General features: G+C 54.7%; 53 protein-coding genes and 1 pseudogene (1 of these 54 running past the window's edge). 30 read left to right on the top strand and 24 right to left on the bottom strand.

The annotated features are described in order from the left end of the window. From gltX to AUQ43_RS01925, 4 genes are all read right to left on the bottom strand, one after another. On the bottom strand, nt 1-556 hold the 5' end (the start) of the coding sequence (gene gltX, locus AUQ43_RS01940) for a glutamate--tRNA ligase (protein WP_062953960.1). It extends 797 nt beyond the left edge of the window; the window shows 556 of its 1353 coding nt (coding positions 1-556); its start codon is at nt 554-556; its stop codon lies off the left edge, out of view. A 14-nt stretch (nt 557-570) separates the two neighbouring features. Further along, a complete protein-coding gene (locus tag AUQ43_RS01935; protein ID WP_062953961.1) occupies nt 571-2247 on the bottom strand; it encodes an NAD+ synthase in 1677 nt (558 codons plus the stop codon). Nucleotides 2248-2347: 100 nt separating this feature from the next. Further along, nucleotides 2348-2833: a hypothetical protein gene (locus AUQ43_RS01930; protein ID WP_062953947.1), complete on the bottom strand. Its 486-nt coding sequence runs from the start codon at nt 2831-2833 to the stop codon at nt 2348-2350. A gap of 237 nt (nt 2834-3070) precedes the next feature. Beyond that, nucleotides 3071-4456 carry a class II 3-deoxy-7-phosphoheptulonate synthase gene (locus tag AUQ43_RS01925; protein ID WP_062953946.1) on the bottom strand — a complete coding sequence of 462 codons (1386 nt, stop codon included), beginning with the start codon at nt 4454-4456 and terminating at the stop codon, nt 3071-3073. A gap of 367 nt (nt 4457-4823) precedes the next feature. Here AUQ43_RS01925 and AUQ43_RS01920 point away from each other — a divergent pair, with 367 nt between their 5' ends. Both AUQ43_RS01920 and AUQ43_RS01915 read left to right on the top strand, forming a co-directional pair. Next, nucleotides 4824-5570, top strand: coding sequence for a sulfite exporter TauE/SafE family protein (locus AUQ43_RS01920; RefSeq protein ID WP_062953945.1), 747 nt, complete (start codon nt 4824-4826; stop codon nt 5568-5570). 66 nt (nt 5571-5636) lie between these two features. Continuing rightward, nucleotides 5637-6200, top strand: a complete 564-nt coding sequence (locus AUQ43_RS01915) for a YigZ family protein (protein ID WP_062953944.1) — start codon at nt 5637-5639, stop codon at nt 6198-6200. Between the two features lie 10 nt (nt 6201-6210). Here the strand turns inward: AUQ43_RS01915 and AUQ43_RS01910 are convergent, their stop codons facing one another. Next, nucleotides 6211-6645, bottom strand: a complete 435-nt coding sequence (locus AUQ43_RS01910) for a hypothetical protein (protein ID WP_062953943.1) — start codon at nt 6643-6645, stop codon at nt 6211-6213. Continuing rightward, a complete protein-coding gene (locus AUQ43_RS01905) occupies nt 6632-7660 on the bottom strand; it encodes a LacI family DNA-binding transcriptional regulator (RefSeq protein ID WP_062953942.1) in 1029 nt (342 codons plus the stop codon). Before AUQ43_RS01905 ends, AUQ43_RS01910 begins: the two co-directional genes overlap by 14 nt. A 165-nt stretch (nt 7661-7825) precedes the next feature. On the opposite strand from AUQ43_RS01905, the gene AUQ43_RS01900 reads away from it, so the two are divergent. The 4 genes from AUQ43_RS01900 (at nt 7826) to AUQ43_RS01885 (ending at nt 11644) form a co-directional block, all read left to right on the top strand. Further along, nucleotides 7826-8437: a gluconokinase gene (locus AUQ43_RS01900; protein ID WP_062953941.1), complete on the top strand. Its 612-nt coding sequence runs from the start codon at nt 7826-7828 to the stop codon at nt 8435-8437. Beyond that, the gene (locus AUQ43_RS01895; protein ID WP_181838580.1) at nt 8434-9462 is read left to right on the top strand and encodes a TRAP transporter substrate-binding protein; all 1029 of its coding nucleotides are present in this window, start codon (nt 8434-8436) and stop codon (nt 9460-9462) included. The genes AUQ43_RS01900 and AUQ43_RS01895 overlap by 4 nt, the downstream gene beginning before the upstream one ends. A gap of 153 nt (nt 9463-9615) precedes the next feature. After that, nucleotides 9616-10209, top strand: a complete 594-nt coding sequence (locus AUQ43_RS01890) for a TRAP transporter small permease subunit (protein ID WP_062953940.1) — start codon at nt 9616-9618, stop codon at nt 10207-10209. 127 nt (nt 10210-10336) lie between these two features. Further along, on the top strand, nt 10337-11644 hold the full coding sequence (locus tag AUQ43_RS01885) for a TRAP transporter large permease subunit (protein ID WP_062953939.1): 1308 nt from the start codon (nt 10337-10339) through the stop codon (nt 11642-11644). Between the two features lie 75 nt (nt 11645-11719). Here the strand turns inward: AUQ43_RS01885 and gor are convergent, their stop codons facing one another. After that, entirely contained in the window at nt 11720-13081 is a 1362-nt protein-coding gene (gene gor / locus AUQ43_RS01880; RefSeq protein ID WP_062953938.1) for a glutathione-disulfide reductase, read from the bottom strand. A gap of 230 nt (nt 13082-13311) precedes the next feature. Between gor and AUQ43_RS01875 the strand changes: the two genes are divergently transcribed. Next, nucleotides 13312-13731, top strand: a complete 420-nt coding sequence (locus tag AUQ43_RS01875) for a hypothetical protein (protein WP_062953937.1) — start codon at nt 13312-13314, stop codon at nt 13729-13731. 126 nt (nt 13732-13857) lie between these two features. After that, complete coding sequence (locus AUQ43_RS01870) at nt 13858-15306, top strand: deoxyguanosinetriphosphate triphosphohydrolase (RefSeq protein ID WP_232310555.1); 1449 nt, start codon at nt 13858-13860, stop codon at nt 15304-15306. Between the two features lie 49 nt (nt 15307-15355). On the opposite strand, the gene AUQ43_RS01865 is transcribed toward AUQ43_RS01870, so the two are convergent. Beyond that, a complete protein-coding gene (locus AUQ43_RS01865) occupies nt 15356-16099 on the bottom strand; it encodes a phosphoadenylyl-sulfate reductase (protein WP_084271952.1) in 744 nt (247 codons plus the stop codon). Next, entirely contained in the window at nt 16096-16656 is a 561-nt protein-coding gene (locus AUQ43_RS01860; protein ID WP_062953935.1) for a bifunctional precorrin-2 dehydrogenase/sirohydrochlorin ferrochelatase, read from the bottom strand. The genes AUQ43_RS01865 and AUQ43_RS01860 overlap by 4 nt, the downstream gene beginning before the upstream one ends. A gap of 252 nt (nt 16657-16908) precedes the next feature. Here AUQ43_RS01860 and AUQ43_RS01855 point away from each other — a divergent pair, with 252 nt between their 5' ends. Beyond that, a complete protein-coding gene (locus tag AUQ43_RS01855; protein ID WP_062953934.1) occupies nt 16909-17958 on the top strand; it encodes a COX15/CtaA family protein in 1050 nt (349 codons plus the stop codon). On the opposite strand, the gene AUQ43_RS01850 is transcribed toward AUQ43_RS01855, so the two are convergent. Next, nucleotides 17955-19223 carry a DUF3422 family protein gene (locus tag AUQ43_RS01850; RefSeq protein ID WP_062953933.1) on the bottom strand — a complete coding sequence of 423 codons (1269 nt, stop codon included), beginning with the start codon at nt 19221-19223 and terminating at the stop codon, nt 17955-17957. The genes AUQ43_RS01855 and AUQ43_RS01850 overlap by 4 nt on opposite strands. A 207-nt stretch (nt 19224-19430) precedes the next feature. Here AUQ43_RS01850 and tldD point away from each other — a divergent pair, with 207 nt between their 5' ends. From tldD to AUQ43_RS01795, 11 genes are all read left to right on the top strand, one after another. After that, entirely contained in the window at nt 19431-20864 is a 1434-nt protein-coding gene (gene tldD, locus AUQ43_RS01845; protein WP_062953932.1) for a metalloprotease TldD, read from the top strand. A 271-nt stretch (nt 20865-21135) separates the two neighbouring features. Continuing rightward, nucleotides 21136-22608, top strand: coding sequence for a M48 family metallopeptidase (locus tag AUQ43_RS01840; RefSeq protein ID WP_114129909.1), 1473 nt, complete (start codon nt 21136-21138; stop codon nt 22606-22608). 2 nt (nt 22609-22610) lie between these two features. Then, complete coding sequence (locus AUQ43_RS01835) at nt 22611-24047, top strand: FecR domain-containing protein (protein WP_062953930.1); 1437 nt, start codon at nt 22611-22613, stop codon at nt 24045-24047. 30 nt (nt 24048-24077) lie between these two features. Then, nucleotides 24078-26354, top strand: a complete 2277-nt coding sequence (locus AUQ43_RS01830; RefSeq protein ID WP_062953957.1) for a CHASE2 domain-containing protein — start codon at nt 24078-24080, stop codon at nt 26352-26354. Nucleotides 26355-26440: 86 nt separating this feature from the next. After that, nucleotides 26441-27463, top strand: a complete 1023-nt coding sequence (locus tag AUQ43_RS01825) for a low specificity L-threonine aldolase (RefSeq protein ID WP_062953929.1) — start codon at nt 26441-26443, stop codon at nt 27461-27463. 74 nt (nt 27464-27537) lie between these two features. After that, complete coding sequence (locus AUQ43_RS01820) at nt 27538-28557, top strand: low specificity L-threonine aldolase (protein WP_062953928.1); 1020 nt, start codon at nt 27538-27540, stop codon at nt 28555-28557. Between the two features lie 405 nt (nt 28558-28962). Further along, nucleotides 28963-30570: an ABC transporter substrate-binding protein gene (locus tag AUQ43_RS01815; RefSeq protein ID WP_062953927.1), complete on the top strand. Its 1608-nt coding sequence runs from the start codon at nt 28963-28965 to the stop codon at nt 30568-30570. Nucleotides 30571-30682: 112 nt separating this feature from the next. After that, nucleotides 30683-31693, top strand: coding sequence for an ABC transporter permease subunit (locus AUQ43_RS01810; RefSeq protein WP_062953926.1), 1011 nt, complete (start codon nt 30683-30685; stop codon nt 31691-31693). Nucleotides 31694-31708: 15 nt separating this feature from the next. Continuing rightward, the gene (locus tag AUQ43_RS01805; protein WP_062953925.1) at nt 31709-32644 is read left to right on the top strand and encodes an ABC transporter permease subunit; all 936 of its coding nucleotides are present in this window, start codon (nt 31709-31711) and stop codon (nt 32642-32644) included. A gap of 3 nt (nt 32645-32647) precedes the next feature. Continuing rightward, complete coding sequence (gene dppD, locus AUQ43_RS01800; protein WP_062953924.1) at nt 32648-33649, top strand: dipeptide ABC transporter ATP-binding protein; 1002 nt, start codon at nt 32648-32650, stop codon at nt 33647-33649. Continuing rightward, on the top strand, nt 33649-34644 hold the full coding sequence (locus AUQ43_RS01795) for a peptide ABC transporter ATP-binding protein (protein WP_062953923.1): 996 nt from the start codon (nt 33649-33651) through the stop codon (nt 34642-34644). The genes dppD and AUQ43_RS01795 overlap by 1 nt, the downstream gene beginning before the upstream one ends. 113 nt (nt 34645-34757) lie before the next feature. Here AUQ43_RS01795 and AUQ43_RS01790 read toward each other — a convergent pair whose 3' ends face one another. From AUQ43_RS01790 to AUQ43_RS01775, 4 genes are all read right to left on the bottom strand, one after another. Then, a complete protein-coding gene (locus AUQ43_RS01790) occupies nt 34758-35405 on the bottom strand; it encodes a LysE family translocator (protein WP_062953922.1) in 648 nt (215 codons plus the stop codon). Between the two features lie 82 nt (nt 35406-35487). Then, a complete protein-coding gene (locus tag AUQ43_RS01785; RefSeq protein WP_062953921.1) occupies nt 35488-35991 on the bottom strand; it encodes a cupin domain-containing protein in 504 nt (167 codons plus the stop codon). A gap of 100 nt (nt 35992-36091) precedes the next feature. Beyond that, on the bottom strand, nt 36092-36589 hold the full coding sequence (locus AUQ43_RS01780; protein ID WP_062953920.1) for a copper chaperone PCu(A)C: 498 nt from the start codon (nt 36587-36589) through the stop codon (nt 36092-36094). Nucleotides 36590-36664: 75 nt separating this feature from the next. Continuing rightward, nucleotides 36665-37153: a hypothetical protein gene (locus AUQ43_RS01775; RefSeq protein WP_062953919.1), complete on the bottom strand. Its 489-nt coding sequence runs from the start codon at nt 37151-37153 to the stop codon at nt 36665-36667. A gap of 93 nt (nt 37154-37246) precedes the next feature. Between AUQ43_RS01775 and AUQ43_RS01770 the strand changes: the two genes are divergently transcribed. After that, nucleotides 37247-37729 carry a DUF2867 domain-containing protein gene (locus AUQ43_RS01770; RefSeq protein ID WP_062953918.1) on the top strand — a complete coding sequence of 161 codons (483 nt, stop codon included), beginning with the start codon at nt 37247-37249 and terminating at the stop codon, nt 37727-37729. A 59-nt stretch (nt 37730-37788) separates the two neighbouring features. Here AUQ43_RS01770 and fumC read toward each other — a convergent pair whose 3' ends face one another. Beyond that, nucleotides 37789-39180, bottom strand: a complete 1392-nt coding sequence (fumC, locus tag AUQ43_RS01765; RefSeq protein ID WP_255356086.1) for a class II fumarate hydratase — start codon at nt 39178-39180, stop codon at nt 37789-37791. A gap of 160 nt (nt 39181-39340) precedes the next feature. Next, entirely contained in the window at nt 39341-40177 is an 837-nt protein-coding gene (locus tag AUQ43_RS01760) for a DeoR/GlpR family DNA-binding transcription regulator (RefSeq protein ID WP_255356085.1), read from the bottom strand. Nucleotides 40178-40405: 228 nt separating this feature from the next. On the opposite strand from AUQ43_RS01760, the gene phnD reads away from it, so the two are divergent. From phnD to glpD, 5 genes are all read left to right on the top strand, one after another. Further along, nucleotides 40406-41332: a phosphate/phosphite/phosphonate ABC transporter substrate-binding protein gene (phnD, locus tag AUQ43_RS01755; RefSeq protein WP_232310554.1), complete on the top strand. Its 927-nt coding sequence runs from the start codon at nt 40406-40408 to the stop codon at nt 41330-41332. A gap of 82 nt (nt 41333-41414) precedes the next feature. After that, nucleotides 41415-42212 carry a phosphonate ABC transporter ATP-binding protein gene (gene phnC / locus AUQ43_RS01750; RefSeq protein WP_062953916.1) on the top strand — a complete coding sequence of 266 codons (798 nt, stop codon included), beginning with the start codon at nt 41415-41417 and terminating at the stop codon, nt 42210-42212. Beyond that, entirely contained in the window at nt 42209-43015 is an 807-nt protein-coding gene (gene phnE / locus AUQ43_RS01745; protein WP_062953915.1) for a phosphonate ABC transporter, permease protein PhnE, read from the top strand. The genes phnC and phnE (AUQ43_RS01745) overlap by 4 nt, the downstream gene beginning before the upstream one ends. Beyond that, a complete protein-coding gene (phnE, locus tag AUQ43_RS01740; RefSeq protein WP_062953914.1) occupies nt 43009-43833 on the top strand; it encodes a phosphonate ABC transporter, permease protein PhnE in 825 nt (274 codons plus the stop codon). Before phnE (AUQ43_RS01745) ends, phnE (AUQ43_RS01740) begins: the two co-directional genes overlap by 7 nt. 1 nt (nt 43834) lies before the next feature. Continuing rightward, nucleotides 43835-45355, top strand: coding sequence for a glycerol-3-phosphate dehydrogenase (gene glpD, locus AUQ43_RS01735; RefSeq protein ID WP_062953913.1), 1521 nt, complete (start codon nt 43835-43837; stop codon nt 45353-45355). Between the two features lie 24 nt (nt 45356-45379). Here the strand turns inward: glpD and AUQ43_RS01730 are convergent, their stop codons facing one another. From AUQ43_RS01730 to AUQ43_RS01720, 3 genes are all read right to left on the bottom strand, one after another. Then, entirely contained in the window at nt 45380-45682 is a 303-nt protein-coding gene (locus AUQ43_RS01730) for a chorismate mutase (protein ID WP_062953912.1), read from the bottom strand. Nucleotides 45683-45765: 83 nt separating this feature from the next. Further along, on the bottom strand, nt 45766-47136 hold the full coding sequence (locus AUQ43_RS01725; protein ID WP_062953911.1) for a glutamate--cysteine ligase: 1371 nt from the start codon (nt 47134-47136) through the stop codon (nt 45766-45768). A gap of 11 nt (nt 47137-47147) precedes the next feature. After that, nucleotides 47148-47948: a 16S rRNA (uracil(1498)-N(3))-methyltransferase gene (locus AUQ43_RS01720; RefSeq protein WP_062953910.1), complete on the bottom strand. Its 801-nt coding sequence runs from the start codon at nt 47946-47948 to the stop codon at nt 47148-47150. Nucleotides 47949-48008: 60 nt separating this feature from the next. Here AUQ43_RS01720 and ubiA point away from each other — a divergent pair, with 60 nt between their 5' ends. Next, nucleotides 48009-48962 (top strand): 4-hydroxybenzoate octaprenyltransferase, encoded by a 954-nt coding sequence (gene ubiA / locus AUQ43_RS01715; protein WP_062953909.1) that lies wholly within the window; start codon nt 48009-48011, stop codon nt 48960-48962. A gap of 32 nt (nt 48963-48994) precedes the next feature. After that, complete coding sequence (locus AUQ43_RS01710) at nt 48995-49702, top strand: methyltransferase (RefSeq protein WP_062953908.1); 708 nt, start codon at nt 48995-48997, stop codon at nt 49700-49702. Here AUQ43_RS01710 and AUQ43_RS01705 read toward each other — a convergent pair. Together AUQ43_RS01705 and AUQ43_RS01700 are read right to left on the bottom strand one after the other, a co-directional pair. Further along, complete coding sequence (locus AUQ43_RS01705; protein ID WP_062953907.1) at nt 49699-50439, bottom strand: hypothetical protein; 741 nt, start codon at nt 50437-50439, stop codon at nt 49699-49701. The two genes, AUQ43_RS01710 and AUQ43_RS01705, sit on opposite strands and share 4 nt — an antisense overlap. Nucleotides 50440-50453: 14 nt before the next feature. Then, nucleotides 50454-50810 carry a hypothetical protein gene (locus tag AUQ43_RS01700; RefSeq protein WP_062953954.1) on the bottom strand — a complete coding sequence of 119 codons (357 nt, stop codon included), beginning with the start codon at nt 50808-50810 and terminating at the stop codon, nt 50454-50456. A 262-nt stretch (nt 50811-51072) separates the two neighbouring features. On the opposite strand from AUQ43_RS01700, the gene AUQ43_RS01695 reads away from it, so the two are divergent. Then, nucleotides 51073-52599, top strand: coding sequence for a UbiD family decarboxylase (locus AUQ43_RS01695; protein ID WP_062953953.1), 1527 nt, complete (start codon nt 51073-51075; stop codon nt 52597-52599). Between the two features lie 52 nt (nt 52600-52651). Here AUQ43_RS01695 and AUQ43_RS01690 read toward each other — a convergent pair whose 3' ends face one another. After that, nucleotides 52652-53245: a hypothetical protein gene (locus AUQ43_RS01690; RefSeq protein ID WP_062953906.1), complete on the bottom strand. Its 594-nt coding sequence runs from the start codon at nt 53243-53245 to the stop codon at nt 52652-52654. Nucleotides 53246-53469: 224 nt separating this feature from the next. Here AUQ43_RS01690 and AUQ43_RS01685 point away from each other — a divergent pair, with 224 nt between their 5' ends. Then, nucleotides 53470-54819 (top strand): TldD/PmbA family protein, encoded by a 1350-nt coding sequence (locus AUQ43_RS01685; protein ID WP_062953905.1) that lies wholly within the window; start codon nt 53470-53472, stop codon nt 54817-54819. Nucleotides 54820-54919: 100 nt separating this feature from the next. Here AUQ43_RS01685 and AUQ43_RS01680 read toward each other — a convergent pair whose 3' ends face one another. Further along, on the bottom strand, nt 54920-56917 hold the full coding sequence (locus tag AUQ43_RS01680) for a methyl-accepting chemotaxis protein (RefSeq protein WP_062953904.1): 1998 nt from the start codon (nt 56915-56917) through the stop codon (nt 54920-54922). 386 nt (nt 56918-57303) lie between these two features. Beyond that, nucleotides 57304-57671 (bottom strand): annotated as a pseudogene (locus AUQ43_RS20395) (diacylglycerol kinase family lipid kinase); the annotation flags it as partial.

Here is a 57671-nt window from a genome sequence, read left to right as displayed (position 1 = left end):
TATAAAGCAACGAGCCATCTTCACGGATCAGGACCGGGTCGGACACATGTTCGGTATCAAACGAGCAGATCCCGCGTGTCAGGTCGTCCCACTCAACCAAACCATCGGTCAGAAGGAAACGCCAATGCGGCTTGCGGCCTTCGGCCTCAAGGGCGGCAATTTCTTCATCGCTAAGCGTCAATGCCTTGCGGTCATAGATGAACGGCTGGTGACGCTGGCGGGCCGCCTTGCGTTTCCAGTTCAGCTCACCTTCCGTCTCGTAGCACGGATAAAGCAGTTCACGCTTTTTCAGGTCGTCAATCGCTGCGTCATATTTGTCCAGACGCAAACTTTGACGTTCTTCCTGATCCCAGTCGATACCAAGCCATGCAAGGTCTTCACGGATCGCGTCGACATATTCGTCCTTTGAGCGCGCCGGATCGGTATCGTCAAAGCGCAGGATGAATTTCCCGCCTGATTTCCGGGCATAAAGCCAGTTCATCAGCGCCACACGGGCGTTACCGACGTGAAGAAGCCCGGTCGGGCTGGGGGCAAATCGCAGAACAGGTTTTGTCATTTCAAACTTTTCAATCACGTAACAAGGTTCGTGAAACCATTGGTAATCGGATAGCGACGGTCACGGCCAAAGGCGCGCGGGGTGATCTTGACCCCCGGGGGTGCCTGACGGCGTTTGTATTCCGCCCGATCCAGCAATCGCCAGACCCGGCGTACTGTTGCCTCATCGTGTCCGCTATCCACGATATCGCGAACAGACCGCTCACCTTCAATCATCTGATGCAGGATATCATCCAAAACATCATAAGGCGGCAGACTATCTTCGTCTTTCTGATCCGGGCGAAGCTCGGCCGATGGCGGCTTGGTGATAATCCGCTCGGGGATTACCATGCCATCCGGGCCCATCGCCCCGTCCGGTTTATGCTCATTGCGCCAGTGGCACAGATTGAACACGGTCGTTTTATAAAGGTCTTTCAGAACCGAATAGCCACCACACATGTCGCCGTAAAGCGTGGCATAGCCGACCGACATTTCCGACTTGTTGCCGGTGGTCAGCACCATGTGACCAAACTTGTTTGAAAGCCCCATCAGGATAATCCCGCGCGAACGGGCCTGAATGTTTTCCTCGGTAATATCAACATCGCGGCCAGCAAATGCAGGTGCCAGCATTTCGTCGAACGCGGCCATGGCCGGGCCAATATTGATGCTTTCAATCCCGGTCTTGAGCATGCCTGCGCAAAGCTCTGCATCCTCAAGGCTCTCGGCCGAGGTGTAGGGCGATGGCATCATCACCAGACGCACGCGGTCAGAACCCAGCGCATCCACCGCAACCGCGGCCGAAAGAGCACTGTCGATCCCGCCCGACATGCCGATGACGACACCGGGGAAACCGTTCTTGTTCACATAGTCGCGCAGGCCCAGTACCAGCGCCTGATAAATTGCATCCAGCCCGGTGGGATAGGCAACCTTTGGCGCGTCACCCGCGCAACGCCATTTACCGCTTTCTGCCTGTTGCCAGGTGGTCACCACCACATCCTCGGCAAAGGCCGCCAAAGCCACCGCAAGAGATCCATCACCGTTCAGGCCAAATGATCCGCCATCAAAGACCAACTCGTCCTGACCACCGACTTCGTTGCAATAGATCATCGGCACACGGCTTTCACGCACGCGATCCTCGATCAGCTTGCGGCGCAGGCCACTTTTATCGGCTTCAAAGGGTGAACCATTCGGCACAAGGAAGATTTCCGCCCCTGCATCGCCCAGATGGGCGACAACATGCGGCGTCCAGACATCTTCGCAGATCGGCACACCAAGCTTGATACCCTTGAATGAGATCGGGGTTGGCATCGGACCCGCGGCAAAGACGCGCTTTTCATCAAACACGCCATAATTGGGCAAATCATTCTTGGCACGCACATCAACGATCTTGCCCTGATCAATCAGCAAAACCGCATTATGGCGGATGCCATCAACTTCCCACGGCGTGGTCAACAGCAATGCCGGGCCATCGGTGCGCTTGGCGGTATGTTCGCAAATAAACTGAACAGCGTCATGCAGATGGCGCATGAAGGCAGGCTTCATCACCAGATCTTCTGGCGGATATCCAGACAGAACCAGCTCAGAATAAAGGACGATTTCCGCGCCCTTTTCTGCCGCAGTTTCCCAGGCAGCCACAACCTTGTCCCGGTTCCCGGTGACATCACCGACAATCGGGTTAAGCTGGGCGATCGCAATGGCAAGCTTCTTTGTCATGATGTTGGAATAGGATCGCCCCCGCGCGCTGTCAATTGCCGAATGGGCAATGCAGCCTTTTGCACGCAAATTTCCGGGAAAATAACGCCAGCAGAAACGATCAAAGAGCCAGGGCGGCGTCGATCTCGTCCTGGCTCATGGTTTTGGCCGAACCGTGGATAATGCCACTGGCGACATCCATGAATTTCTGAAGCGATGTGGTCACAGCACCGGCGGTCACCCGCAACAGCTCGTCATCACCGGTCTCGATAATGGTTTCAAGCTGCGAAACTGCATGGCTGACAATGGTATTAAGATGTTCGATGGTCTCTTCGAACGGCTGGCGGAATTTGGGCGGCACGTGCTCATAAGCCTCAATGGCCAGTTCCCTGTCCGAAAAGGCACTTTCGCGGAAATGCTCCTGATAGCTTTTCGGCGCCCATTCCTTGCAGTCCTCAATCATGTCGGGCATATCCGGCACCATTTCGAGCAGCATGACGATCTCGTTGAAATGGTTCAGATAATCGGTCGCCAAAAGCGTGGTCGAGGAAATATTGGTTCCCTCTACCTTCTTTTGCCATGCGCTGAACTCAGCGTCGTCCACCATACCCGTTGCGACCTCTTCCCCAAACCGTTTCTCAGGAACACCCTGTAATTACCCATACTTAAGAATATTTACTGCCCATTGGTAGATGTTTTTTCACGAATTCATACTGATTGTGCAACAAATCGCGCGCAAGCCCCACTTGAACGCACCAAATGGCAGGAAATACCGAAAAAAAGAAAAGGTGCCCGGCAATTGCCCGGACACCTTTTCGATCACTGTATTTCCCATTCAAGGGGATCAAGCAGAAGCAGCCATCTGTTCGGCTCGGATGCTGTCACGTTCCTTTTTGATCATTTCCGCGATCAGGAAGGCCAGCTCAAGGGCCTGCCCGCCATTAAGGCGCGGGTCGCAATGGGTGTGGTAGCGATCCGAAAGGGCGTCTTCGGTCACTTCGCGTGCACCACCGATACACTCGGTCACGTCGGTGCCGGTCATTTCGAAATGAACGCCACCGGCATGGGTGCCTTCGGCCTTGTGCACATCAAAGAAGTTTTTGACTTCTGCCAGAATCGCGTCAAACGGACGGGTTTTATAACCCGTCGATGCCTTGATCGTGTTGCCATGCATCGGATCACAGGACCAGACGACCTTGCGGCCCTCGGCCTTAACGCGTTTGACCAGACGCGGCAGGTTATCAAACACCTTGTCCGCGCCCATGCGTGCGATCAGGGTCAGGCGACCGGCCTCGTTTTCCGGGTTGAGGATATCGATCAGGCGGATCAGGTCATCCTCATCCATGGTCGGGCCGCATTTCATGCCAATCGGGTTTTTAACCCCGCGCAAGAATTCAACATGGGCATGATCGGCCTGACGGGTACGATCACCGATCCACAGCATATGTGACGAACAATCATACCATTCGCCGGTCAGGCTGTCCTGACGGGTCAGCGCCTGCTCATAACCGAGCAAGAGGGCCTCGTGCGAGGTATAGAAATCCGTCTCGCGCAGCTGCGGCGCACTATCTGCCGTGATGCCGCACGCTTCCATAAAGGCAACCGCCTCGTCAATCTGCGTGGTCAGCTTGCGATAGCGTTCTGCCGCCGGGCTGCCATCAACGAACGAAAGGTTCCAGCGATGGATCTTGGTCAGATCAGCAAAACCGCCCTGCGCGAATGCACGCAGCAGGTTCAGCGTCGCTGCCGACTGGTTATAGGCGCGGATCTGGCGCTGCGGATCAGGGATGCGGGCTTCTTCGGTGAACTCGATGCCATTGACCACGTCGCCGCGATAGCTTGGCAATTCAACACCATTGATGGTTTCGGTATCGCTTGAGCGCGGCTTGGCAAACTGGCCGGCCATACGACCCACCTTGACCACCGGGCAGGACGCACCAAAGGTCAGGACAACCGCCATCTGCAGCATCACCTTGAAGGTGTCGCGAATGTTGTTCGGATGGAATTCCTTGAAGCTTTCGGCACAGTCACCGCCCTGCAGCAGGAAGGCGTTGCCTTCTGCGACTTCACCAAGCTTTTCCTTGAGCGCACGCGCCTCGCCAGCAAACACCAAAGGAGGATAGCTGCCGAGCTCTTGCTCTACGGCCTCGAGGGCCTGTGCATCAGGATAAGTCGGCACCTGCTTGATCGGCAGGTTGCGCCAGCTTTCAATGCTCCAGCTCTTGCTCATTTGCTTCCTCTCAATCCGGCATGTTCATCATCATGCCGCCATTATATCACATATTCGGTTATCTGGCGGAATCCCGCCCGCTTGACCCGTCATTTTACCGGGCCAGACTTGATACGGGTTTTACAAACGCATTTCCACCCCTTCTCGTCATGCACGGGTGATTTTTCCGCAATTTTTTACCAAACCGTCAAAATTAGGCGCAAAATTCCACCCATAACGAAGCCGCTTCATAAGCATGGGTTCAATAACCGTATGATCATAGGTGATTACCGTTTGCGAATCCGCCACCCTATTCATCACACCATTTACGCGAACTGTGATTTGTGAGCACATTGCGCACGTCACCGTAAACTCCGTGGATCGCCCCATGCCCCCTGAAACAATTGCCATTATCGCCTTCGCCTATTTCGTGGCGGCATTTGTCAAAGGGGCAACCGGGCTTGGATTTTCGACATCCGCATTGCCGATTCTGGCCCTTGGACTGGGACTCAAGGCCGGGATGCCGCTGGTGATTATCCCGTCGCTTGTCAGCAATTCGATCATCATGGCGCAAGCGGGCTATTTTCGCGCAACCATAAGCCGGTTCTGGCCGATGTTTCTGGCCACTATCCCGGGAATTCTCATTGGGCTGGCAGTTCTTGAACTGGTCGACAGCATTCTGGCCGGGGCGGTTCTTGGACTTGTTCTGATGAGTTACGGGGCAATTACCATTTTTCGCCCCGGCAAGCCTCTTTCTGACAATGTTGCGCGGCGTATTGCCCCGGTATCGGGCCTTGCCACCGGTTTGATCAACGGCATTACCGGATCACAGGTCATGCCGGTTTTGCCTTTTCTTTTATCCTTGCGGCTTGAGCCCAAACGCTTCCTGACGGCAATCAATATCTCGTTTAGCCTTTCAAGCATTATCATGGCGCTTGGTCTGGCGCGGCTGGGCCTGTTCACCCTCGAAACGCTGTGGATTTCACTGGCCGGGTTGGTACCGGTTTATCTTGGCACCAAACTCGGAACCATTGTGCGTGATCGCATGGATGCCGAAACCTTCCGCAAGGTCGTTCTGATCATGTTGATCATTTTTGGCGTCATTCTGGTCGGCAAACTGTTTACAACAGGATGACGGACTCCCGTCAGGACATCAGATGCCATCTGGCACAATCAGGTCGTTTCTGATAGCACAATCGCCATGAAAACCATTGCCCGCCCTGCCTTTGCTGAGACCGAGGAAAAGAAATCCCGTTTTCTGGCCGAACTCGTTTTTCATGACGATCTGGCCAAGCGGATTGATGAATTGCGCGCACTCCACCCCAAGGCCAATCATCATGTGAATGCCTATCGTTACCTTAATGACGAAGGCCAGCTGATTGAACATGGCAAGGATGACGGGGAACCATCGGGCACATCGGGCATCCCGTGCCTCAAGGTGCTTCAGGGGCGCGATCTGATCAATGTTGCGGTGATTGTGACGCGCTATTTTGGCGGAACAAAACTGGGAACCGGCGGGTTGGTGCGCGCCTATAGCGGGGCGGCTAATGCAGTTTGCGATGTTGCCGAGATCATCGAGTATGTCCCGCAGGGAGAGACAGAACTGTTTGCCGGATTTTCCGATGCCGGAACGCTGGAACAAGCCTGCGCAGAGGATGGCATTACCATCCTTGATCGACAGTTTGATACCGACGGAACACGCATCAAGATCACCGGACCACGTGAACGCCTGGCAGAGCTGAGTGAACGTTTTCCACTTCCCTAAAGCGGCAAGCTTAACTTCCTGCTTGCGGCGTCTTCATAGGAACGAAGTTTTTCAATTCCTCCTCGGTCAGACAGAGGAAAGCCGCTGAGTTCGAATATCGAGGAGAAATGTCTCGCAAAATTGAGAACTTGCCAAGTCGGCCACAATATTTATCGGCCAATGCTACAACATCCTCAGGCAACGGCTCATTCAATGGAATGTGCCGATGACGGATTGTCACAAAATCGCGGCCTGAGAAAGTGATAGCCTCAACGGAGTCAGACACAACACCGTCCCCCTTCACTTTAGCCTCCCAATACCAAGCGTAGGGCGATTGCAACCCAACAATATCATCAGATTTTTCGACCGTCGTGTGCTGGCAAGCCGCAAGCAATGCCAACAACCCGACAATAAGTGTGTTTTTTGAGATAATCCTCGGACCTCCAAGCTGCTTATTTTTTTTCACGCGTGGTGCTTTCGCGGCACTGAAGCTCGAAACCGAGATCGATGATTTTTTGTTCGGGGGTTTCGCCGTCCAGCACGCTTTTGATCATCTGCACGGCCCGTTTGCCGATCTGATAGCGGTCGGTTCGGATGGACGTCAGAGACGGATAGCTTGCCGCCATCATTTCAAGGTCGTTGAAGCCGATGATCCCCATCTCATCAGGGACCGATATACCCGCCTTCTGACAGCCAAACAGCGCGCCAAGCGCCATGTCATCATTGTTGCAGAATACGGCATCAAGGTCCGGGCGACGTTTGCGCAATTGCCCGATGAGTTCCGCCCCAAGTGACACACTTGAGGACGCGGTGGTTGTCACGATCAGGTCGGGATCATAACGCCCGCCCGAACGCATGGCTTCCTTGAAACCTTCCAAACGGCGGTAAGATCGCGGATCCATACGTGCGCCAAGGAACCCGATGCGCTTATAGCGTTTTTGCACCAGATGTGTTCCCGCCGCACGCCCGCCTTCAAAATGCGAAAACCCGACCATCATATCGATCGGGTCATCTCCGGTTTCCATGATCTGCACCACCGGGCAGCTGGCATTTTGCAAAAGTTCACGGGTTGCCGCAGTCTGATCTGTCCCGGCGACAATCATTGCCGACGGTCCCTGCCCCAGAAACGTCCGCACCAAGCGTTCTTCATCCTTCGCCACATAGCGCGAATTGCCGAGCTGGACCTGAAACACGCCGTCATCGAGTTCGTCATAGATGGCGCGCAGCGTGTCGGCAAACACGTTGTTGGTCAGGGACGGAACAATCACACCAACAATATTCGAACGTGTCGATGCCAGTGCGCTTGCATGGGAATGCGGCACGTAATTGAGCTTTTTCACCGCATTGTTGATTTTGCGCCTTAGGTGATCTGACACCTTTGACGGGTCGCGCAATGCACGTGAGACCGTAATGGTACTGACCCCTGCCTTCTCGGCAACGTCAGAAATAGTTGGCCGCCCGGCCCCTTTGCGTTTCCTCATACCCCTACATTTATTACGTCTTTTATACATCGACAAGAGCCTTGAAGATTAGGCTGTTGACTCAATGTTAGCGCTAACATTATGTTAGCGCTAACATTACGCACAACAGGGCAAACCAAAGCAACAATTAGCCCTGCAAAAAAGTAACCGGGTGGAAATATCTAAATGCATCGACAAGCTCATTATGTCGTGATCATGGGCGTCGCTGGTTCGGGGAAAACCGAAGTCGCGCGCCGCATTGCCGAGGCGACCGGCGACTGCTGGCTTGATGCAGATGATTACCATCCTGTTGAAAATGTCGAACATATGCGCCGCGGGCAGCCGCTTAATGATGACATGCGCTGGCCATGGCTAAGTGCGGTTGCGGATGGTGCCCATACCAGATCAAGCATCGATGACACCGCTGATGCGCGCACGGATGGTGCGCAAAAAGTGTTTATCGCTTGTTCCGCGCTCAAACGGCGCTATCGCGATTTTCTATGCCGGAAACTTGATCCGGTAACGTTTGTGTTTCTGGACGGTACACGTGATGTGATCCAGACGCGGCTCGAACGCCGTGTCGGACATTTCATGCCGTCCGCCTTGCTAGACAGTCAGCTTGCAGATCTTGAACCGCCGGGGCCGGACGAGAACTGTGTGACTGTCTCGATTGATGCCCCGATCGACACCGTTGTTGCCATGGCAATCGATAACCTCGCAGCCCATGAAAACAGCGGCTCTTCCACTGTAAAAGATAACACCGCCGGAAAACCGGAACTCCAGGGAGAAGACAAATGACCAAGTCTCTTAAATCGCTCGCAGGAGCAACCTTTATTGCGACCCTGATCGCAGCGGCGCCTTTTGCCGCCAATGCGCAGGAATTCACCCTCAAGATCCAGTCAAGTGACGCCGCAGGCGTGCCGAACTTTGAACTGGAGCAGGAATGGGCTGAGCGCGTTGAAACCATGACGGGTGGCCGCGTTGACGTGGAAATGCTGCCGGTCAACTCTATCGTTGAGCACAACGAAACCCAGGATGCGATTGCCGCAGGCATTCTGGACGGTCACATCACCGATACCAGCTACTTTACCGGCAAGGACCCGGCATTCGGCCTGATCGCCAACCCGGTTGGCGCATGGTCGGCACCGTCCGAAATGCTGCGCTTTGTTGAATATGGTGGCGGCAAGGAGCTGATGAACAGCCTGCTTAACCCGCGTGGTTTGCAGTTCATCGGTGCCGTAACCCCCGGCCTCGAAGCATTTGTTTCCTCGGTCCCGCTTGATGGCGTTGCCGACCTCGAAGGCCTGAAGATGCGCGCACCGGAAGGCATGGTTCAGCAGGTATTTGCCGCTGCTGGTGCAGCCCCGGTAAACATTCCGCAGTCCGAAGTTTTTACCTCGCTTGATAAGAAAGTCATCGATGCTGCGGATGCCACCGTGTTCTCGACCAACCAGGCAATGGGCCTGCATGATGTTGCAAAACATCCGGTCTATCCGGGCTTCCATTCCATGCCGATGCTCGAAGTCTCGATCAACAAGACCAAATGGGACTCGATGCCAGAAGACATCCAGGCAATTCTTGAAATGTCGGTCCGCGATCTGGCCCATGACATGGATGCACGCCTGGCAATGAAAGACATGGAAGCTGTGGCGCAGGCCCGTTCACAAGGTGGCGTCACCATCCACAACTGGTCGGCTGAGGAACGTGCGAAGTTCCGTCAGATTGCCACCAGCCAGTGGGAAAAAGTTGCGGCACGTTCAGAAGACGCTCAGCGCGTTTATGATACCCTTGTCGAGTATCTGAAATCCCAGGGCCTGATCTAAGTCAGATCATCTCTGACCGACAGCGCGATATTCCCGCGCTGTCGGCAATGTGATGCAATACAATCCGGCAAGCCCCGATTTCTGAGACGTTTTCGGGGTGGCGGCCTCCCCGTCGCCGGGTTGTATTGTACCTTGTCACAAGGAATATTCGACATGTCCGAAACTCCTCAGCACTTGCCGCTGCCCGAACCAGAAGAAGTTCAGGAACAGCCGCTTGTCGTTTCTGGCCTCCTTGGCCGCTTGATCACAAAAACTTCAAACGTATTTGCCCTTGGCTTTCTGTTGTCGATGGCAACGTTGATTTATGAAATCGTGATGCGTCATGTATTCAACAGCCCAACACTCTGGGCGCATGAAACAACGACGTTCATCTGTGCCATTGGCTTTGTATTTGGCGGTCTTTTTTGCGCCGCCCGTGACAAGCATATTCGCGTGGTCATCCTCTATGACATCGTTGGCCCGAAAATGCGCAAGACACTGGATGTTTTCATATCCGTCGTTTGCATGATTTCGTCTGGCTTCTTTGCATGGGCGGCCTGGCTGATGGTCGAGCGTGCGGCTTTCACGCCTACCGGTGATATTCACCTTGAAACCACCGGCAGCGCTTTCAATGCACCCTATCCCGGCGTTCTCAAGGTTTTCTTGTTCCTCACTCTGATTGTTTTGACCGTGCAGTTTCTGGTGCAGGCAATCAACTATGCCCGCAAGGCACCGATTATGCCGGCCTCACATACCCTTAGTGATTGATCTTGCGGATTTGCTGCGCGCTTCGTGCAACACCGCACCCGATAAACGATGTTTGGCCCGTTGGCCCCTGATCCCATTTTCGATCTCACGCTTAATCAAGGCGAGCGGCGAGACAGGATAGATCCATATGTTTGAATTACAGTCCCTTGGCATTGAATACGGCACGCTCGCCATGTTCGTTTTGCTGCTTGGTTTTCTTTTGACCGGCATGCCGCTTGCGTTCGTGACCCTATTGATCGCCCTTATTTTTACCCTTGGCTGGTTTGGTCCGATGGCGGTGCCACTGATTACCAGCAGGGTGTATTCATTTGTTTCATCCTTTGTTTTTGTCTCGGTGCCGATGTTCGTGCTGATGGCAGCGATCCTTGACCGATCCGGGATTGCGCGGGACTTGTTTGATGCCATGCGTCTTTTTGGCGGCAGACTTAAAGGCGGCGTTGCCGTTCAGACCATTTTTGTCGCCGTGATCCTTGCTGCCATGAGCGGCATTATCGGCGGCGAGATTGTCTTGCTTGGCCTAATTGCCCTGCCCCAGATGCTCCGTCAGGGCTATGACAAGAACCTCGCCATCGGTGTTGTCTGTGCCGGTGGCTCGCTTGGCACGATGGTGCCGCCATCGATTGTTTTGATCATTTACGGCCTGACCGCAAACGTTTCGATTGGCGATCTGTTTACATCGGCCTTCTTGCCGGGCTTCATGCTGGCAGGCTTCTATGTCGCCTATGTGCTGTTTCGATCATATACCGGCAAAAATATTGCCCCGCCCCCGCAGACTGAAAAGATCCCGCATGCCGAAAAGATGCGCCTTCTCAAAGGTCTGTTCTTGCCGATCTCGGTTGTTTTCTGTGTGCTGGGTTCGATCTATGGCGGCATCGCATCCGTGACAGAGGCATCGGCGGTTGGTGTGGCCGGTGTGATCCTTTCAACCGTTTTTCGGCGCGAATTCTCGCTTTCCATGCTTAAGGCGGCGGCGCTTCAAACACTGTCGACCTGCGGCATGATTGTCTGGATCGGCATCGGGGCTTCCGCCCTTGTCGGGGTGTTTAACCTGATGGGCGGGATCAAGTTCGTTTCAAGTCTGATTACCGGCATTTCCGATGATCCAACCGTGATCATTCTGTTCATGATGCTGATCCTGTTTGTCTTGGGCATGTTCCTTGACTGGGTGGGCATCGCGCTTCTGACCATGCCGATCTTTGTCCCGATTGTCCGCGAGCTTGGCTTTGATCCGGTCTGGTTCGGTGTGCTGTTTGCCATGAACATGCAGGTCAGCTTCCTGTCCCCGCCATTTGGGCCAGCTGCGTTTTATCTTAAATCGGTGGCGCCCCCCGACATATCCCTTGGCGATATCTTCAAGTCGCTTCTGCCCTTTATCTGCCTGCAGATTTTGGCCGTCGCACTTCTGATCATCTTCCCGGGCCTTGCCGGGGGCTAAGACCGAAAACCAAGAACGAAACGAAAAAAGGCGGGACCAATATTGGTCCCGCCTTTTGTTTTTAAAACTGAATGCCTAGTCCGAGACCGGGAAGCGCATGGTCACGAATTCCTCGGCCGCGGACGGATGGACCGCGACGGTCTGGTCGAACTGGGCCTTGGTCGCGCCCATGCGGACAGCAATCCCGATGCCCTGAATGATTTCAGCCGCATCCGGGCCGACCATATGGGCACCAAGCACCACATCGGTGGTTTTATCGACAATCAGCTTCATCAGCGTTTTTTCATCCCGTCCCGAAAGGGTGTGGCGCATCGGTTTGAAGGTCGATTTATAAATTGCGACATCAAGTCCCTTGGCGCGTGCCTCTTCCTCGGACAGGCCAACCGTGCCAACCGGTGGCTGGCTGAAAACGGCGGTCGGGATGGCCTGATAGGACATTGACCACGGTTTGCCGCCATAGACTGTATCGGCAAACGCCATGCCTTCCTTGATGGCCACCGGGGTCAGTTGCACGTGATCACGGACATCGCCCACAGCATAGATGTTCGGAACGCTGGTTTGCAGGCCCGCATTGGTGATGATCGCACTTCTGTCGTTCAGCTCAACACCGGCTTGTTCAAGACCCAGACCATGGGTTTTCGGCTCGCGACCTGTGGCAAACATGATGGCATCAACATCCTGATGGTCACCACCCGTCAGGGTCAGCTTCAGTGAGCCGTCATCATTCTTGGCAATCGCCGTGACATTGGTGTGCAAGCGCAGATCAATGCCCTTTTTGACGATCTCTTCGGCCAGATGGTTGCGGATGTCATTGTCAAAGCCACGCAGAATCTGGTCACCGCGATAGAACTGGGTCACGTTTGCGCCAAGCCCGGCAAAGATACCGGCAAACTCGACAGCAATGTAACCGCCACCAACAACCGCGATGCGTTCGGGCAAGTCTTCTAGGTGGAAGGCCTGATTGGATGAAATCGCATGTTCGATGCCTGGAATATCGGGCATGACCGGTGTGCCGCCCACCGCAATCAGAATGCGTTCGGCGGTCACCGTTTTGTCGCCGACCTCGAGCGTGTGGGCATCCTTCAGAACCGCACGGCTTTCAAACAGTTCGACATTCGACCCCTTCAGAAGGCTTTTATAGATGCCATTAAGACGTTCAATCTCGGCATCCTTGTTGGCGATCAGGGTTTTCCAGCTAAAGCTCGGCTCGCCCGGAAGGGTCCAGCCATAAGCGGATGCGTCTTCGAAATCCTCAGCAAAGTGTGCACCGTAAACCAGAAGCTTTTTCGGCACACAGCCACGAATCACACAGGTGCCACCGACCTGGCTTTCCTCGGCGATGGCGACCTTTGCACCATATCCCGATGCCACGCGGGCGGCGCGCACGCCTCCTGAACCGGCACCGACAACAAACAAATCAAAATCATAGTCCGACATGCGGAAATTCCTGTTTTTTGCTCAATGAGACAACTTGGCGCCAAATGTAGGGCGAATTTGCCAAGAGTCGAGACCAAACACGGTAAACCGGGCGTAAAATCCACGTGAAATGAACGGAAAGCGTCTGCAAAGGTGCAAGATGCTGTTGTGGGATAGCTTTTATAAACTTTCGCGCTATATGATGGCAAAGACGCGATGGGGATTGCGACAACTTTGATAGGATTTTATCCATGAACGACCATATCCACGGTCAGGATGCGTCTTTTGACAATGCACCGGGCTATACCGACGAGCGCGGCGGAAATACCGCCCTTGTCTGTTACGGGCTTATGATCGCAACCCTGTTTACGGCGTTTGCCACAGGTCTGATTGCGCTGATCGTTTCCTATATCGCACGCGAAGACGACAATCACTGGACCAACAGTCACTACACCTTCGTCATCCGCACATTCTGGATCAGCATCCTGTATGCCATCATCCTTGGTTTCTTTACCTTCGTGATTGGTTGGATCCCGCTTCTGGGCTGGGCTATTGTCGGGTTGATGGCGCTTTACACCACCGCCTGGTTTATCGGGCGCAATGTGATCGGCCTTCTGCGCGCATTGAACGGCCGCCCGATTGATAACCCGCAAAGCTGGTTCTTTGGCTGATCACCCATAAATGCGGTGCAATTGGGTCAAAGACTGTTTGTCCGATTGCACCGGACTCCCCGGCCCGTTAAAGTTGCCAACGAACAACATCTGCAAAGAACATTCGATACGGACAGGGGTTTAAAAGTGGCGTCGTCTGCGCAAGGGTCTGGCGATAAAATGCGCTGGGAAGATCTTCTTTCTTCTCATCGGCTTGAATTCAAGGATGGCAAAATTCGCCTGCCCGAAGGTGCCCCTTATCCGACACCGGATGGCCGAAGCCCGTTTCAGATCGATGTCGACCGGGTAATCTTCTCGTCCTCGTTCCGGCGTCTGCAAAACAAGACGCAGGTCCACCCCCTATCCGAAAACGATCATGTCCATACCCGCCTGACCCACACGATCGAGGTCGGCTCGGTCGGGCAATCGCTTGGCCTGATGGCAGGCGCGCATATCGTCAAAAACCTGCCCAAGGGATTGGAAACCACCCTGGCCGATATCGGTTACATGGTGCAGGCAGCATGTCTTGCGCACGATATCGGCAACCCGCCATTCGGGCATTCCGGCGAGGACGCCATCAATGAATGGTTCACAACATCGCGCCTTGCCAAGGACGAGCTGACATCACGCCTTTCGGGGCCGGAGCTTGAAGACCTGCGTCATTTTGAGGGCAACGCCCAAGGGTTACGCATTATCAGCCAGCTTGAAATGAAGCGCTTTGACGGTGGGCTTAACCTGACCTACGGCACGCTTGGCAGTTTCATCAAATATCCGCGCAGCACGTCGGTGCCCGATGCACGCCGCAAGGAATATACCGGCCTTAAAAAGCCCGGCTATTATCAGGCCGAACGAAACATTGCGCAGGCGATTGCAAAGGTTTGCGGCCTGTCCCCGCTTGAAGGATTTGACGGCGCATGGCGGCGTCATCCGCTGGTGTATCTGGTCGAGGCCGCCGACGACATCTGTTATTCCGTGGTCGATCTTGAAGATGGCTGGGAACTGGGCTGTGTCAGCTTCGAGGAAGTCGAACGTGCGCTTGCCCCGATTGCCCGCCACCCGGAAAAATATGACGGCGATGCCGAACAGCGCTGGAAAGACCTGCGCGCTGAGGGCTGGTATGCCGAGAAGTCGGAAAACGACCGAATCGGCTTCCTGCGCGGCAAGGCGATTGGCAATCTGGTCAAGGCCGCAGTTGACGCCTTCATTGAACATGAAGACGCGCTTCTTGCGGGCACGATTGAAGGCGATCTTCTTGCTAACACACCGTTGGGCCCCCATGCCAAGGCGTGCAAGAAACTGGCTGTACAGAAGATCTATAACGCACCACATGTCCTGCCGATCGAGATGGCCGGGTTCGAGGTCATAAATGGCCTGCTTGAAAGCTTTGTTCGTGCCGCCATCGACATTGACGAGCACAAAAATCACGGCAAACGTCTGCCACCGCAGGCCGACCGGATCGACAAGCTGTTATCGGGCAAGCTGATGGCCGCTCCCGACCTTTACAGCCGCCTGATGCGGGTGATGGATTACATTTCCGGCATGACGGATCGCTATGCGGTCACACTGTTCAGGAAGCTTCAGGGCATCACCATCTAACAAAAAACCCGGCCAGATGGCCGGGTTTTTCATGGAAGCCTGATCAGGCTTAGATGATGTAGTGAATGCCGCATTCGGTCTTGTCCTGCCCGGCCCAGCGTCCGGCACGGACATCGGTCGAATTCGGGTCAACACGCTCAGTGCAAGGCATGCAACCAATCGACAGGAAGCCTTCGGCCTCAAGCGGATGACGCGGAAGGGCGCGATGTTCAAAGATGTCTTCGATATCCTCGCGCTTGTACCCTGCCAGCGGATTGATCTTGATCCGCGATCCTGCCGGTTCGACAACCGGCAACGCATCGCGTTCACCACCGTGGAAACGTTTGCGGCCGGTCAGCCACGCGTCATAGCCTTCGAGTGCACGCTGAAGCGGCTCCACCTTGCGCAAATAGCAGCATTTCGCGGTGTCCGAGGCAAACAACATCCCGTTCGGATCATCTGCCTTGAGCTTTTCCTCGTCCGGACGCATGATCTTGATATTGGTCAGGCCCAAATGATCAACAAGCTTTTCACGGTAGGTGTGCGTTTCACCAAACAGCTTGCGGGTATCAAGGAAAATCACCGGCAAGTCACGATCAACTTCTGCGACCAGCGCAAGAAGGGCCGCGGCCTCTGTCCCGAAGGACGAGGTCATGGTGATGCGACCGTTGAATTCCTCATGCACCATGGGTTCGATCAAAGCGACGCCTTGCAGATCCCCATAGCGGCTTAGCAGCTCAGCGGCCCGGTCAGTTGCCTCCTCTACAGACATGGAGCCACCGGTCACAATGTCTTCTTCACGCAATACATTCATGGCAACCACCTACGACGATCAATAAAGTCGTCGGTTTTCTCAAGTAACTGCTTCATATCTGCACCTTCGGCCTTCCACTTCTCTCGCTCGGCAGAGAGAATGGACAGACGTTCAGACCATTTTGGATCAAGCCAGTGTTCTATAGCACGACGAATGCGTCCTGCAAGCCTTGGACTTTTACCATTGGTCGAAACCGTGATCATCAGATCACCACGCTGAATGCGCGCTGGCGACGAAAAATCACAATATTGTTTGACGTCCTCGACATTGGCAATCGTGCCAACGGCCTTGGCAATAGAGGCCAGCTCGGCAGCCTTTTTAAGATCAAGGTCGATGATAAACATGATGGAGGCCGCGTTTACATCCGCCGAGTTTGGCAAATAGCGCTGCAACCGGTCACCGGCCTGTTCGGCCAGTTCGGGTATCGGGTCTTCGGAATAGACGGTGACGTATTTTGCCCCATCACCGTCAAACTGGCGCAAACGGTTCAGGGTGGCCTGACCGTTGCCGACCAAAGCGACCGAAAGTCGCGTCAGGTCCAGATTGATGGGAAACATCGTCGATCCTCTAATGCGGGTTTCTCTCTATTGCCCATGACTATGAGTGTGGATAGCGAATCATTCAATACATTTTTTATGTGTTTTATATATAAACAACACTAAATATTGGTATTTAATAGTTGCAAGCTGACTGATCCACCGGCCCCGATTTTTCCGTAAAGCTTTTCCTCCAATTCTTGCAAAACCGCCCTATATTGGGCCAAATTTCAAAACCCGTCCGCCAGAAGATACCGTCAAGAGAGCGTCCAGATGTCCAGCAGTGCCTCCCCTGCCCTGTCCGAAGTCAGCCTTGCGCAACCACAAGCCAACAAAAACGTCGCCATCTGGCTGTTTTCCTGCGCGGCGATGGTGTTCATCATGGTGGTGATCGGCGGCTTGACGCGCCTGACTGAATCAGGGCTTTCGATTGTGGAATGGCGCCCCTTCACCGGCATCATCCCGCCGATGAATGAAGCCGACTGGCAAACGCTTTATGAAAAATACAGCCAGTATCCCGAGTTCCAGAAAATCAACGCCTGGATGTCGGTCGAGGATTTCAAATCGATCTTCTGGCTGGAATTCATCCATCGCCTGTGGGGACGCTTGATCGGGATCGTGTTCTTCATCCCGTTCGTGTGGTTCCTCGCCAAGAAATCGATTGATCGCGCAACCAAGTGGAAGCTTTGGGGGCTTTTCATCCTTGGCGGTCTGCAGGGCCTGATGGGCTGGTACATGGTCATGAGCGGCCTGGTTGATCGACCAGACGTCAGCCAATACCGCCTGACCGCGCATTTCGGACTGGCGCTGTTGATTTTCATCGCCCTTCTATGGGTCGCCCTGCAGCAGCTTGGTCCGCGCACCACATCAACGATTTCGTCAAAACGTGCCTGGCAGTTGCTGTGGCTTATTGTGTTTACCGCACTATCGGGTGGCTTTGTCGCCGGGCTGAATGCCGGGCACATCTACAACACCTTCCCGCTGATGGACGGACAGTTGATCCCGGAAGGCCTTTATGTCTTTGACCCGGTCTGGCTGGCACCGTTTGAGGACCACATGACCGTGCAGTGGGACCATCGCTGGCTGGCAAAGCTGACATTCGTGATGGTGCTGGTCTTCTGGTGGTGCGCAGGAAAATGGGGGCTTGATGCCAAGCAACGCTTTGCCACCCATCTGGTGCTGGCAGCAGCTTGCCTTCAGGTCACTCTGGGCATTTCAACGCTTCTGAGCGTTGTGTGGTTGCCTCTTGGTGTTGCCCATCAGGCCGGTGCAGTTGTTCTGGTCGGCACAGCAACCTATGCGGCCTACACGCTGCGACACTAGTCGTCTGCCCGGTGCAGTGCCTTGCGGATACGGTGCATCGAAAACCAGATAGCGCCAAGCACAAGCGGAACGGCAATCCCCGTTGCAACGCGGTCATTGATTGGCGCACCTGTGTCCTTGATCGCCTTAAACAAATAGCCCAGAAGCCCAACCGCATAATAGGTAATCGCCGCAACAGACAGGCCTTCGACCGTTTGTTGCAGGCGAAGCTGCAATTTCACGCGGCGATCCATGCTGGCCAGAAGGTCGCGGTTTTGCGCCTCAAGCAGGATATCGACGCGGGTGCGCAACAGGTTGTTGGCGCGTGCCACGCGTTTTGACAGCACTTCCAACCGATCCCCGATGTTCTGACATGTCCGCATGGCTGGCGCCAAACGACGTTCCATAAACTCGGTAATGGTCTGAACCCCTTCAATGCGTTCTTCACGAAGCTCGATCAGGCGGGCCTGCACGATGCGGTAATAGGCCCGCGCAGCACTAAAGCGGTAATTAAGGGACGCTGCCATTTCCTCGGTCTGGGCGGCCAAGTCGGTCAATTTTGAAAGCGTTTCTTCGTCATCCGCCTGGGTCTTGCTGGCCATCTCGGCTGTAATTTCCGACAGACGTGTATCAATCTCGGAAACCTTCGGGGTTGCGCAATGGGCCATGGGAAAAGCCAAAAGCGCCATCATGCGATAAACTTCGATTTCCTTTAAACGCTGCACAAGACGGCCCGCCTGCAGCTGTTCCATCCCTTGATCCTTGACCAGCATGCGGCCAAAGCCGTCCCCATGCAGGCGAAAGTCGGTCCAGACTTGCGCTGTCCCGCCCAGAACCCGACTGCCGGTCAGGCCATTGTGATCAAACAACCGGGAAATTTCATCTTCGGTTCGGTCGGTTTTCTCGACCACGATATGCAACCCGACCATCAATTGCCCCGGCGTTTCCGAGAGCCAGTCCTGTGGTACAAGGTTGATCACCGGATCATCGAACGGGTTATCAAACGGCTCCATGCGCTTGAACACATATACGGTGAATTCCGCATGGCGTTCCCAGATCACGGAAAACCCGTCACAGGTCGCTTCAAAATATTTCTGATCCGGTGCCGGTGGTGTCAGACTGAACCGCTCGCAAAAGGCGATGAAATGTTCGCGAACGTTATCATCAAGCTCCTCGCCAGCATGAAAGGCAATACAGGAACATCTCGTTGGGCTGGAAACACCGCCAAACGGACGGGCATGAATTTCGTTATGAAGGGCGACACGCTGGGGATGTTCAACAAACATTGCCACGGGCTTTCATAATTGGCCATTGCGGTCTATATAAAGCGTTCGGGGACGGTTTTGACTGATCCCTGACAGTACCTGTATAGACGAAAGTTCAATGTGACAGAAAGCCCCTAAAACGTAAGGGAAAATACCGTCACAGGTCCTTTTATCTTTTGGGGAAAATCATTTTCTCTGGCCGAACAATCCCGGCTCCAAGGAGGCTCCATGACCGATCTTCGCACCACCGACAGTCTGTTTTTCGCCAAGGGTGATCTTGATCGCGACCGGCTTGAAACACAGGTCAATGATGCGCTGGGCACTGCTGAAGACGGTGAACTTTTCCTTGAATATCGTCAATCCGAAAGCCTTGTCTGGGATGATGGCCGCCTGCGCAGTGCAAACTTTGACACCGCACAAGGATTTGGCCTGCGGGCTGTTGCCGATGAAGCCACAGCCTTTTCGCACTCCAACGAGCTTTCCAATGACGCAGTCGGCCGTGCGGCCGAAACCGTTAAGGCTGTTGGATCTGGACGTTCCGGCAAGGTTGATCTGGGATCCATCGGGACGAATATATCGCTTTACTCTGATGTGAACCCGCTGGGCGAGGCCACGTTTGAAGCCAAGGTTGATCTGCTTGCACAGATTGATGCCTATGCCCGGTCGCGCGATCCGCGCGTGGTACAGGTTTCGGCATCTATTTCAGGCAACTGGCAGGCTGTCCAGATCTGGCGTTCAGGTGGTCAGCGCATTGGCGACATCCGACCGCTGGTGCGTTTCAATGTTTCGGTTGTTGTCAAACAGGGCGATCGCATGGAAACCGGATCACATGGCGAAGGCGGACGCATTGGCTATGACGGGTTCTTTGATGAAAAAACCTGGAAAAAGGCGGTTGATGAATCGCTCCGTCAGGCGGTTGTGAACCTTGACTCAGTGGCCGCACCAGCAGGCGAAATGACCGTGGTGCTTGGTCCGGGTTGGCCGGGCATTTTGCTGCATGAAGCCATCGGTCACGGCCTTGAGGGTGATTTTAACCGCAAGGGCACCTCGGCCTTTGCCGGGCTTTTGGGACAGCGGATAGCATCGCCGGGTGTGACGGTTGTTGATGATGGCACCATCCATGATCGCCGTGGATCGCTTTCAATTGATGATGAAGGCACCCCGACCCAGCAAACCGTCCTGATCGAAGACGGTATCCTGAAAGGATTTATGCAGGATCGCCTCAATGCACGCCTCACCGGGGTCAAATCCACGGGTAACGGGCGTCGCCAGTCATATGCCCACGCGCCGATGCCGCGCATGACCAACACCTATATGCTTGGTGGTGACAAGGATCCCGATGAAATTCTGGCCTCGGTCAAAAAAGGTATTTATGCCGTGAACTTTGGCGGTGGTCAGGTCGACATCACATCGGGCAAGTTCGTCTTCTCGGCCTCGGAAGCCTATTTGATTGAAGACGGTAAACTTGGTGCGCCGGTAAAGGGTGCGACCCTGATCGGCAATGGCCCGGACAGCCTGACGAAGGTTTCAATGGTCGGCAATGATATGGCACTTGATAACGGCATCGGTACCTGTGGCAAGGACGGGCAAGGTGTCCCCGTTGGTGTCGGGCAACCAACCCTGCGTATTGACGGCCTGACCGTCGGCGGCACTGCGGTATAACCTTCGTGGTATAACCGTAAGTGCCCTTTGGATATGGCACATACTACTTTGTGATAAATTATCTATACGCACGATCATAAACACTATCCTCCGACGAGTCGTGATACCAACCTGCCGAATGGCTATCCCTGCCAGCACAAAGACCATAATCTGATTGGATATGTTCCAAACAGGTTATGGTCGTCTTTTCGGTTGCGTCGCCATCCTCTGCCAGTGACGGCATTGATTGCACCGAACGACTGCCATGACTTGCCAACGATGGGAAAGTACCTTGAATATCGCTAGATGGCAGTACGTCACGGCACTTGCGACAGCTGTATTGGTGTCACTTTCAATCGGCATCCCCAAAGTTCAGGCGCAACAAAGTATTGATGTGCGCACGGATGAAGCACGGCAATTTTCCGAAGATTTCGAACGACTGACGGATGTCACCGCCCGGGCCAATATCCTGATGCGAGCCGACGACGGTGGCGACATTACCTATGCCGACATCCTTGCCAATCCGGATGACATCGTCCTGAATTTCCGATGGGCGAAGGCGCAGCTGGCGCGCGGCGAAGTCCGCGGGGCATCGGCGACGCTTGAACGCATTCTTGTCCTTGATCCTGATCTTGCCCCTGTACGCCTCTACTACGCAATCGTTCTGTATCGCCTTGACAGCCTTGACGAGGCCCGCAGCCAGTTCGACCGCCTGTTGCAAATGAACATCTCGCCCGAGGTCGAACGCAACATTCGGCAATATATCAGCGAGATCGAACGCCGTCGGAAACGTTTGGCCCAAAGCCTGACCATGACATTGGGCAGCCAGATTGACAGCAACCGGAACGCGGCCCCGAACGACAAGATCCAGCTTCTGACCGGCACACCTACAGCCATAACTTCAAGCGCGGACAAGCCCAACAACGACATCGCCTATGTCGGTGCCCTGCGCTATGACGTCAGTTACGATCTGGGCTATCAGGAAGGTCACGAAGTCTTTGCCAGCGTAACGGGCTATGGCAGTGATCAGGTCCAGCTTGATGCACTTGATATCGGGTCGTTTTCGGTTGATCTTGGCGCACGCATTCGCGGCGGATACTGGATGCTGACCCCGACACTAAGCCAAACCGCGCAGTCGCTTTCACGCGAAAAGTACCTTACTGCACGAACAGGTCGTCTGAGGCTGGATTGGAATGTGCGCCCCTTCTTTAACCTGAACGGGGATGTCAACTATTCTGATGAACGCTACCAGAACACGTCGGAATCAACTGCGCTTCGGCTGCACTCTGGCCAACGGTATGGCGCGCGCATTGGCGGCAACTACACGTGGTCGCCAAACAACCGCACGACGATCAACCTGACTGCCGGAAAAAAAGAAGCCGCCAGAAACTATTACAGCTACGATAGCTTGAGCGGCGAGCTAATCCATGCTTATCTGTTCGGTGGGGGAAGTTACATCAGCGGAAGCATCCGTTATGGCAAGGACCAGTACCGCGATCCGGACTTTCTAACGACCGGCAACTCACCACAACACCGGACGGATCGCACAATACGGACACGCCTGACATACGGTGCCCCGCTGTCAACGATATTGCCGACCGATTTGTTTGGGGATAGCGCAACGGCAAATCAGATACTTGGCTTTCTCGCACCAATCAACTGGTCGATTACCGGCGAGTATCTGAATACAGATTCAAACATTCCCAACTATGAATACCATAACGCACGTGCACAGGTATTTCTGACACGCCGCTGGGAGTTCTAGTGATGCAAAAGGCCAAAATTTCGCCCCTGACGCCAACCACTGCGATCCGTCGACTTGCCATCGCAACGCTTCTCTGTGCGCCGCTGGTTACCGCAACCATGTTAAGTGCACCCACACCTGCAAAGGCAGAGCTTGAAGCCGAAATGGCCGGCGTGTCAGCCGCTGTTACTGGTGAAATCACACTTTCCAAAGTCACCGGCGAAGTCGGTATTCTGGTTGAAAGTGGCATGCCGGTTTATCTGGGGGATCGGATCATCACCTCGGCCAACGCGGGCATGCAGGTGTTGTTGCTTGATGAAACGGTCTTTACCATTGGCCCTAACAGCGACGTCGCGATTGACGAGTTCGTCTACGACCCGGCTACTGGCGACGGGCGCATCGTTGCCGATATGGCCAAGGGCGTCATGCGCTTTGTCACCGGCAAAATTCCGCTTAACAATCCATCTAGCATGGATGTGAACCTGCCGGTTGGCTCAATCGGTATTCGCGGCACCATTGGACTGATCCGCTCCATGACCGCAGATCAGGCAAACCAGATCGTACCGGGCAGTTTTGACACCACGGATGCAAATACCGCAAACCAGTTGGTCTTCATGGCGGTCAATCAGGGACCCGGCCTGTCGCGCAATGACACAACATCGCGCCCGGGCGCCTTTGCCGCCTTTGATCAGAGTGGTGGTTCGCAAAACGTAACCGGCGAGAACTTTGGTGTCTTTGTCTCAGACAGCAACGTCACCACGCCCACACGGTTCCCGACAAGTGCGGCAACGTTTGACTTTTCAACGAATGTCATACGCACGGCATCACGCGATGGCGATGGTTCCGCTGCGGGAAGCAGCAACGGTTCATCATCGGGATCGTCTGGTAGCCAGCAAACAGTTTTAAGCCAACAGCAAAGCGGACAGGCCCAGACTCAAACCGGCGCAGCGGGCGCACAGGCGATCAACGTTGCCATGGCACAAATGGGAACGGTCAACAGCGCCACAAACGTCACTGAAACCACGGTGATCCTGAACAACAATACGCAAAGCACGTCATCAAATTCGTCGGACGCATTTACCTATGACGGCCTTCGTGAGGTAAGCAGTGGCACTACGACAACAGGCACAGTCGCAGTTAACAGCGGTAGTTTGTCCTACAATTTTATCACCTCGGTAAATTTTGCGACCAGACAGTTATCTGTGACATTCCAAAACGTTGAAGACGGCAGCGCGTCACTCACTTCTGTCGCTCAAGGGGAAATGAAAACAAACACTGTCGATTTTTCTGGTTTGAGCGGCGAAGTTAAGTTCTCTGGCAGTGACTTTACTCCTGACACGAACTGCACCAACGGAGGATGCAATGCCACGGCAACTTTCACTGATGCCTCAAACGTTGATTTTAAACTAACAACGACGGCAGTAAGTGCTGGTGCATCTGGTTCAGCAACGCTCAATTAACTTTGTCTGGGCAGTTATTGAAAAATGCTCATGACTAAAAACAGCGTGCTGCGTTTTCAGCACTATCTGATTCCTTTGATCATACTGATCACCTGCATCTTTATCCGCTGGCAAAATGTGCCGGTAATTGATCAGCTGCGTTTAACTGTTTTCGACTTTTACCAACAAATTGCACCACGCACCTACGAAGATGCCGGGGTCCGTATTGTTGATATCGATGAGCGCAGCTTACAAGAAGAAGGCCAATGGCCTTGGCCGCGCACCAAGCTTTCGGAATTGCTGTATCGCCTGCGCGCCAGCGGGGCGAGTGTTGTCGGCTTTGATATGGTTTTTGCCGAGCCAGATCGCACATCGCCATCACGGGTGATCGATGACTGGCCGCAAAGTCCCGAACGTGATCGCATCGCGGAAATGGCAAAGACTTTGCCCGATCACGATCAACTGTTTGCCCAATTCATCAAGGGCACCGGCAACGTCGTTACTGCTGTTCAGCTTCGCAATGGTGATCTTGACACCCTGCCCCGTCAGGTCGGGAATTTCAGTGCCGCTGGTGAAGCAGGCCGCAAACTTTCGGACTTTGTTCCGGTCTTGCCAACTGCCGCAAGGAACCTTGAAATCATCGAAGCGGCAGCGACCGGCAACGCATTGGTCAACGTGTCGCCGGGGCAAGACGGGATTGTACGGCGCGTACCATTGATGGCAGCGATCGATCATGATCAGCCCGGGATTGGCAAGCCGGTCTATCCGACACTCAGCCTTGAGATGCTGCGCGTATTGCAGAACGCCCCGAAGACCATGCTGGTGCGCATGTCCGGCGCAAGCGGCAGCACGCGCTGGACCAACTCCGAAGGCATCGCATCTGTAAGGGTCGGTGCACTGACCATCCCGACGGATCACGCCGGGTATATGTGGGTGCATTTTACCGGACATCAGAAAGACCGATATCTGTCAGCGACTGATATTCTTGACGGCGCAGTTGGGCCAGAGACCCTGCAGAACAAGATGGTTTTGCTGGGAACAAGTGCTGCAGGGTTGCTTGATCTGCGCTCCACCCCACTTGACCGGGTCATCCCGGGCGTCGAAATCCACGCTGAAATGCTTGAACAGATGCTGCTTGAACACTTCCTGACCCGCCCTTATTGGTTGGCAGAGGTCGAAATGCTCGTTCTTCTGATTGTCGGGATGTTCTTTATTGTAGGCGTTCCGCGCCTGGGCGCTGTTTGGCCCGCCGTCATTGGCCTTGCAATAGGCGGAAGCGCGGTTGGTATTTCCTGGTGGGCCTATACACAGGAACTTGTTCTGATTGATCCGCTTTATCCGATTGTCGGGTTGGCAGCTGTGTATCTTGCCACCAGTTCGCTTGGTTTCATGCGCACAGAGGGCGAACGCCGTCAGGTGCGGGCTGCCTTTGCCAACTATCTGTCACCGGCACTGGTGGCACAACTGGCCGAACATCCCGAACGTCTGAAATTGGGCGGGGAAACCCGTGACATGACGTTGATGTTCTGTGATGTCCGGGGATTTACAGCAATCTCGGAGGGCTTCAAATCAAACCCGCAGGGCCTGACCCGCCTGATCAACCGGCTTCTGACCCCGCTGACCGGATGCATCCTTAATCGTGAAGGCACGATTGATAAATATATGGGTGACTGCATCATGGCCTTTTGGAACGCACCACTGGATGTAGAAAACCACACCCATAATGCGTGTGACAGCTCCCTTGCGATGCGAAGCGCACTTAAGGAGCTCAACACCAACCGGGAACAGGAAGCGGCCCAAGCCAATGAAACCTTCCTGCCACTTAATGTCGGCATCGGGATCAATTGCGGCGAGTGCCTTGTCGGCAATATGGGGTCCGATCAGCGCTTTGACTATTCCGTGCTGGGTGATGCGGTTAACCTTGCATCCCGCCTTGAAGGACAGTCAAAGAATTACGGTGTCGATGTTGTCTTGGGCGAGGATGTCGCCAAACGGGTTGGCGACGACTTTGCGATCATCGAACTCGACCTGATCGCAGTCAAAGGCAAAAGCGAAGCCGTCCATATTTATGCCCTTCTTGGCGACGCCGGCATGGCGTCAACCGCGCAATTCAGAACCTTTGCGGATTTGCACGCTGCAATGATTGAAGCCTATCGAAGTCAGCGCTGGGAAGATGCCGAGGGACTGATCGCACAGTGCCGCGACACCGCGCATGAGCTTGCATCACTTGATGGTCTTTATGATCTCTATGCTGAACGGATTGCACTGTTCTGCACAACGCCACCACCGACCGATTGGGATGGTGTATTTATCGCCACCAGCAAATAGCCGACTTGCCAAGACGGCAAAATCCAAACAATCTTGGTCAACCACCAAGTGACAAAGCGCTTTTGCCCGATCCCATTGAGGCCCCAATGAACTTTTCGTCTGACAACATCACACCAATCTGTCCGGAAATCCTTGCCGCCATTGCCGCTGAAAGCGATGCCGATGCCCTGCCCTACGGGGCTGATGACAAAAGCCGCCAGCTTGACGAAGCGTTTTCAACACTGTTTGGCATAGATGTTTGTGTTGTGCCGGTCGCAACCGGAACCGCAGCAAATGTGATCGGGCTTTCGGGGCTGGTGTCCCCGTTTGGTGGCGTGGTTTGTCATCACCACGCCCATATTAATGTAACGGAATCAACAGGCGTTGCGTTTTATGGCGGCGGGGCGAAACTACTTGGCATGGATGGGCCATCGGCAAAGATAGAAGCCGACGCGCTTGATGCCTATTTGAACAAACATGTTTCGAACGGCATGCATTCCGTGGACCCTGAATGTGTTGCGATCACGCAAAGCACCGAGTTCGGAACCATATACAGCGTCGACGAAATTCAGGCGATTGGGTCGGTTTGCCAAAAACACGATATGCGGCTTTTCATGGATGGGGCGCGCTTTGCCAATGCGGCTGCAGCCCTTGATTGCCATCCGTCCGAGATAACCTGGAAAGCCGGTGTTGACGTCTTGAGTTTCGGAGCAACCAAAAACGGTGCATTGGCTGTTGATGCGATCATACTGTTTGATCCGGAACTTCGGCGTAAAACAGAACAGAACCGCAAGCGTGGTGGTCATCTGTTTTCCAAGCACCGCTATCTTGCTGCACAGCTTCTGGCTTATCTTGAAGATGACCTGTGGCTTCGCAATGCCCGCCATGCCAACGCGGCCGCACAGGCACTCGCCAAATCCCTTTCGACCATGGGGGCAAAGCCCGCCTTTGTTCCCCAGGGCAACGAGTTGTTTATCCACATGACCAATGTCCTGGCCGAGAAGCTCCGCGCGGCGGGTATTGTCTTCCGCCCGTGGCCGTCGCTTGGTCCGGATGCCTATCGTTTTGTCTGTGCATGGAACAGCCCGATCGAGATGATCAAGGCCCTGCCGGAAACCATTGATCAATAGCACGCGCTTGTCATATCGCCCCGTTGCGTGTGATACCACCACCCCTGACGCCACCCACAAGCACGAGATACAAGATGAATTTTGCCTCGGACAACGTATCGCCCTTTTGCCCGGAAGTTCTCGAAGCCCTGACAAAAGAGGCTTCTGCCAATGCCCCGGCCTATGGGGGCGATGAGATCAGCCAGAAACTTGACGCGGCTTTCTCAGAACTGTTTGGCAAAGAGGTTGCCGTGATCCCGGTGGCAACAGGCACTGCGGCAAATTGCATTAGCCTGTCTGCACTTGTGTCGCCATATGGTGGCGTGGTTTGCCATCACGAAGCCCACATAAATGAAGATGAAAGCACTGGCGTTGCCTTTTTCACGGGCGGCGCAAAACTTTTGCCGATGGATGGCCCGGCCGCCAAGCTGGATGCAAGCGACCTTGATGCCTTTATCGCAGACCGGGTTGATCGCGGCGTGCATTCGGTATCACCGGAATGCGTGGCAATTACGCAGGCCACCGAACTTGGTGCGGTATACAGCATTGACGAGGTCAAGGCGATTGGCGAGGTCTGCCGCAAACATGACCTGCGCCTGTTCATGGATGGCGCGCGCTTTGCCAATGCGATGGCCCATCTGAAGTGTCATCCGGCCGATGTGACCTGGAAGGCCGGGGTCGATGCCATCAGCTTTGGCGCGACCAAGAACGGTGCGATGGCCGTCGACGCAATTGTGCTGTTTGATAGCAGCCTGAAGTCTCGGGTCGAGCAGGCCCGCAAGCGCAGTGGTCACTTGCATTCCAAGCATCGCTATCTGGCGACACAGCTTCTGGCCTATATCACGGACGATGTCTGGCTCAAGAATGCCCGCCACGCAAATGAAGCGGCACAAACCCTTGCCGAGGTACTTAAATCACAAGGTGGGGAACTTGCCCATCCGGCAGAGGGCAACGAGCTGTTTGTCAAAATGTCCCCGGAATTGGCCGACAAGCTGCGCAATGCTGGCCTGATGTTCCATGGCTGGCCATCACTTGGCGCGGATGTTTATCGATTTGTTGCGGCCTGGAACACGGATATCGTGCAAATCACCGAACTCAAGACCACCTTAGAGTAGAAATCCACGCTAAAGCGCCGGGTGAAATCAAACGAATCATTATGATTCAATAAGATATGAATCGTTTAAAAGCACATTTCAAACACGTGATTTACAGATTTCACCCGCCGAGCCTTGAAAAAAATGCACTGCTGCCCCGACAAATTTGAACAGTGAATTTCATAAAAATAACAAACACTTGACTTAAATTCATCATTCAAGCCTGACCTCGGACTACGTAAAATCCCGCAGGAACCGTTGACGATACGTAGAAACCCTGATTACTTTCCATCGTCGATTGCCAACATTCACATCTGTTGGATCGGGTAAACCTCGTCCGTTGCAAGAAGCATTGTCAAACGTGACCGGATCAATGTCACGCAGACAGCATTAATTTGTTCGGACCAGCCTTGAGGGAGGCATTTAATGAAAGCGAATTTCGTCAAAGTGGCACTTGGTGCAGGCCTGCTAGCAGCCACCGCACTTGCTGCTCCGACCGCCGCTTCGGCAAAAACCCTGGTATATTGCTCGGAAGGTAGCCCGGAAGGGTTCAACCCGTCGCTCTACACCTCAGGCACGACCTTTGATGCGTCTTCGCGTCAGGTCTTTAACCGCCTGGTACAGTTCAAGCGCGGCACCACCACCATCGTTCCGGGTCTTGCGACCAGCTGGGATGTTTCGGCCGATGGTCTGGAATACACCTTTAACCTTCGTAAAGGCGTCAAGTTCCACAGCACCGATGAATTCACCCCGACCCGTGAATTCAACGCTGACGACGTAATCTTCACCTTCATGCGTCAGTTCGACAAGGAACACCCGTATCATGGTGTTTCCGGCGGCTCTTACGAGTACTTCAACGCCATGTCGATGCCGGACCTGATCAAGGACATCGTCAAGGTTGACGACTACACCGTGAAATTCGTCCTCAATCGTCCGGAAGCTCCGTTCATTGCCAACATGGCTATGGACTTCGCATCGGTTCTGTCGGCTGAATACGCAGACGTCATGATGGAAGCAGGCACCCCGGAAGCCGTTGACCTGAACCCGGTCGGCACCGGTCCGTTCCAGCTGGTTACCTATCAGAAAGATGCGGTTATCCGTTACAAGGCATTCCCGGAATACTGGGAAGGCCCGGCAGCCATCGATAACCTGATCTTCGCCATCACCCCGGACAGCACTGTTCGTTACCAGAAGCTTCAGGCTGGCGAATGCCATGTCATGCCGTACCCGAACCCGGCTGATCTGGAAGCAATGGATGCAGACGCTGACATCAACCTGCTGAGCCAGGAAGGTCTGAACGTTGGTTACCTCGGTTACAACACCGCAAAAGAACCGTTCACCGATCCGAAGGTTCGTAAAGCACTGAACATGGCGATCAACAAAGACGCCATCATCGAAGGTGTTTATCAGGGTGCCGGTTCTGCGGCGAAAAACCCGATCCCGCCGACCATCTGGTCTTATAACAACGACACCGTTGATGATCCGTATGATCCGGAAGCAGCCAAAGCCATGCTGGCAGAAGCTGGTTATCCGGACGGCTTCACCACCGATATCTGGGCCATGCCGGTTCAGCGTCCTTACAACCCGAACGCACGCCGTATGGCCGAACTCGTTCAGGCTGACTGGGCTGCAATTGGTGTGAATGCCGAAATCGTTTCCTACGAGTGGGGCGAATACCTTGAGCGCACCAAAAAAGGTGAACAGGGTACCTTCATGCTCGGTTGGACCGGTGATAACGGCGACCCCGACAACTTCCTCGCAGTCCTTCTGGGTTGTGACGCAGTTGGTGGTTCGAACCGTGCACAGTGGTGCAACGAAGAGTTCGACAACCTGATTCAGCAGGCAAAAACCACTTCGGACGTTCTCGAGCGTACCCGTCTGTACGAAGAAGCTCAGGTTGTCTTCAAACGTGAAGCACCGTGGGCAACCATCGCACACTCGATCGTTTTCGAGCCGGTCCGCAACGAAGTTGTTGACTACAAAATCGATCCGTTCGGTGGTCACATCTTCTATGGTGTGGATCTCGCTGAGTAAGCGCACCAAAATTTAGTCAGAGAGGCCCGGATTTCCGGGCCTCTTTGCAATTTCGTAAAAGAGAGAGACATCCGGACGGACAAACCGCCCGGAGATAAAAAGGCCCGATGGCATGCTAGGATTCCTGTTTCGCCGTTTGGGGGACATCATCCCGACCTTCTTCGGTGTCACCCTTCTGGTATTTTTCCTGATCCGCCTTATTCCCGGCGATCCAATTTTGATGTTGGCCGGTGAACGTGGCGTTGATGCGGAACGATACGCAGAACTTCAGGCACAATACGGCTTTGACCAGCCGATTATTGTCCAGTATTTCGATTATTTGGTGGGCGTATTCCAGGGCGATCTTGGCAAGTCCTTTGTCACCAAAAAGCCTGTTATCGACGAATTCCTGACCCTGTTCCCCGCAACAGTCGAACTGGCCCTGATGGGCATCCTGTTTGCGGTGTTCATTGGTGTGCCGCTCGGCGTCCTTGCCGCGATCAACCGTGGCAAATGGATTGACCACCTGACGATGTCGATTTCCCTTACGGGCTATTCGATGCCGATTTTCTGGTGGGCCCTGCTTTTGATCATGTTCTTTTCGACCACCTTGGGCTGGACGCCGGTTTCCGGGCGCCTGTCAGTCATGTACTTCTTTGAACCGGTCACCGGTTTCATGCTGATCGACAGCCTTCTGAGCGGCGAGAAAGGCGCTTTTTCCAGCGCAGTCAGTCACCTGATACTGCCGACCATTGCCTTGGGCACAATCCCGATGGCGGTGATCGCACGTATGACGCGTTCCTCCATGCTTGAAGTCCTGGGCGAGGAATATATCCGTGTTGCCCGGGCCAAGGGTTTGGCACCTTTCCGCGTCATCATGGTTCACGCCTTGCGCAATGCGCTGATCCCTGTGATTACGGTCATTGGCCTTCAGGTCGGTGTTCTTTTGGGCGGCGCGATCCTGACCGAAACGATTTTCTCCTGGCCGGGTATTGGCAAATGGATCATCGAGGCAATGAACCGTCGAGACTACCCAACCATTCAGGGTGGAATTCTGATGATTGCCTTCGTTGTGATGACAATGAACCTGATCGTTGATCTTCTTTACGGGGTTGTTAATCCCCGTATCCGGCACAAGCGTTAACGGGAGCTGCGAAACATGACCGAGAACACAACCCCGTCCGCAGCCCCGGCATCTAACGTTGCCCAAGAAGTTGTTGAACCCGTTGGCGCACCGCCAAGCCCGCTGCGTGAGACCTGGGCATATTTTAAAACCAACCGTGGTGCTTTCACGGGCCTGATCGTTATTGGCTTCATTCTGTTCCTTGCTTTGACGGCACACTGGATCGCGCCATTCGACCCAATCGCCCAAGACCGTACCGCGTTCCTCAAACCGCCGATCTGGATGGAAGGTGCTGATCCGCGTTACATCCTTGGCACCGATGCGGTTGGACGTGACATCCTGTCGCGCCTGATCCATGGCGCGCAGTTGTCGGTTTCGATTGGTGTGGCAGTTGTCATCCTGTCGATGATTGCCGGCATCGTGCTTGGAATGGTTGCGGGTTACTTCCGCGGCTGGATCGAAGTCGCAGTCATGCGTCTGATGGATATCATGCTGTCGCTGCCCAGCCTGATCATGGCACTGGCGATTGTTGCCATTCTCGGCCCGGGCCTTGAGAACGCCATGCTGGCCATCGCGATCGTGCAGTTGCCGCATTATGTGCGCCTGACCCGTGCGTCTGTCGTATCCGAGCTCAACAAGGAATATGTCATCGCATCGCAGATTGCCGGTGCCGGTCATGTCCGCCAGATGTTCGTCAATATCCTGCCGAACTGCATGGCACCGCTGATCGTTCAGGGCACGCTTGGTATTTCAAGTGCGATCCTTGATGCTGCCGCCCTTGGCTTCCTTGGTCTTGGTGCGCAGCCGCCGCTGCCGGAATGGGGCACCATGCTGTCCGAAGCCCGTGAATTTGTGGGCTCCGCTTGGTGGGTAATCACCTTCCCCGGCCTTTGCATCCTTGTCACCGTGCTTGCCTTCAACCTGATGGGTGACGGCCTGCGCGATGCCCTTGATCCCAAGATGAAACGGTAAGTCATGGCTCTTCTCGAAGTAAAAAACCTGACAGTCGAGTTCGGCTCCGAAGACAAGCCGTTTCGTGCTGTTGATTCCGTAAGCTATTCCGTTGATCGCGGCGAAGTCCTTGGCATCGTCGGTGAATCAGGCTCAGGCAAGTCGGTCTCATCACTTGCCGTCATGGGCCTGATCGATTTTCCCGGTCGCGTGACCGCAGATGCCCTGACCTTTGATGGTCAGGATCTTCTGACCATGCCCGCAAAACGTCGCCGTCAGATCACCGGCAAAGACATTGCCATGATCTTTCAGGATCCGATGTCGGCCCTCAATCCGTGCTTCACCGTCGAAGCCCAGATCATGGAGGCCCTTAAGGTCCATGAGGGCGGCAACAAAAAGCAGCGCCGCGAACGCACGCTTGATCTACTTAATCAGGTGGGCATTCCCGATCCAAAGTCTCGCATGACCGCCTATCCGCACCAGCTTTCTGGTGGCATGAGCCAGCGTATCGTCATTGCCATGGCGATTGCGTGCAACCCGCGCCTTCTGATTGCCGATGAACCGACCACGGCCCTTGATGTGACCATTCAGGCCCAGATCATCGACCTGCTTTTGAAATTGCAGGAAGACAGCGACATGGGTCTTTTGCTGATCACCCATGATCTGGCACTGGTGTCCGAGGCAGCCAATCGCATTCAGGTCATGTATGCCGGTCAGCTGTTTGAAAGTGGCCCGGCCGACAGCATCTTTGCCGCACCTCGCCATCCTTACACGCAGGCATTGCTCGAAGCACTGCCGGAACGTTCCGAAGGCCATGACCGTCTTCGGACCATCCCCGGCGTGGTTCCCGGTCAGTATGACCGCCCGGCAGGCTGCCTGCTGGCACCGCGTTGCCGTTATGCCAATGAAAACTGCGTGAAAGCGCGCCCGGAAGTTTCCGACTTCAACGGCCGTGATGTGCGCTGCTTCTATCCGCTTAATGATCAGGGCCAGCCAACCGGCATGGCCACCGGGGAGACTGTGTAATGAGTTTTCTGGATGCCAAACCCGGTGTTCCGCTTCTGGAATCCGATGATCTTGTCCGTCACTACGATGTTAACCGTGGCATTGGCAAACCCGGTGCGACCGTCAAGGCGCTTGATGGCGTTTCCTTTGCGCTTGAAACGCAAAAGACCCTTGCGGTTGTTGGCGAGTCAGGTTGTGGTAAATCGACCCTTGGCCGTCAGCTGACCCTGATTGAAAAGCCGACCTCGGGCGCGCTTAAACTCAATGGCACCGAAGTTGGCGATCTGACCGACAAGGAAGCAAAGCAGTTCCGCCGCACGGTTCAGATGATCTTCCAGAACCCTTATGGGTCACTGAACCCGCGCAAGAAGGTCGGGCAGATCCTGGCAGAGCCGGTTCTTTTGAACATGGATAGTCTTGGCCGCAAGGAGCGTGAAGAACGCGTGCGCGCCACCATGGCAAAGGTTGGCCTGCGTCCGGAATTCTATCAGCGTTATCCGCATATGTTTTCCGGTGGTCAGCGTCAGCGTATCGCGATTGCCCGGGCCCTGATCCTTGAACCGAAAGTCATCGTCGCGGACGAGCCGGTTTCAGCCCTTGATGTGTCGGTGCAGGCACAGGTTCTGAACCTGATGATGGACCTGCAAGAAGAGATGAATGTTGCTTATGTTTTCATCTCGCATGATCTTTCTGTCGTCAGACATATTGCAGATGACGTCATGGTGATGTATCTCGGTCGCGTCGCTGAAAAAGGACCAACCGAAGAGATCTTCGCCAAGCCGCTGCACCCCTATACACGGGCGCTTCTGGCGTCGGCACCAAAGATCGATCCGACACAACGTGTGAAGACAGAACCGCTGACCGGCGAGCTGCCATCACCGATCAACCCGCCATCGGGCTGTGCGTTCCATAAACGCTGCCCGTTCGCGACCGAGGAATGCGCGAAAGTTCGCCCGGAACTGCGCAATTTCGAGGGCCGCGAAGTGGCGTGCCATCGGGTCGAAGAAATCGCCTGACAACAGGCGATCGCCCGGAAAGCCTAACAGCTATCCAGGTAGACAAGGGAGCAAGGGGGCGCGCTTTTAACAAAGCTGCGCCCCTGCGCATTTCTGAGGATATCTTGCCTGAATTAGGCCGTCGTACGTGACCGGTCGGTGAGTGCAAGCAAAACACCTGCCCCGACCAGAAGCGTGCCCGAAACACGGTTAAGCACACGCATATGGCGGGCTGACTTGATAAGTCCCTTGACCTGCCCGCCCAACAATCCATAGGCCAGCAAAACGCTAGTTTCCATGGCAATGAATGTCACGCCCATGACGGTGAATTGCGGCCCATATGCCACCGCCGGATCAAGGAATTGCGGGAAGAAGGCTGTAAAGATCAGGATCGCCTTGGGATTGCCAATCGCGGTCAGGAATTCGGTCTTGGCAAGCTTGAATGGGCCCGGATTTTCCATAAGGGCCATCTGACCGGTGCTATCCCCATCCTCATTGACTTTGGCAAACCAGCTTTTGATGCCAAGCCAGACCAGATACACCGCCCCGCCCCATTTGATCACGAAAAAGGCCGTTTCGCTGGCGGCGAGGACAACACCAAGCCCGGCAGCCGTGACTGAAATCATCAGGATAAACGCCACGATACGGCCAATACCGCCCACTGCCGCAGACGACACGCCATAACGCGCACCATTAAAGATCGCGAGAAGGTTATTGGGGCCGGGCGCCATCGCCAATGCGATTGCCGCCCCGGCAAACAGAAGCCAGGTATCGAACTGCATGGGGCTAATCCTGTATTTCGTGGTGGCACAAGAATTGGCAATGCCAACTCTCGGTTGGTGTCACAACGATATCGCCCGAAAATCAATCACGCGTCAATGCCGTAATCATCTCGGATGCTGCCGGCCACTTTGCCGTCAATGCCGCACGTTTACCCATGGAGAAATCGGCAAAATCAAAGCCCGGCGCAACGGTACAGCCCAGAAGCGCAAACTTGCCACCAGGTTTGAGGCGCGCGCCCTGCCAGACATTTTTCGCCACCACCATTTGCGGTTTTTGCCCGGCCATCAGATCCTTGCCGATCTCGACATGCTTGTGGGTGCCGTCTTCGAACAGTTGGAGCTGTTCGACCGCATCGCCGATATAGTGATGGAAAATCTCGTCACTGGTCAGGATATGCATCCCCGAAAAGGTATCAGGGGTCAGAAGATAATAGATCGCGGTCCCCGTGCTGCGCACGCCAAGATACCGGTTGCCGGGGTTACAGGTTTCAAACGCGCGAAATGTTTCCGCATAATAGCCCCCCTCCGGGTGTGGTTGCAGGTCAAGCTTGGCGATCAAATCGTCGATGGTGATGTCGTCTGACATGATGGGCTCCCTGTAACCGACCGGATTGTTTTACCCATCATGACGAAAAAAGGGGGACGGCGCAAACCATCCCCCTTTGGATATCCCAAAACAGCAAGTCTTAGTTGCTGTTCATTTTCATGCTGCCATGGCCATGCCCCGTGCCAGCCTTGCCTTTCGGCCCCATGGACATGGTATTAAGCACATCAATGGTCACCGGCACGTCACCAGCCTTTTCAAATTCCAGTGTAATGTCGACCTTCTGGCCTTCTTCAAGCGCCTCATTCAGGCCGATGAACATGACGTGATAGCTGCCCGGTTTGAAATGCACCGAACCATGCATCGGCACTTCAACACCACCCTGCACTTGGCGCATCTTCATGACATTGTTTTCCATGATGTGGCTGTGAAGTTCAGTACGGTCGGCAAGATCACTGCGTACACCAACAAGGCGATCAGCGGCACCGCTATTCACAACATCAAAGAAGGCCGCGCCATTGCGCACCATACCCTTGGATGCCTTGGCCCACGCGTCCTTGACTTCGATATCAGCTGCAAAGGCGTTGGTGACGATAAACAGCGACGCAACAGTCGCAACAATTGCAAAAAGCTTTTTCATGATAGTCCATCCTTCGGGCAGCCTGCATCTGCAGGTCTGCGATTTCAATAATCGTGTCTTGATTGGTCTTTGAAATCAGATGGAAATGGGCGGCGCCCGGGAATGCCGAATGCGCGGAACATCGTTTCCCGCAGCCAACACAGTCGCCTCGGCGTAGCTCACATGATGGGTAACGGAAACCGGTGCCACATCGGGCAGTTCAATGGCCGCCATTGCCCCGTGATGATTTGCACAAAGCGGGCAAAACGCATGGGCGGGCATTTCGTCGGATTGACCGGATGCATCGGAGGTTACAACACCGACAAGCGCATCAACCGAAACCAGTTCGATGCCCGCAGGCGTACAAATCAGAAGATAATCACCACCCGGTGCGATTTCGGTTGCCGATGCGGTGGATATGCCACTTGCCTGCCCGCTTAGGAGTGCCGGGACAAGACCGGATTGGGTCACTCCAGCAAACAAAACAACCAACGCCATCAGCCATGTCTGAACGACACGGCGCTGCGACAGGCCGCCTACCCGGCGATTATGGCGTTTGCGCGTGAACATGGACTGGATATGCATGATTCAAACAGCACCCGCAATGATATTGATCATTGCATTCGACCAATTTCGCACTAATGTCCGCGTGAATTCCACAATGCGGAACCCAAAAGAATGTCAAAGCGTGCCACCGGATCTGCTGTCAAACTACCTCATCCGGGACTGCCCGATGCCGATTGGGGGGACTCATTTGTCATTACTGTCGACCAACCCGCCTTATCGGCGAAACAAGCCGCGCGGCAGGTGATCAATTCGGCACCCCGATGGTATCATCGCCTGCTGGCGCTTCGGAACCTTCTGGTAAAGCCCTTTGGCCTTAAGACTGACGCTGATCTGGCCGACACCGGGGCTGGTACCATCGGTCCCTTCCCGATCACCAGCGAAACCGACCAGTCGGTCATACTTGGTCTTGATGACCACCATCTAAATTTCCGCATTGTGTTTGAGACAGAGGCAATTGACGCCCATCGCACGCTGGTGCGCAGTATCACACTTGTTCGGCGCAATAATGCCTTGGGCCGGGCCTATCTTGCCGCTGTGATGCCGTTTCACAACCGCATTGTGCCAGCCATGCTAAACGCGGCCTACGGGCACTAACGCAAAAGGGCCGGATACATTTTACGTACCCGGCCCCTTGCGCAAGAAACATCAAACGATCAGATCATATCGCGCGCCTGCACCAGTTCGTCAAAACGATCCGCATCAAGGAACCCCAATGCCGTGCAGGCTTCCTTAAGGCTGCTGCGTTCCTTGTGCGCCTTTTTGGCCACGGCCGCTGCATTGTCATAGCCAATATGCGGTGCCAATGCCGTCACCAGCATCAGGCTTTGTTCGACATACTGGTCGATCTTTTCCTGATCGGCCTCAAGCCCGGCAATGCAGTTATCGGCAAAGCTGACTGACGCATCGGCAATCAGGCGCACCGATTGCAGCAGGTTATAAATGATCACCGGTTTGAACACATTAAGGTCCAGATGCCCGTTTGATCCACCCACCGTCACCGCAACATGATTGCCCATCACCTGTGCGCAAACCATGGTCAATGCCTCTGCCTGGGTCGGGTTGACCTTGCCCGGCATGATCGATGACCCCGGCTCGTTGGCGGGCAGGACAAGTTCACCCAGACCACAACGCGGCCCGGAGCCAAGCAGGCGAATATCGTTACCGATCTTCATTAGGGACGTCGCCAGCACATTCATAACACCCGACATTTCAACGCAGGCATCATGGGCCGCCAGTGCTTCGAACTTGTTTTCGGCTGTTTGAAACTCAAGCCCGGTAATCGCGGAAACCTGTTTGGCAAACTCGACATCAAAGCCGTCCGGCGCATTTAACCCGGTGCCAAGTGCCGTACCGCCCTGTGCCAGTTTACTCAGACGTTTAAGGGCATCCTCGATGCGGTCCAGTCCAAGTGTAATTTGCGCAGCATAACCGGAAAACTCCTGCCCAAGGGTCAGGGGCACGGCATCCTGCATATGTGTGCGGCCAATTTTGACGATATCACCAAATGCCTCGACCTTGGCTTCAAGGGTCTTGCGCAGATGACCAAGGGCGGGTTTGAGCTTCTCCTCGATCTCGACAACAGCAGCGATATGCATCGCCGCCGGGAAGCTGTCATTGGATGACTGGCCGCGATTTACGTGATCGTTGGGATGGACCGGTTCGCGCTTGCCCATCGGTTTGCCAAGGATCTCGCAGGCCCGGTTGGCAATCACTTCATTGGTGTTCATGTTGGTCTGGGTACCCGATCCGGTCTGCCAGACAACCAGCGGGAAGTGATCCAGAAGCTTGCCCTCGGCCACTTCTGATGCCGCTACCTCAATCGCCTTGGACAGTTCCGGATCAAGATTGCCAAGCGCGGCGTTGGCGCGTGCCGCCGCCAGTTTCTGAACCCCGAACGCCTTGATCAGGGCATCAGGCATCCGTTCCCCGCCAATGCGGAAGTTCTGTCTGGATCGCTGGGTTTGCGCCCCCCAATACCGGTCGGCGGGCACATCAATTTCGCCCATGGTGTCCTGTTCGGTACGGGTGGTCACTGGATTGGTCACGATCAAAATCCTCCGTGTCAGAAACAAACTGACCGGGGCGGGAACCCGGCGTACTGCACATTCATGTGCAGCAACCGGGAATATGGTTTGAAATCAGGGTGAACGCAAATCCCATTGCGAACAAATCTTATTTTCATGGGGCCATATCCGGGCAAGCGCCCTAGTGGGTGTCTTCCCGCCATGCCAACAGTCGTATGCCGGCGCGTTCAAGCTGTGATGCAAATTCCGGTTCGGGCTGGCGGTCGGTGATAATGCCGGTTAGTTCCTCAAGCGGGGCGACATTTTCCAGATAGCGTTGATCGAACTTCGTATGGTCAACCATCAACCAGGTTTCGTCTGATCGCTCCATCATCGCGCGTTTGACGGCAACCGCCCGGCGATTGACATCGCTAAAGCCCTGCCGGGAAATACCCGATGCCCCGATAAAGGCGATATTGGCATGAAAGCGACGCAAATATTCAATGGTATCATTGCCATAGACCGCGTTCTCCCGGCGATTGAACTGCCCCGGGCACATCAAAACATCTTCATGGTCGGCAAGCTCGGCCATGCCATGCACCACCGCATAGCAATTGGTCAGAAATGTGCGCGGCAGCTTCGTTGTCCGCGCTGCCAGAAACGGTGCAATCTGGGCCACCGTTGATCCGGCATCAATCATCGCAACATCGCCGGACCGCACCATATCCGCCGCCAGCATGCCGATCCGCTCAAACCCGGCGACGGCTGATAGCTGGCGTTGTGCAAGATCGGGCTGATGGCCCATCGGCCGCGCCGAAGCGCCGCCAAACTCGCGATTGATCAAGCCATCACTGCTCAGTGCATCAAGGTCGCGACGGATGGTTTCGGTCGCAACGTCGAATCGTTCTGCCAGTGTGGCAACTCTCACATGAGGGTGAACCTGTAACTCTTGCAGAATTCGTTGTTGGCGTTCTTTTTTTCCTAAACGCAAAGCCACATCCCCCTCAATTAAGGCCGGTTTTGTGCCGACGAGGGCCATCTTAGCAACCCTGATCGATACGTTTTGTTACAGTTTTGTGTTGATTTTCCAACTTTTTCAAATTCATACTGTTGGTTAAAGCAACAATAAAAACAACAAAACCACACTCAAAACGGCGGAAAGCCGTTATTCACAGGGAAGAAAGGTCCGAAAACAGTGTTTTCAATTCCGAAAAAAACCGAAAGTTTAAAGCTTAGCACCCTCCTTGCCGCAATCGGCATGGTCGGCATGGCTTCCACCCCGGCGGCCGCCGCAGATGACTGCATCGCGCGCGGCGATCTTGATCCGATGTATTGCGACATGGACGGCGACCTTGTTGCCGATGCCCCGGCAGCGGATCAGCTCGTTGACCCGGACACCCTTGTCTTTGCATATACCCCGGTCGAAGACCCGGCTGTTTATGCCGACATCTGGGACCCGTTCCTGCAGCATCTTGAAGACGTTACCGGCAAAGACGTTCACTTCTTTGCTGTTCAGTCGAACTCGGCAGAAGTCGAAGCCATGCGCTCAGGCCGTCTGCACGTTGCGGGCTTCTCGACCGGCCCGACCCCGTTTGCTGTTAACCTTGCCGGTGCAGTTCCGTTCGCGCTGATGGGTGCGGATGATGGCCGCTTTGGTTACACGCTTCAGCTTTACACCCGCACCGACAGCGGCATCGACACGGTTGAGGACCTCAAAGGCAAACGCGTTGCCCATACCTCGCCGACCTCGAACTCGGGCAACCTTGCACCGCGTGCACTGCTTCCGGGTCAGGGCATCGTTCCGGAACAGGATTACGAAGTTGTCTATTCCGGCTCCCACGATCAGTCGATCCTGGGCGTTGTTGCCGGTGACTATGACGCAGCCCCGGTCGCGTCTGAAGTTGTCGAACGTATGGCCCAGCGCGATCTTTATGATCCGAACGAAGTCAAAATCATCTACGAAAGCAAGCCTTTCCCGACCACTTCGTTCAACTATGCCCACAACCTGAAGCCGGAACTGGTCGAAAAGATCAAGGAAGCCTTCTTTACCTTCGACATGAAGGGCACCGCCCTTGGTGAAGAGTTCAAGGGTGTCTCGAAGTTCCTGCCGATCACCTACAAGGATGACTGGGCGGTTATTCGCGAAATTCAGGCTGCCAACGGTGTGAAATACACCCCGGACAACCTGAAGTAATTCCCGACCATTCAATCGAACCGAACGATGCAGGGCCTGCTTTTGCAGGCCCTGTGCCACCCATTTTATTCGGGGTAACGCAATGCTGCGTATCAAAGAACTTGTAAAACGCTATGGCGACGAAAAGGCAGTGTTGAAGAACCTGAACCTTGAAGTCCCGGGCGAAAGTGTTGTTTCCATCATTGGTGCGTCAGGCGCGGGTAAAAGTACCCTGCTGCGCTGCATCAACCGCCTTGTGGAACCGTCTTCGGGCTCTATCGAACTTAATGGCACTGAATTGACCAAGCTTGAAGGCAAGGCGCTGCGTTTGGCACGTCGCCGCATTGGTATGGTGTTTCAGGGCTTTAACCTGATTGACCGTTTGACGGTGATGGAAAACGTCCAGTCCGGTCGTCTGGGCTATCTTCCGGCATGGCGCGCTGTGACGCGCAAATACCCGCAGGAAGACATTGATCGCGCCTTTCATTTGATGGAACGCGTCGGTATCGCCCATTATGCCGACAAACGTGCTGATGAACTTTCCGGTGGTGAACGCCAGCGTGTTGGTGTGGTCCGCGCCCTGATGCAGGAACCTGAAATCCTGCTGGCAGATGAACCAACCGCATCGCTTGATCCGAAAACATCACGTCAGATCATGGATCTGCTGCGCGCGCTCGCATCCGAGCTGCACCTGCCGGTTCTGATCAACATTCATAACGTCAACGAAGCCAAGGAATACACCCAGCGGATCGTTGGCATGCGCTTTGGCCGCATCATTTTCGACGGCGAGCCGGTCGACCTGAACAATGACGCGATGGATGAAATTTATGCCGGTGTCCCGGCCGAGGAACGCGGCGGCGCCGAAAGCAGCAACCACCTGCGCGAGGTCGCGGCACGATGAGCAGCACCGTTCAACCAACGGGCCGCACCTGGAAGAAGCCCCCCTTCATCGCAAACCCTGTGTTGCGCTGGGGGATTCTGGTGGCGGTTGCGGCCTATGTATGGTGGGCATTAACATCCCTGCCATTCGACTGGGAGCGCATTCAGGATGGTGTCCCGCGTGCGATCCGTATCTTCAAGGGCGCCTTCCCGCCCAGCTTCATCCGCGGCGAGTTGTTGTTTGACGGCTTCATGGAAAGCATCAAGATCGCCATCGTTTCCACCCTGCTTGGTCTGGCGTTAAGCGTTCCGATTGCCTTTGCATCGGCATCGAACATCGCGCCAAAATGGCTTTATACCATCGGGCGTGGTGTCATCATTGTTGCCCGTTCCTTCCATCCGGTCATTGTCGCGATCCTGTTTGTCAAAGCTGTCGGCTTTGGCCCGCTCGCGGGCATTCTGACGCTGACGGTCTATTCCATCGGTTTCGTTGCCAAAATGCTGGCCGAACGGATCGAGGAAATCGACTGGGGTCAGGTCGAGGCGATCCGCGCTGCCGGCGGGGCGACATTTGTCACCCTTCTGTATGCCGTGATCCCGCAAATCATGCCCCGTCAGATCGGTCTTTCCATCTATCAGCTTGATAGCAACCTGCGCGCCTCTGCCATTGTGGGCATCGTTGGTGCAGGCGGTATCGGATCGACCCTTCTTAATGCCTTTGGGCGTTATGACTATGACTTTGCGCTGGCGATTACCCTTTGCATCATCGGTGTAATCCTTGTCAGCGAGGCCATCAGCGGCCGGATCAGGAGGAACCTATGGTAGCCACCACCCAACCTACCGGACCGGAAGCAATCGCCAACCGCGAATGGTCCCGCTATACCACCAAGGAACGCTGGCGGCGCTATGGCCTGACCGCACTGGTCGCACTCGCTGTTGTCTGGTCCTTGTCCACGATCAACATCATCTGGCCGTGGCTTTGGGATGCCCCGGAACAGATGGGCGATCTGTTTGCCCGCATGTTCCCGCCATCGCTTGAAGGCTGGCAGGATATCGCCTGGACGCTTCTGGAAACCGTCAATATCGCAACGATTGCGACCTTCTTTGCAGTGTTCATGTCACTGCCGATTGCCCTGATCGCGGCACAAAACACCACGCCGAACCGCGCAACCCTGTGGCTTGGCCGGTTCATTCTGGTGTCGTCGCGTTCGGTCAACACCATTATCTGGGCGCTGCTGTTTGTTGCCGTGTTCGGACCGGGTGTTCTGGCCGGTATTCTGGCAATTGTTTTCCGGTCCTTGGGCTTCCTTGGCAAATTGCTGGGCGAAGCAATCGAGGAAATCGACCGAGCCCCGATCGAGGCACTGGAATCTGTTGGCGCATCGCGTTTCAAGATTCTGGTCTATGGCGTCATTCCGCAAGTCATGCCGACCTTCTTTGCCGTATCCATCCTGCGCTGGGACATCAACCTGCGTGAAAGTACGGTTCTGGGGCTGGTCGGTGCTGGCGGTATCGGCATCATCCTTCAGGGCGCGATTGATACCTTTGCATGGCAAACGGTTGCCACGATCCTTCTTGCAATCATTGGTCTGGTCATTATTGGCGAAGCCATTTCAGCTTACCTGCGCAAAAAGGTGATCTGACGTGACCAAAACATACGACCTTCTGGTCGTTGGCGGCGGCATCAACGGGGCTGGTATTGCCCGTGATGCCGCCGGTCGCGGGCTTTCTGTTCTTTTGGTCGAACAGCGCGACCTTGCCTCGTCCACCTCTTCTTCCTCGACCAAACTCATCCATGGCGGCCTTCGATATCTTGAACATTACGAGTTCCGTCTGGTGCGTGAAGCACTTCAGGAACGCGAAGTTCTGTTGGCTGCTGCCCCACATATCATCTGGCCTTTGACCTTTGTCCTGCCCCATCACAGGGGTTTGCGTCCGAAATGGATGCTGCGCGCAGGGTTGTTCCTTTATGATCATCTGGCAAGGCGCAAACGCCTGCCCGGATCACGTGCCGTTTCCTTCAAGGGCACGCCCGAAGGCGAACCGTTGAAATCCGATTACGCTGGCGGCTTTTCCTATTCCGATTGCTGGGTGGATGATGCCAGGCTTGTTGTGCTGAACGCCCAAGACGCACAGGCCCGTGGCGCGGAAATCCAAACCCGGACCAAATGCGCGTCACTGATGCGCCATCACGATCACTGGAATGCCGAGTTGATCGGGCCCGATGGTTCCCGGCAATCGGTTCAAGCCAAAGCGGTGGTCAATGCCGCAGGCCCGTGGGTGACCGAAATGGTCGAAAATGCCGGACTTGGCAAAAAGGCCGCTGGTCTTCGACTGGTCAAGGGCAGCCACATTGTCGTGCCGCGCATTCATGACCATGACCATTGCTATATCTTCCAAAACAGCGATGGCCGCATTGCCTTTGCCATCCCCTATCAGCAGGACTACACCCTGATCGGCACGACCGATGTTGCCTATACCGGCGATCCGGCACAGGTCGAAATCAGCGATCAGGAAATCGACTATCTGCTTGATCTGGTGAATGGCTATCTGGCCAAACCACTCAACCGCAACGACGTGGTCTGGGACTATTCCGGTGTGCGCCCGCTTTATGATGACAAGAACGACAATGCGTCGGCGGTAACCCGCGATTACGTGTTTGATCTTGATACCGGCGATACCGAAAGTTCCGCCCCGATCCTGTCGATCTATGGCGGCAAGATCACCACCTATCGCAGACTGGCCGAACATGCGATGCAAAAACTGGCCCCGGTTCTGGGCAACGATGCCAAGGACTGGACGGCAAATGCCATCCTTCCCGGCGGCGATATGCCAGACGGTGATTTCGATGCATTCCTTGCCACGGCCAAGGCAACCTATGACTGGTTGCCAGACACGTTGCTTTATCGTCTGGCGCGAAGCTACGGCACAGCGATTTCAACGATTATCGGTGCGGCCAGGTCGCTGCGCGATCTGGGCACAGAGATCGCCCCGAACCTGTATGAAGCCGAACTTTACTATCTGAGGGCCAAGGAATGGGTGTGTTGCGCAGAAGATGTTCTGTGGCGCAGAACCAAACTTGGCCTTGGGATGCAGCCTGATCAGGTCAAAGCCATCGAACAATGGTTTGCCGCCCAAGCCCGGCTTGGTCAGGCTGCACAGTGATGTTGGAGGTGGAACCTGCGCGGCCTAGCTGCGCAGGCCATCCCATTTCACGAATTCATGGGCAATGAAGTCTTCCATCATCGCGCGCCACATGCGTTCGGCCATGTCCTCGTCAAAGCCATCAATCCGGCATTGTGCCTTTACTTTGGCAATCACGTCTTCGATACGGTCCTCATCACGCACGGCATCGCGGGACTGCTTGATGCGTGCAGCCTGTTCTATGTAATTGAGCCGTTCGGCCATCAATGCCACCAGAAGCCTGTCAATCCTGTCCACATTGGCGCGAACATCGGTCATGGTCTCACAGTGATTGGCTTTAACGGTCATCGTCCAGAACCTTCTTTCATTCAAATTCACGCACAAAAAAGGGCAGTGCGAACACTGCCCTTGATATTGATATGGCCAACGCCCTAATAGGCATATTCCTTGAACAACGGATCAACCGATCCGTTCCATTCGGTTTCATACTTATCAAGGAATTCCTCAGCCAGCGTACGGCCACTTTCGGCAACGTCGTCAAGGCTATCAAGGAAGTGGCTTTCGTCATCGCCATAGCCATCCATGCGGCCACGGTTTTGCAGCCCCTGACGGGCAATGGCCAGAACTTCCTTGGACAGGTCCTGAACCGTGCCGTTCTTGAACGGGGTGGCAAGGGCGGTGCGCGGAACTTCATTGCGCAGCGTTTCGCGCTCGGCCACTGACAGGTCCTTTACCAGATCCCACGCGGCATCAAGGGCGGCATCATCATAAAGCAAACCAACCCAAAGGGCAGGCAGCGCACAGATGCGTTTCCACGGGCCACCATCGGCACCACGCATTTCAAGAAACTTCTTAAGACGCACTTCCGGGAAGGCCGTGGTCATGTGATCTGACCAGTCATTCATGGTCGGACGTTCGCCCGGCAAGACATCCAGTTTGCCATCCATGAAATCACGGAACGACTTTCCGGCTGCATCAATGTACTTGCCGTCGCGATAGACGAAATACATCGGCACATCGAGCATGTAGTCGACATAACGTTCAAACCCAAAACCGTCTTCGAACACAAAGGGCAGCATGCCGCAGCGATCCGGGTCAGTATCCGTCCAGACGTTCGAACGCGCCGACAGGAAGCCACTTGGTTTGCCATCAACAAACGGGGATGCCGCAAACAGGGCAGTTGCCACCGGCTGAAGGGCAAGCGACGTCTTGAACTTCTTGACCATGTCGGCTTCTGAGCTGAAATCCAGATTGACCTGAATGGTCGAGGTCCGAAGCATCATGTCCAGACCAAGGTTTCCGACCTTGGGCATGTAGTTTTTCATGATGCCGTAGCGCCCCTTGGGCATCCACGGAATGTCGTCACGCTTCCATTTCGGATTGTGACCAACGCCGAGCATATCAATGCCAATGCCGTCACAAATTTCGCGCACTTCGTGCAGATGCGTATGCACTTCGCCACAAGTCTGGTGAATGTTTTTCAGTGGCGCACCGGAAAGCTCGATCTGGCCGCCCGGTTCAAGCGATACGGAACATTTGTCCTTGGTAAGCGCAATGACATTGCCGTTCTCAACGATCGGCTCCCAGTCATAATGTTCGGCCAAGGCGGTAAGAAGGGTTTTGACGCTGCGTTCCCCTTCATAGGGAATGGGGCGAAGATCATCGCGGGTATAGGCGAATTTTTCGTGTTCGGTGCCGATGGCCCAGTCTTTTTTTGGCGTAGAGCCGGACTCGAACCATTCGACAAGCTGGCGCCGGCTTTCAATTACCGGGCTGTCACCAGTGGAGGCGCTGACAGTCATAAGGGCTTCCCCTAATCTCTCGCAACGGGTCGATGCGACCAATCGCCGATACGATCCTGAAATACGGTCAAAGCTGCGATTGCGGCCGTTTCGGCACGCAGGATACGCGGACCGAGACTTACAGGCGTTGCAAAAGGCTGTTTGCGGATACGTTCAAGTTCGTCGGCGCTAAAGCCGCCCTCGGGTCCAATCACGATTGCATGGTTAACAACATTGATATTGTCGATAACCGAGCCAGCGCCCTTTGCCAATAGCTGACTTAGCACTTCACCAATTGGTGACCCCGATCCTGTTTCATCACAAAATAGCAGATGGTGATTTTCCGGCACATTTGCGACCCAGTCGAGAAGGCGCACAGGTTCGCAAACCTCAGGCACAGTCAGGCGTTCGCATTGCTCTGCGGCCTCGATAACCTGTGACTGCAACCGATCAAGGCGAACCTTGTCGGTGATGCCATGCTGGGTGATGACAGGCTGCAATCTTTCAACCCCAAGCTCGACCGACTTTTCAATCAGGAAATCAAGACGTTGTTTTTTGATCGGTGCAAAGACAAGAGTCGGTCCGACCTCGTTGCCCTGCTCACGCAATCGTCGTTCGGCTGTAACGCTGCCTTTCTTTTTGCGGAGCTCGTTGATCGTGCCAAGCCACTCACCATCCAGACCGTTAAAAATTTTTACCGGCGTTCCGGGCTTGAGGCGCATGACATGTTCGAGGTAATGAGACTGTTCGGGCGCAAGTTCGATTTCACTATCAGCCGTGATAGGATCACGAACGAAAAGGCGTTGGCGGGCACGCGTGGCATCTGCGGTCATAAAGGTCCCCAAAGCCGTTTTACGGCGTTTTGCAAAAGTTTTTCATCAGATAGGCCAATTATGACACAGGTCAACCAGCCAATACAGAATAGCAAAAACGATATGCCACAGGACGGGTGGATAGATCGTTTCATGCCCGAAGCTGTGCGGCCCTATCTGAAACTTCTGCGCCTTGATCGCCCGATTGGCACATGGCTGTTGTTGCTGCCCTGTTGGTGGTCTACCGCCATGGCAGGCGGGTTAACTGATGCCGTCACCACCAAACAAATCGTCATCATGATGGCCCTGTTCGGGGTGGGGGCCGTGATCATGCGCGGGGCCGGTTGCGTGATCAACGATCTGGCGGATCGCAATTTTGATGGCCAGGTCGAACGCACCACCACCCGCCCCCTGCCAAGTGGTCAGGTCAAGGTCTGGCAGGCTTTGCTGTTCCTTGGCTTCATGATGTTGCTTGGACTTGGCATTCTGGTGCAATTCCGCATCGAGGCAATCATTGTCGGCATCTTTTCGATCCCGATTATCATCACCTATCCGTTCATGAAGCGCGTCACCTATTGGCCGCAGGCCTGCCTTGGCCTTGCCTTTAACTGGGGGGCCCTGGTCGGGTGGGCGGCGGTGACCGGCACCGTCGAACCCGCCGCCATTGCCATGTATGCGGCAGGCTTTTTCTGGACACTTGGCTATGACACCATTTATGCCCATCAGGACAAGGATGATGATGCCAAGATCGGCCTGAAATCCCTGGCACTGCGTCTGGGCGATGCGACGCCGAAATGGGCGAAGGGGTTCTATACCATGACCACCCTTCTGCTGGGCGTTTCGGGCATGCTGGCAGATCTGCACTGGTCTTATTTTGTCTTGCTGGGGCTTGCTGGCATTCATCTTGGATGGCAGGTTGCCACCGTCAAACTTGATGACGCAGCCAATTGCCTGAAACGCTTTAAATCCAACCGCGATTACGGATTGCTGGTGCTCTTGGCAATTGTGATTTCACATCTGATTGCGAACGCGTGACCAATTCCCCCTTTTTTAAGGTAAGCCGCTGAATGAGCGACAATGTCTTTGCCGACGCACTGGTGCCCGATGTCGATGATCCGCAATTTGCCGATCTGATCGAAACCTTTACCGTACCCGCCCGTGTGCCGCTGGCACCGGAAATCGAAATGTATCTGGCGACCCATATCACCCCGCTTTGGCAGGCGACCGAAGATATGCTGGGTGTACTGGATATCCCGCCACCCTATTGGGCCTTTGCCTGGCCGGGCGGACAGGCGATCACGCGCTATATCCTTGATCACCCGGAACTGGTGCGCGGCAAGCGGGTCCTTGATTTCGCCTGTGGTGGTGGCATGCAGGCAATTGCCTGTGTGCAGGCCGAGGCTGCCGAGATCCTTGCCAACGACATTGATCCGGTGGCGATCACCGCGACCCGCCTGAACGCCAAACATAATGGCGTTGAAGTCCCGACCACGACCGAAAACCTTGTTGGCACCTCGGCCCCGGAAAGGCGCTGGGATGTGATTTTTGCCGGCGACGTTTGCTATCAGCAAGATATGGCGAACGCCGTTCTGCAATGGCTGATGACTGAGGCACGCCTTGGCACCAAGGTCATCCTGGCCGACCCCGGCCGGACCTATGCGCCCACCCATAACATTGACGAACTTGAAACCTACGACGTTCCGGTTGATGTCGCGGTCGAGGACACCGACAACAAGTTCACCCGGATCTGGCAGCTCTTGCCGGACCGAAATTAGCCGACATCAACAACCGACCTGCGAAACTCGACATCGTCAATCACCCGCAAAACAAAACCGGGACCATGGCGATGTCCGGCGCGTTTGGCGAAATGTTCGATCATCTCCCATTGCTCAAGGGATTTGAAACGGCGATCCCTGGCTTCAATCGCAGACAGGGCATAAACCGCGCCTCGTTCAAAAACATGCCCGCGCACGGATTGGTATATCCCGATGTGATCCGGGCGCACGCCGCAATCAAGCTCTAGATCGCGGCCCTGGAGTTGCTGATAGCTGTAGTGGGCCGGAACGGACTCTGTGACATGCATGTGGGCAAGCTGCTGCGGGGTCAGCCAGGTAACAGACACCCGCACACGCGTTCCGGGCGATGGTGCCAATGTTGCCGGAACGGATCCATAACCAGTTAAATGGGTCGAATAGACTATGTCGTGATGCATCATCCAGCCATGCGTCACCGGAATTTCGTCAGACAGGTTTTGATGGGTAAATTTCCGACTGAGCTGCAAGGGCGCGCGATTTGACCCGACAGCCAGAACCGGTGTCCGTCCGCTTGTAATCGGGCCGATATCACCGTCAGACATCGGTATCACTTCTCCGCCGCGAAACACAAAATCGTGGTCTGGCGCGGGGTAAGGATACAAAAACGCGCGCAGGAGTTCCTGCGCGCGTGGATGCTGTTCGACCTGCTCGCGCAACACGGAATCCGTGATCATGTGCGCATCAGATAACGAAAACATGTTGGTCGCCCGGCTTAACCTTCTACGACGCGATAGCGGTAGTTGCAGTCATCAACATGCTGCCAGGCCAGTTTCGACCATGCTTTTTCAGCATCGCCAAATGTCGCGAACGGGCCATGGCGCTCTTCTTCGCCACCAACCGGGTTTTCAAAGTCGGTGCTTTCGTACTCGCCACCGACAACCCAGTATTCTTCAAGTCGTTCAATGCGGTAACGCGAATTTGCGTCATCAACCGACTGCCAGGCCATTTTTGACCATTGCTGTTCGGCTTCTTCGAAGCTGCCAAACGGACCAATCTTGGTTTCTTCGCCGATCGGCTTGTCGAAACCGGTATCCTGATAGGTGCCCCCGATAACCCAGTACTTGGCCATCTGTGCGTCCTTCATGCTTTTGGTGAGTTGCCAGGTCGCGTGCTGTGGGTCACGCGACCCTTTTCCTTGCCCATGTATAACCAAATGATGCGCTGACCAAAACCGCAAAATTATGCATCGCCCTGCAACGCAGCAATGTCAGATCATGTAGGGATGGATCGAACCGGTTACAAATGACGTATTTGATAACAGCAAGGTTGTCCCGTTCCGCTCCGCGGCGTATGAAGACAATCAGGTTTCAAAGCTTTAGATGACAGGTGCCATGCCCTATCAATCCCTTCGTGACTTCATGGAAGCGCTGGAAAAGTCCGGCCGCCTTGTCCGCGTCACCGAACCGGTATCCCCCAACCTTGAAATGACAGAAATCCAGACACGCCTTCTGGCCGAAGGTGGCCCGGCAGTTCTGTTTGAAAATGTGGTGGGCGATGACGGCAAAAAATACGACATGCCGGTTCTAGTCAACCTGTTTGGCACCGTCGACCGCGTGGCGGCGGGCATGAACCGAAAGCCCGAAGAACTCCGTGAAGTTGGTGAAACACTGGCGTTCCTTAAACAGCCCGAACCGCCCGCCAGCATCCGCGAAGCCTTTTCGATGCTGCCGCTTGCCAAGACCGTCATGGCAATGAAGCCCAAAACGGTTTCCAAGGCACCGTGTCAGGAAATCGTGCTCGAAGGCGATGATATCGATTTATCGAAAATACCGGTTCAGTCCTGCTGGCCCGGCGAACCGGCGCCACTTATTACGTGGCCGCTGGTCGTGACTCAGGGGCCAAGTGCTGGTGCCAAGGGCGGTGACAAGCGCGACGTGTTCAACCTTGGCATCTATCGCATGCAGGTGTTGGGCAAAAACAAAACCATCATGCGCTGGCTGAAACATCGCGGTGGCGCGCAGCATCATGCGCGCTGGAAACAGGAAAAGCGTGATCCGCTTCCCGCAGCCATCGTGTTGGGTGCGGATCCGGGCACGATCCTTGCCGCCGTCACCCCGGTCCCTGATACCCTGTCGGAATATCAGTTTGCCGGTCTTCTGCGCGGCGAAAAAGTCGAACTGGTCGATTGCAAAACCGTCCCGCTCAAGGTGCCGGCCACGGCCGAGATTGTGCTGGAAGGCTATGTCTCGCTTGATGAATATGCGCCCGAGGGGCCGTATGGCGATCACACCGGTTATTACAACTCGGTCGAAGACTTCCCGGTCTTTACGGTAACCGCCATCACCATGCGCAAGAACCCGATCTATCTGTCGACCTTCACCGGCCGTCCGCCAGATGAGCCGTCGGTTCTGGGTGAAGCACTGAACGACGTGTTCGTACCCCTTCTGCAGCAACAGTTTCCGGAAATCGTTGATTTCTGGCTGCCGCCAGAGGGATGCAGCTATCGCATCGCGGTTGTTTCAATGAAGAAGGCCTATGCCGGCCACGCCAAGCGCGTGATGATGGGCGTCTGGTCATTCCTGCGGCAGTTCATGTACACCAAATTCGTCATTGTCGTGGATGACGATATTGATGTCCGCGACTGGAAAGATGTCATGTGGGCCATCTCGACCCGGATGGATCCGGTGCGCGATATCACCACGGTGACAGACACGCCGATTGATTACCTTGATTTCGCGTCCCCTGTTTCGGGACTTGGTGGCAAGCTGGGGCTTGATGCCACCAACAAGCTGCCCGGCGAAACCAACCGCGAATGGGGCGAAAAGATCTATATGGAAGATGACATCATCGACCGTGTGGATCAGAAATGGGAACGCTATGGCCTGCCCGGATCAGGCAAGAAAATCTGGCGGGACTGAATAACAAAGGCGGGTTTCAAACCCGCCTTTTCTTTTGACCTGAATGTTTTGACTAGTTCCTAAAGAACATCCAGTGATCACCATTTTCATCCGGCTTCTCGGAATAGAAAAACTGCGGCGCATCACACATGAAATCATCAACGCGGATGGCGAAATTGCACATATCCGCATCGCCCATAACCTCGGCCATGTATTCAGTGCTGTTTTCCTGCCAGCTCAACACCGGCGGTGCCGTTTCATCAAAGACACAAAGGGCAAACTGCTCGGACTGCTGGAACGGAATGTACCGGATTTCACTGCGATCTTTGGCACCATGGTTGGTGACAAACAACATTGCGAAAAACGGACCGTCAGGGTTATCAAGGTCAACCCATCCGGCAATGCGATCAAGGACGCCGTCACAGGTAAAATCACCGGTCAGCATCTGATGGCGATAATTTCGGGCGTATTTCCCGCCCTGCCAGCGCATTTCGGAATAGAACTGCGCGCTTGAAACCGGATCGGTTTCGCCATTCGCATTCAGCTCCCATAAGCCATTTTCATCCCAGCCTTCCATCACAGTCTTGCTGTCATCCGCAAATGCAGGACTGGCCAATCCGATCAGGCAGACCACACTAAGCCCGGAAAGAATTCTCTGCTTGTTCATCGCGTTCCCGTTTATCTGGCATCATCAGGACTTGTTTATTTGAGTATAACAGAAAGCCGTTTGAAATCTGTAATTGACCGAGCCTTGCCATTCGGCCTTCGTCCTGCCAACTCTGAAACAAGGCAGGAATTCAAGACCAAAACCAGCTTTTTGTTTCGGGTCTATGCGAAAACGTTCGTGCCCCCTATAACGTAAGAAACACATTCCGATACAAGGGAGCCTCCATGCCCAAAACCGACATGACACTTGATCGCATCAATGACCTACTGGCACAGGCAAAAAAGGCCGGTGCAGACGATGCAGATGCCGTTTATGTCGAAGGCACATCGCTTTCGGTTGCCCAACGTCTGGGCAAAATGGAAAAGCTTGAACGTTCCGAGGGGGCTGATCTTGGCCTGCGGGTCCTGATTGGCAAAAAACAGGCAGTTGTATCGTCATCTGACACCAGCGACGCAGCGCTTGGCGAGTTGGTCGAACGTGCGGTTGCGATGGCCAAAAATGCCCCGGAAGATCCTTATTGCGGGATTGCCGACCCAAGTGAACTTGCCGAAACCTTCAATGTCGAAGCGCTTGAGCTTTGCGAGCCGGGCGAGGTTGATCAGGACAAACTGATCGAATGGGCCAGCGCCTGTGAAGAAGCAGCGCGCTCCGTCGAGGGCATCACCAACTCCGAAGGATCAGAAGCCGGCTGGGGGCGCCACCAGATCACGCTGGCAGCCACCAACGGCTTTGCCAATTCCTATGCCGGGTCGGGCAGCCATATTTCGGTGTCAGTGTTGGCCGGGACCGGCACAGGCATGGAACGCGATTACGATTACGACAGTGCAGTCTTTTCGACCGATCTGCGCGATCCGGTTGATATCGGCAAAAAAGCAGCCGAAAAAACCCTGCGGCGCCTGAACCCGCGCAAGGTCAAAAGCGCACAGGTCCCGGTGATCTATGATCCGCGCGTTTCGGCATCTATCGTCGGGCACCTGTCGTCTGCCATTAACGGATCGGGTATTGCACGTGGCACGAGCTTCCTGCTTGATGCGATGGGCAGCGAAATCTTCGCGCCGCATATCAACATCATTGATGATCCGCATCGCAAACGCGGCCTGCGGTCCAAACCGTTTGATGCCGAAGGGGTGGCAAACCAGAAGCGCCACCTGATCGAAAACGGGGTTCTGAAAACCTGGATCATGGATCTGCGTTCAGCCCGTCAACTGGGTCTGAAATCGACCGGCAACGCATCACGCGGCGCCGGAAGCCTGCCCAGCCCGTCAACCACCAACCTTTATATGGAACCGGGCACAACTTCGCCCGAAGACATGATCAAGGACATTAAATCGGGCCTGTATATCACCGAGATGATCGGCAGCAGTGTCAACGGTGTAACGGGCGATTATTCGCGCGGGGCATCGGGCTACTGGATTGAAAATGGCGTGCTGGCCTATCCGGTTTCGGAGATAACGGTCGCCGGGAACCTCAAGGACATGTTCCGTTCTGTCGAACCGGCCAATGACCTGACGTTTAAATACGGCACCAATGCCCCGACGCTTCGCATCGATGGCATGACCCTGGCCGGACAGTAAAACCCACCAGCCATGGCAACCACCCGAAAAAAACGCCCGGTCCATTTGGCCGGGCGTTTTAAGTTTGGGTACTTCTTGGGTACCTTGGGTATCCGGGGGCTCAGGCAGCACGAATGGTACTGACAAAGCTGTCTGTGGCACCTTTCAGGGTATTGAAATTCTCGGACAAGGTGCTAACCGCGGTCAGAACGTCACTGGACGCCGTACCCGCCTCGTTTACGGCCTGTGAAACCGTAACGATGTTGGAACTTACAACCGTTGTCCCGGTTGCGGCTTGTTCGATGTTAAAGGCAATCTCGCGGGTCGCTGCCGACTGTTCCTCCACCGCCGAGGATATCGTCGCGACAACTCCGTCCATTTCGCTGATGGTTTTGCTGATCAGTTCAATCTGGCTGGCCGCAAAGCCTGTGCGGCCCTGAAGGCTGTTGACCTGCGCGCGAATTTCTTCTGTCGCTTTGGCTGTCTGTGCCGACAGGGTCTTGACCTCGTTGGCGACAACCGCAAAGCCTTTGCCTGCATCACCGGCACGAGATGCCTCGATCGTCGCGTTCAGGGCCAGCATGTTGGTCTGATCCGAAATATCGGAAATCAGTTTCAGAACCTCATCAATATTGTTGGAAGCCTCGACGAGTTCCTGAATACCGCGCATGGTTTCACGGGCCTGATCGACCGCCTTTTTGGCAATTTCTGTCGAAAAGACAACCTGTCGATTAATTTCCTCGATTGAGCTGTTAAGCTCTTCTGTCGCAGATGCAACAGAACCAACATTTCCACTTGCCTCTTCACTGGCCGAAGCAACAGCTGTGGTTTGCTCGGACGCAGTTCTGGCAATCTGGGACATGCCTGTTGCGGTTGCCTGCAATTCAACAGCAGCAGCAGCCACCGCCTCGATAATGCTGCCGACACTGTTCGTAAAGCTGTCCGCAGTCTGGTTCATAAACCGGCGTTGCTCTTCCTTTGCACGTTCTTCCTGCGCGCGGGCTTCGGCTTCGAGTTCGTCATTGCGAATGGCATTGGTTTTAAACACCTGAACCGCCTGTGCCATCTGGCCGATCTCGTCCTTGCGGGACTGTCCGGGGATTTCAACGCCCAGATCATGATCGGCAAGTCTGCGCATGATGGCCGTGATGGCAATGATCGGACGCGATAAACGGTCGCCCATAACCCAGGCCAGGATCATGCCAAGAACCGCACCACTGATTGATGCGATCAGGATTTCGGTTTCGGCCAGAATGATTTCGCCGACGACTTTTTCAAAGATGTTCTTTTCTGCCACCACCAGTTCTTGTTTCAGCGCCTCGGCATCGGCGATGATGCCCTCGGACGCTTCGCGCATGGTGCCATGAACGGTCGCGACAATTTCCAGTTCATCAGCCCGGATCTTGTCAAACACCTGCCGGTAATCAGCGAACAGTTCCTTGGCTTCGTTGAGGACGGCGACAAGTTCACCAGACAATGGTTGATCCCCGATGCGGCCCAGTGCGGCTTCAAGTTTGGCAAATTCGTCGGCAGATTTGGCACCGAAACTGTCATCCTGACGACCAATCAGGATATTGGCGTAAAGCCGCGCCAGAAGGGCATGCTCGCGCGCGGCCACGCTGCGTTTAAGCAGCTCGATATCGCCGGTATCCTCGGCATGTGCCACCAGCTTGTCCAGATCGGCAACGATCTTGATCCCGTCTGGTTCCAGGCGATCAAGGATCAGGGAATGATACTCGTCACTGAGGCTTTTGGCCGAAGCAAAGCTTGCAAGATAAACGTCAAGCTCCTGACCGATATGCTTGATGCGGCTCCGGTGCTCTTCGCCGACAAACTGCTCGTGTGCATCTTCAAGCATCAGCTCAAGCTGTTTGGCATAAGTAATCACTGCTTCGGCATCTGCCGGGTCTGCGGTATTGGCAAATTCACGTGCATGGCTGTTAAAGCGCAGGAACTGTGTTTCGATCTCGCTGATCAGGGCTGCTTCTTCGACATAATGTGCGTATTCATCGACATCATGCGACACCGCCACGAAGGTAAAATAGGCAAATCCCAGCGCGGCAATCAAAATTGCCAACACCACCGCGAAACCAGCAAGAATTTTTGATTTTATCCGCATATTAGCCAACCCACCTGAGTTAAGAACCAAAGCAGAGGACCCCGAAACCATTGTCATTCTCCATAGAGGGCGAAGACCGTTATCAATTTCGCCAGCTCAGACTAATGCAACGCGCAACGACCCCACTATCCTCAAACGAGGACGGGGAATAACCAGGCATACGTACCGCCCTGAAATGAAAGTGGGGAAAGGAAATGCAACTTCAAGGAGACATTCTTCTTTCATCACAAAAAGAAGTTCAACCGGATCAATTATTGACCAGATGATGAGGCACATTGATCCACAGGCGTCGATTTCCGCCATACAAGGTGGTTGAATTTTATTGCTAAGCCATGCTCGCAACACGCCGCGCCGGTAGTGTCTGAACTGCCCAGTCGGGGCGTCTGCTAGTCTGCGGCAATGCGCAGCAAATCCTGCGGAACATCATCCGATCCGGATGCAAGCGCCGCATATGCTGGCGGCACCATCAACCGTACCGGATAGGGTGACAGACTGATTTCACAGGGTAGTTTACCCGCACTTTCCCCATCAATCTGCAGTGGTGCCGGTCCGCAATGACTGTTGATCGTGATGCGCTCAGCCCGGACCACCGAAACATCACTTTGTACATGCAAGCGGTTCAAGGTCAGCGCCAAGCCATAACGCGACAGGGCACCGATCCCGTTACCGGGCATCATGACCACATCAAGGCTGTTTTCGGTCAAGCTGGCTTCGGGCGAGATGATAAATGCCCCGCCATAATGGCGGGCATGGG

This window comes from Thalassospira sp. MCCC 1A01148, from assembly GCF_001613795.1.
In the GTDB taxonomy this organism is placed as follows: Bacteria; Pseudomonadota; Alphaproteobacteria; order Rhodospirillales; family Thalassospiraceae; genus Thalassospira.
The sequence above is the reverse complement of the archived record's forward strand: the minus strand, read 5'-3'. Positions and strand labels throughout refer to the sequence as shown.

Bases quoted from the DNA above. Each gene is read 5' to 3' on its own strand.
- AUQ43_RS01935 (WP_062953961.1), bottom strand. From the start codon at position 2,247: ATGACAAAGAAGCTTGCCATTGCGATCGCCCAGCTTAACCCGATTGTC.
- AUQ43_RS01930 (WP_062953947.1), bottom strand. From the start codon at position 2,833: ATGGTGGACGACGCTGAGTTCAGCGCATGGCAAAAGAAGGTAGAGGGA.
- AUQ43_RS01925 (WP_062953946.1), bottom strand. From the start codon at position 4,456: ATGAGCAAGAGCTGGAGCATTGAAAGCTGGCGCAACCTGCCGATCAAG.
- AUQ43_RS01920 (WP_062953945.1), top strand. From the start codon at position 4,824: ATGCCCCCTGAAACAATTGCCATTATCGCCTTCGCCTATTTCGTGGCG.
- AUQ43_RS01915 (WP_062953944.1), top strand. From the start codon at position 5,637: ATGAAAACCATTGCCCGCCCTGCCTTTGCTGAGACCGAGGAAAAGAAA.
- AUQ43_RS01905 (WP_062953942.1), bottom strand. From the start codon at position 7,660: ATGAGGAAACGCAAAGGGGCCGGGCGGCCAACTATTTCTGACGTTGCC.
- AUQ43_RS01900 (WP_062953941.1), top strand. From the start codon at position 7,826: ATGCATCGACAAGCTCATTATGTCGTGATCATGGGCGTCGCTGGTTCG.
- AUQ43_RS01895 (WP_181838580.1), top strand. From the start codon at position 8,434: ATGACCAAGTCTCTTAAATCGCTCGCAGGAGCAACCTTTATTGCGACC.
- AUQ43_RS01890 (WP_062953940.1), top strand. From the start codon at position 9,616: ATGTCCGAAACTCCTCAGCACTTGCCGCTGCCCGAACCAGAAGAAGTT.
- AUQ43_RS01885 (WP_062953939.1), top strand. From the start codon at position 10,337: ATGTTTGAATTACAGTCCCTTGGCATTGAATACGGCACGCTCGCCATG.
- gor (WP_062953938.1), bottom strand. From the start codon at position 13,081: ATGTCGGACTATGATTTTGATTTGTTTGTTGTCGGTGCCGGTTCAGGA.
- AUQ43_RS01875 (WP_062953937.1), top strand. From the start codon at position 13,312: ATGAACGACCATATCCACGGTCAGGATGCGTCTTTTGACAATGCACCG.
- AUQ43_RS01865 (WP_084271952.1), bottom strand. From the start codon at position 16,099: ATGAATGTATTGCGTGAAGAAGACATTGTGACCGGTGGCTCCATGTCT.
- AUQ43_RS01860 (WP_062953935.1), bottom strand. From the start codon at position 16,656: ATGTTTCCCATCAATCTGGACCTGACGCGACTTTCGGTCGCTTTGGTC.
- AUQ43_RS01855 (WP_062953934.1), top strand. From the start codon at position 16,909: ATGTCCAGCAGTGCCTCCCCTGCCCTGTCCGAAGTCAGCCTTGCGCAA.
- AUQ43_RS01850 (WP_062953933.1), bottom strand. From the start codon at position 19,223: ATGTTTGTTGAACATCCCCAGCGTGTCGCCCTTCATAACGAAATTCAT.
- tldD (WP_062953932.1), top strand. From the start codon at position 19,431: ATGACCGATCTTCGCACCACCGACAGTCTGTTTTTCGCCAAGGGTGAT.
- AUQ43_RS01835 (WP_062953930.1), top strand. From the start codon at position 22,611: ATGCAAAAGGCCAAAATTTCGCCCCTGACGCCAACCACTGCGATCCGT.
- AUQ43_RS01830 (WP_062953957.1), top strand. From the start codon at position 24,078: ATGACTAAAAACAGCGTGCTGCGTTTTCAGCACTATCTGATTCCTTTG.
- AUQ43_RS01825 (WP_062953929.1), top strand. From the start codon at position 26,441: ATGAACTTTTCGTCTGACAACATCACACCAATCTGTCCGGAAATCCTT.
- AUQ43_RS01820 (WP_062953928.1), top strand. From the start codon at position 27,538: ATGAATTTTGCCTCGGACAACGTATCGCCCTTTTGCCCGGAAGTTCTC.
- AUQ43_RS01815 (WP_062953927.1), top strand. From the start codon at position 28,963: ATGAAAGCGAATTTCGTCAAAGTGGCACTTGGTGCAGGCCTGCTAGCA.
- AUQ43_RS01810 (WP_062953926.1), top strand. From the start codon at position 30,683: ATGCTAGGATTCCTGTTTCGCCGTTTGGGGGACATCATCCCGACCTTC.
- AUQ43_RS01805 (WP_062953925.1), top strand. From the start codon at position 31,709: ATGACCGAGAACACAACCCCGTCCGCAGCCCCGGCATCTAACGTTGCC.
- dppD (WP_062953924.1), top strand. From the start codon at position 32,648: ATGGCTCTTCTCGAAGTAAAAAACCTGACAGTCGAGTTCGGCTCCGAA.
- AUQ43_RS01795 (WP_062953923.1), top strand. From the start codon at position 33,649: ATGAGTTTTCTGGATGCCAAACCCGGTGTTCCGCTTCTGGAATCCGAT.
- AUQ43_RS01790 (WP_062953922.1), bottom strand. From the start codon at position 35,405: ATGCAGTTCGATACCTGGCTTCTGTTTGCCGGGGCGGCAATCGCATTG.
- AUQ43_RS01785 (WP_062953921.1), bottom strand. From the start codon at position 35,991: ATGTCAGACGACATCACCATCGACGATTTGATCGCCAAGCTTGACCTG.
- AUQ43_RS01780 (WP_062953920.1), bottom strand. From the start codon at position 36,589: ATGAAAAAGCTTTTTGCAATTGTTGCGACTGTTGCGTCGCTGTTTATC.
- AUQ43_RS01775 (WP_062953919.1), bottom strand. From the start codon at position 37,153: ATGCATATCCAGTCCATGTTCACGCGCAAACGCCATAATCGCCGGGTA.
- AUQ43_RS01770 (WP_062953918.1), top strand. From the start codon at position 37,247: ATGTCAAAGCGTGCCACCGGATCTGCTGTCAAACTACCTCATCCGGGA.
- AUQ43_RS01760 (WP_255356085.1), bottom strand. From the start codon at position 40,177: ATGGCCCTCGTCGGCACAAAACCGGCCTTAATTGAGGGGGATGTGGCT.
- phnD (WP_232310554.1), top strand. From the start codon at position 40,406: ATGGCTTCCACCCCGGCGGCCGCCGCAGATGACTGCATCGCGCGCGGC.
- phnC (WP_062953916.1), top strand. From the start codon at position 41,415: ATGCTGCGTATCAAAGAACTTGTAAAACGCTATGGCGACGAAAAGGCA.
- phnE (WP_062953915.1), top strand. From the start codon at position 42,209: ATGAGCAGCACCGTTCAACCAACGGGCCGCACCTGGAAGAAGCCCCCC.
- phnE (WP_062953914.1), top strand. From the start codon at position 43,009: ATGGTAGCCACCACCCAACCTACCGGACCGGAAGCAATCGCCAACCGC.
- AUQ43_RS01730 (WP_062953912.1), bottom strand. From the start codon at position 45,682: ATGACCGTTAAAGCCAATCACTGTGAGACCATGACCGATGTTCGCGCC.
- AUQ43_RS01725 (WP_062953911.1), bottom strand. From the start codon at position 47,136: ATGACTGTCAGCGCCTCCACTGGTGACAGCCCGGTAATTGAAAGCCGG.
- AUQ43_RS01720 (WP_062953910.1), bottom strand. From the start codon at position 47,948: ATGACCGCAGATGCCACGCGTGCCCGCCAACGCCTTTTCGTTCGTGAT.
- ubiA (WP_062953909.1), top strand. From the start codon at position 48,009: ATGACACAGGTCAACCAGCCAATACAGAATAGCAAAAACGATATGCCA.
- AUQ43_RS01710 (WP_062953908.1), top strand. From the start codon at position 48,995: ATGAGCGACAATGTCTTTGCCGACGCACTGGTGCCCGATGTCGATGAT.
- AUQ43_RS01705 (WP_062953907.1), bottom strand. From the start codon at position 50,439: ATGTTTTCGTTATCTGATGCGCACATGATCACGGATTCCGTGTTGCGC.
- AUQ43_RS01700 (WP_062953954.1), bottom strand. From the start codon at position 50,810: ATGGCCAAGTACTGGGTTATCGGGGGCACCTATCAGGATACCGGTTTC.
- AUQ43_RS01695 (WP_062953953.1), top strand. From the start codon at position 51,073: ATGCCCTATCAATCCCTTCGTGACTTCATGGAAGCGCTGGAAAAGTCC.
- AUQ43_RS01690 (WP_062953906.1), bottom strand. From the start codon at position 53,245: ATGAACAAGCAGAGAATTCTTTCCGGGCTTAGTGTGGTCTGCCTGATC.
- AUQ43_RS01685 (WP_062953905.1), top strand. From the start codon at position 53,470: ATGCCCAAAACCGACATGACACTTGATCGCATCAATGACCTACTGGCA.
- AUQ43_RS01680 (WP_062953904.1), bottom strand. From the start codon at position 56,917: ATGCGGATAAAATCAAAAATTCTTGCTGGTTTCGCGGTGGTGTTGGCA.